The 57,671-nt window shown below is 42.4% G+C and carries 53 protein-coding genes, 1 tRNA gene, 2 pseudogenes and 1 CRISPR repeat array; of the genes and pseudogenes, 21 read left to right on the top strand and 35 right to left on the bottom strand.

The features are described from left to right. Positions 1-569: 569 nt before the first annotated feature. The 20 genes from G5B12_RS18065 to G5B12_RS11050 all read right to left on the bottom strand — a co-directional run bounded on the left by G5B12_RS18065 (position 570) and on the right by G5B12_RS11050 (position 20,421). Positions 570-827, bottom strand: a complete 258-nt coding sequence (locus G5B12_RS18065) for a hypothetical protein (protein WP_330597701.1) — start codon at positions 825-827, stop codon at positions 570-572. A gap of 1 nt (position 828) precedes the next feature. Further along, the gene (locus G5B12_RS11135; RefSeq protein WP_118071909.1) at positions 829-1,251 is read right to left on the bottom strand and encodes a MarR family winged helix-turn-helix transcriptional regulator; all 423 of its coding nucleotides are present in this window, start codon (positions 1,249-1,251) and stop codon (positions 829-831) included. A 171-nt stretch (positions 1,252-1,422) separates the two neighbouring features. After that, positions 1,423-3,396 carry a bifunctional metallophosphatase/5'-nucleotidase gene (locus G5B12_RS11130; RefSeq protein WP_174088279.1) on the bottom strand — a complete coding sequence of 658 codons (1,974 nt, stop codon included), beginning with the start codon at positions 3,394-3,396 and terminating at the stop codon, positions 1,423-1,425. A 37-nt stretch (positions 3,397-3,433) separates the two neighbouring features. Next, positions 3,434-3,847 carry an EamA family transporter gene (locus G5B12_RS11125; protein WP_174088277.1) on the bottom strand — a complete coding sequence of 138 codons (414 nt, stop codon included), beginning with the start codon at positions 3,845-3,847 and terminating at the stop codon, positions 3,434-3,436. 59 nt (positions 3,848-3,906) lie between these two features. Further along, complete coding sequence (locus tag G5B12_RS11120; RefSeq protein WP_242827006.1) at positions 3,907-5,121, bottom strand: AI-2E family transporter; 1,215 nt, start codon at positions 5,119-5,121, stop codon at positions 3,907-3,909. Between the two features lie 2 nt (positions 5,122-5,123). Further along, positions 5,124-7,742 carry a cation-translocating P-type ATPase gene (locus G5B12_RS11115; RefSeq protein ID WP_174088275.1) on the bottom strand — a complete coding sequence of 873 codons (2,619 nt, stop codon included), beginning with the start codon at positions 7,740-7,742 and terminating at the stop codon, positions 5,124-5,126. A gap of 373 nt (positions 7,743-8,115) precedes the next feature. Continuing rightward, positions 8,116-9,651, bottom strand: a complete 1,536-nt coding sequence (locus G5B12_RS11110) for an APC family permease (protein ID WP_174088273.1) — start codon at positions 9,649-9,651, stop codon at positions 8,116-8,118. 27 nt (positions 9,652-9,678) lie between these two features. Continuing rightward, positions 9,679-9,816, bottom strand: a complete 138-nt coding sequence (locus G5B12_RS17820; protein ID WP_255493935.1) for a P-II family nitrogen regulator — start codon at positions 9,814-9,816, stop codon at positions 9,679-9,681. A 28-nt stretch (positions 9,817-9,844) separates the two neighbouring features. Next, on the bottom strand, positions 9,845-9,997 hold the full coding sequence (locus G5B12_RS17815; RefSeq protein ID WP_255493934.1) for a P-II family nitrogen regulator: 153 nt from the start codon (positions 9,995-9,997) through the stop codon (positions 9,845-9,847). A gap of 111 nt (positions 9,998-10,108) precedes the next feature. Then, on the bottom strand, positions 10,109-11,236 hold the full coding sequence (locus tag G5B12_RS11100) for an iron-containing alcohol dehydrogenase family protein (protein WP_174088272.1): 1,128 nt from the start codon (positions 11,234-11,236) through the stop codon (positions 10,109-10,111). A gap of 18 nt (positions 11,237-11,254) precedes the next feature. Further along, complete coding sequence (locus tag G5B12_RS11095; protein WP_174088270.1) at positions 11,255-12,592, bottom strand: aminotransferase class III-fold pyridoxal phosphate-dependent enzyme; 1,338 nt, start codon at positions 12,590-12,592, stop codon at positions 11,255-11,257. Between the two features lie 241 nt (positions 12,593-12,833). Further along, positions 12,834-14,027, bottom strand: coding sequence for a PucR family transcriptional regulator (locus tag G5B12_RS11090; RefSeq protein WP_174088268.1), 1,194 nt, complete (start codon positions 14,025-14,027; stop codon positions 12,834-12,836). A gap of 44 nt (positions 14,028-14,071) precedes the next feature. Then, entirely contained in the window at positions 14,072-14,782 is a 711-nt protein-coding gene (locus tag G5B12_RS11085) for a sulfite exporter TauE/SafE family protein (protein WP_021652660.1), read from the bottom strand. Between the two features lie 208 nt (positions 14,783-14,990). Next, the gene (locus tag G5B12_RS11080; RefSeq protein ID WP_174088266.1) at positions 14,991-15,764 is read right to left on the bottom strand and encodes a NifB/NifX family molybdenum-iron cluster-binding protein; all 774 of its coding nucleotides are present in this window, start codon (positions 15,762-15,764) and stop codon (positions 14,991-14,993) included. A 243-nt stretch (positions 15,765-16,007) separates the two neighbouring features. Then, a complete protein-coding gene (locus G5B12_RS11075) occupies positions 16,008-16,493 on the bottom strand; it encodes a glycoside hydrolase family 113 (protein ID WP_244096086.1) in 486 nt (161 codons plus the stop codon). Positions 16,494-16,875: 382 nt separating this feature from the next. Beyond that, a complete protein-coding gene (locus G5B12_RS11070; RefSeq protein ID WP_118752367.1) occupies positions 16,876-17,430 on the bottom strand; it encodes a TIR domain-containing protein in 555 nt (184 codons plus the stop codon). Between the two features lie 13 nt (positions 17,431-17,443). Beyond that, positions 17,444-18,334: a macro domain-containing protein gene (locus G5B12_RS11065; protein WP_174088264.1), complete on the bottom strand. Its 891-nt coding sequence runs from the start codon at positions 18,332-18,334 to the stop codon at positions 17,444-17,446. Positions 18,335-18,584: 250 nt separating this feature from the next. Further along, a complete protein-coding gene (locus tag G5B12_RS11060; protein WP_118071898.1) occupies positions 18,585-19,535 on the bottom strand; it encodes a hypothetical protein in 951 nt (316 codons plus the stop codon). A gap of 63 nt (positions 19,536-19,598) precedes the next feature. Then, positions 19,599-19,997, bottom strand: a complete 399-nt coding sequence (locus G5B12_RS11055) for a DUF6061 family protein (RefSeq protein ID WP_243004444.1) — start codon at positions 19,995-19,997, stop codon at positions 19,599-19,601. Further along, positions 19,972-20,421, bottom strand: a complete 450-nt coding sequence (locus tag G5B12_RS11050) for a hypothetical protein (protein ID WP_118071897.1) — start codon at positions 20,419-20,421, stop codon at positions 19,972-19,974. Before G5B12_RS11050 ends, G5B12_RS11055 begins: the two co-directional genes overlap by 26 nt. 297 nt (positions 20,422-20,718) lie before the next feature. Here G5B12_RS11050 and G5B12_RS11045 point away from each other — a divergent pair, with 297 nt between their 5' ends. From G5B12_RS11045 to G5B12_RS11030, 4 genes and pseudogenes are all read left to right on the top strand, one after another. Then, a complete protein-coding gene (locus tag G5B12_RS11045; protein ID WP_055180592.1) occupies positions 20,719-21,042 on the top strand; it encodes a MobC family plasmid mobilization relaxosome protein in 324 nt (107 codons plus the stop codon). Continuing rightward, positions 21,009-21,104: pseudogene (locus tag G5B12_RS18330) on the top strand (relaxase/mobilization nuclease domain-containing protein); the annotation flags it as partial. The gene G5B12_RS11045 and the pseudogene G5B12_RS18330, both read left to right, overlap by 34 nt. Then, positions 21,088-21,798, top strand: coding sequence for a hypothetical protein (locus G5B12_RS11035; protein WP_442859963.1), 711 nt, complete (start codon positions 21,088-21,090; stop codon positions 21,796-21,798). The pseudogene G5B12_RS18330 and the gene G5B12_RS11035, both read left to right, overlap by 17 nt. Positions 21,799-21,801: 3 nt before the next feature. Further along, positions 21,802-21,960 carry a transposon-transfer assisting family protein gene (locus G5B12_RS11030; RefSeq protein ID WP_174088263.1) on the top strand — a complete coding sequence of 53 codons (159 nt, stop codon included), beginning with the start codon at positions 21,802-21,804 and terminating at the stop codon, positions 21,958-21,960. A gap of 147 nt (positions 21,961-22,107) precedes the next feature. On the opposite strand, the gene G5B12_RS11025 is transcribed toward G5B12_RS11030, so the two are convergent. After that, complete coding sequence (locus G5B12_RS11025) at positions 22,108-22,344, bottom strand: helix-turn-helix domain-containing protein (RefSeq protein WP_118170843.1); 237 nt, start codon at positions 22,342-22,344, stop codon at positions 22,108-22,110. Positions 22,345-22,675: 331 nt separating this feature from the next. Between G5B12_RS11025 and G5B12_RS11020 the strand changes: the two genes are divergently transcribed. From G5B12_RS11020 to G5B12_RS10990, 7 genes and pseudogenes are all read left to right on the top strand, one after another. Continuing rightward, a complete protein-coding gene (locus tag G5B12_RS11020) occupies positions 22,676-23,380 on the top strand; it encodes a lantibiotic protection ABC transporter ATP-binding protein (RefSeq protein ID WP_174088285.1) in 705 nt (234 codons plus the stop codon). Then, a complete protein-coding gene (locus G5B12_RS11015; RefSeq protein WP_174088261.1) occupies positions 23,381-24,127 on the top strand; it encodes a lantibiotic immunity ABC transporter MutE/EpiE family permease subunit in 747 nt (248 codons plus the stop codon). 2 nt (positions 24,128-24,129) lie between these two features. Continuing rightward, complete coding sequence (locus G5B12_RS11010) at positions 24,130-24,873, top strand: lantibiotic immunity ABC transporter MutG family permease subunit (RefSeq protein ID WP_174088259.1); 744 nt, start codon at positions 24,130-24,132, stop codon at positions 24,871-24,873. Then, a complete protein-coding gene (locus G5B12_RS11005) occupies positions 24,866-25,243 on the top strand; it encodes a NisI/SpaI family lantibiotic immunity lipoprotein (protein ID WP_025580194.1) in 378 nt (125 codons plus the stop codon). The genes G5B12_RS11010 and G5B12_RS11005 overlap by 8 nt, the downstream gene beginning before the upstream one ends. A gap of 38 nt (positions 25,244-25,281) precedes the next feature. Continuing rightward, positions 25,282-25,944 carry a response regulator transcription factor gene (locus G5B12_RS11000; RefSeq protein WP_055056575.1) on the top strand — a complete coding sequence of 221 codons (663 nt, stop codon included), beginning with the start codon at positions 25,282-25,284 and terminating at the stop codon, positions 25,942-25,944. Next, positions 25,935-27,299: a sensor histidine kinase gene (locus G5B12_RS10995; RefSeq protein WP_174088257.1), complete on the top strand. Its 1,365-nt coding sequence runs from the start codon at positions 25,935-25,937 to the stop codon at positions 27,297-27,299. Before G5B12_RS11000 ends, G5B12_RS10995 begins: the two co-directional genes overlap by 10 nt. Positions 27,300-27,817: 518 nt before the next feature. Beyond that, positions 27,818-28,108, top strand: a pseudogene (locus G5B12_RS10990) (IS66 family transposase); the annotation flags it as partial. Positions 28,109-28,213: 105 nt separating this feature from the next. Next, positions 28,214-30,362: direct repeats of the CRISPR family, unit length 32 nt; unit sequence ATTTCAACTCACAGCCTCACAAGGAGGCTGAC. A gap of 169 nt (positions 30,363-30,531) precedes the next feature. Here G5B12_RS10990 and cas2 read toward each other — a convergent pair. The 14 genes from cas2 to trmB all read right to left on the bottom strand — a co-directional run bounded on the left by cas2 (position 30,532) and on the right by trmB (position 45,876). Then, positions 30,532-30,822 carry a CRISPR-associated endonuclease Cas2 gene (cas2, locus tag G5B12_RS10985; RefSeq protein WP_174088255.1) on the bottom strand — a complete coding sequence of 97 codons (291 nt, stop codon included), beginning with the start codon at positions 30,820-30,822 and terminating at the stop codon, positions 30,532-30,534. A gap of 8 nt (positions 30,823-30,830) precedes the next feature. Continuing rightward, positions 30,831-31,862 (bottom strand): type I-C CRISPR-associated endonuclease Cas1c, encoded by a 1,032-nt coding sequence (gene cas1c / locus G5B12_RS10980; RefSeq protein ID WP_174088253.1) that lies wholly within the window; start codon positions 31,860-31,862, stop codon positions 30,831-30,833. Beyond that, a complete protein-coding gene (gene cas4, locus G5B12_RS10975; protein WP_174088251.1) occupies positions 31,859-32,554 on the bottom strand; it encodes a CRISPR-associated protein Cas4 in 696 nt (231 codons plus the stop codon). The genes cas1c and cas4 overlap by 4 nt, the downstream gene beginning before the upstream one ends. Then, complete coding sequence (gene cas7c / locus G5B12_RS10970) at positions 32,517-33,374, bottom strand: type I-C CRISPR-associated protein Cas7/Csd2 (RefSeq protein WP_174088249.1); 858 nt, start codon at positions 33,372-33,374, stop codon at positions 32,517-32,519. Before cas7c ends, cas4 begins: the two co-directional genes overlap by 38 nt. 3 nt (positions 33,375-33,377) lie before the next feature. Further along, entirely contained in the window at positions 33,378-35,282 is a 1,905-nt protein-coding gene (gene cas8c, locus G5B12_RS10965) for a type I-C CRISPR-associated protein Cas8c/Csd1 (RefSeq protein ID WP_174088247.1), read from the bottom strand. Continuing rightward, entirely contained in the window at positions 35,279-36,016 is a 738-nt protein-coding gene (gene cas5c, locus G5B12_RS10960; protein WP_174088245.1) for a type I-C CRISPR-associated protein Cas5c, read from the bottom strand. The genes cas8c and cas5c overlap by 4 nt, the downstream gene beginning before the upstream one ends. A 14-nt stretch (positions 36,017-36,030) precedes the next feature. After that, positions 36,031-38,484 (bottom strand): CRISPR-associated helicase Cas3', encoded by a 2,454-nt coding sequence (gene cas3, locus G5B12_RS10955; protein ID WP_174088243.1) that lies wholly within the window; start codon positions 38,482-38,484, stop codon positions 36,031-36,033. Positions 38,485-38,640: 156 nt separating this feature from the next. Further along, positions 38,641-38,910 carry a DUF3892 domain-containing protein gene (locus G5B12_RS10950; RefSeq protein WP_174088241.1) on the bottom strand — a complete coding sequence of 90 codons (270 nt, stop codon included), beginning with the start codon at positions 38,908-38,910 and terminating at the stop codon, positions 38,641-38,643. Between the two features lie 450 nt (positions 38,911-39,360). Then, on the bottom strand, positions 39,361-40,938 hold the full coding sequence (guaA, locus tag G5B12_RS10945; RefSeq protein ID WP_118062570.1) for a glutamine-hydrolyzing GMP synthase: 1,578 nt from the start codon (positions 40,936-40,938) through the stop codon (positions 39,361-39,363). Positions 40,939-41,058: 120 nt separating this feature from the next. Next, positions 41,059-42,600 (bottom strand): alanine/glycine:cation symporter family protein, encoded by a 1,542-nt coding sequence (locus tag G5B12_RS10940; RefSeq protein WP_021976325.1) that lies wholly within the window; start codon positions 42,598-42,600, stop codon positions 41,059-41,061. Between the two features lie 738 nt (positions 42,601-43,338). Then, positions 43,339-43,411: transfer RNA gene (locus G5B12_RS10935), tRNA-Lys, on the bottom strand. 87 nt (positions 43,412-43,498) lie between these two features. Beyond that, positions 43,499-43,672, bottom strand: coding sequence for a hypothetical protein (locus G5B12_RS10930; protein ID WP_161206342.1), 174 nt, complete (start codon positions 43,670-43,672; stop codon positions 43,499-43,501). Between the two features lie 208 nt (positions 43,673-43,880). Next, on the bottom strand, positions 43,881-45,209 hold the full coding sequence (locus tag G5B12_RS10925) for an MATE family efflux transporter (RefSeq protein ID WP_174088239.1): 1,329 nt from the start codon (positions 45,207-45,209) through the stop codon (positions 43,881-43,883). A gap of 10 nt (positions 45,210-45,219) precedes the next feature. Continuing rightward, positions 45,220-45,876: a tRNA (guanosine(46)-N7)-methyltransferase TrmB gene (gene trmB, locus G5B12_RS10920; protein WP_021976327.1), complete on the bottom strand. Its 657-nt coding sequence runs from the start codon at positions 45,874-45,876 to the stop codon at positions 45,220-45,222. 616 nt (positions 45,877-46,492) lie between these two features. Between trmB and G5B12_RS10915 the strand changes: the two genes are divergently transcribed. From G5B12_RS10915 to G5B12_RS10870, 10 genes are all read left to right on the top strand, one after another. Further along, positions 46,493-46,813, top strand: a complete 321-nt coding sequence (locus tag G5B12_RS10915) for a hypothetical protein (protein WP_118062568.1) — start codon at positions 46,493-46,495, stop codon at positions 46,811-46,813. 19 nt (positions 46,814-46,832) lie between these two features. Continuing rightward, the gene (locus G5B12_RS10910) at positions 46,833-47,876 is read left to right on the top strand and encodes a V0D/AC39 family V-type ATPase subunit (RefSeq protein WP_174088237.1); all 1,044 of its coding nucleotides are present in this window, start codon (positions 46,833-46,835) and stop codon (positions 47,874-47,876) included. 18 nt (positions 47,877-47,894) lie between these two features. After that, positions 47,895-49,835, top strand: a complete 1,941-nt coding sequence (locus G5B12_RS10905; protein WP_174088236.1) for a V-type ATP synthase subunit I — start codon at positions 47,895-47,897, stop codon at positions 49,833-49,835. A gap of 67 nt (positions 49,836-49,902) precedes the next feature. Beyond that, positions 49,903-50,334 carry an ATP synthase subunit C gene (locus tag G5B12_RS10900; RefSeq protein ID WP_174088234.1) on the top strand — a complete coding sequence of 144 codons (432 nt, stop codon included), beginning with the start codon at positions 49,903-49,905 and terminating at the stop codon, positions 50,332-50,334. A gap of 1 nt (position 50,335) precedes the next feature. After that, a complete protein-coding gene (locus G5B12_RS10895; RefSeq protein ID WP_021653137.1) occupies positions 50,336-50,644 on the top strand; it encodes a V-type ATP synthase subunit F in 309 nt (102 codons plus the stop codon). Between the two features lie 12 nt (positions 50,645-50,656). Further along, on the top strand, positions 50,657-51,244 hold the full coding sequence (locus tag G5B12_RS10890; RefSeq protein WP_021976333.1) for a V-type ATP synthase subunit E: 588 nt from the start codon (positions 50,657-50,659) through the stop codon (positions 51,242-51,244). After that, complete coding sequence (locus G5B12_RS10885) at positions 51,237-53,006, top strand: V-type ATP synthase subunit A (protein WP_021976334.1); 1,770 nt, start codon at positions 51,237-51,239, stop codon at positions 53,004-53,006. Before G5B12_RS10890 ends, G5B12_RS10885 begins: the two co-directional genes overlap by 8 nt. A gap of 15 nt (positions 53,007-53,021) precedes the next feature. Next, the gene (locus tag G5B12_RS10880; RefSeq protein WP_118071946.1) at positions 53,022-54,404 is read left to right on the top strand and encodes a V-type ATP synthase subunit B; all 1,383 of its coding nucleotides are present in this window, start codon (positions 53,022-53,024) and stop codon (positions 54,402-54,404) included. A 12-nt stretch (positions 54,405-54,416) separates the two neighbouring features. Beyond that, positions 54,417-55,040, top strand: a complete 624-nt coding sequence (locus tag G5B12_RS10875; RefSeq protein ID WP_118062566.1) for a V-type ATP synthase subunit D — start codon at positions 54,417-54,419, stop codon at positions 55,038-55,040. Positions 55,041-55,466: 426 nt separating this feature from the next. After that, positions 55,467-57,368 (top strand): response regulator transcription factor, encoded by a 1,902-nt coding sequence (locus G5B12_RS10870; RefSeq protein ID WP_174088232.1) that lies wholly within the window; start codon positions 55,467-55,469, stop codon positions 57,366-57,368. Positions 57,369-57,671 lie beyond the last annotated feature (303 nt).

Below are 57,671 nucleotides of genomic sequence, written 5' to 3'. Positions count from 1 at the left end.
CTTTACTTGTCAATATGTTTTTGACAAATATTGTTGTCATTTTTTTCAAGGATAGTTTTATGCATTTAACTCACAACTTCGCGAAGGGAATGACAAATGTATTCGTAGATCATATTATACCTGTTGCATTTCAACCCACAGCCTCATGAAGAGGCTGACAGCGAATTCATTTACTTTGTCGGACATGGTAGTATATTCTATTATTTTTTCTTTGTCAATACGTCTTATTAATTTTACAATAAATAATAGCACAAATTAATCTTATCCAATATAAAAAAGGCGATGAAACTAATCTCATCGTCTTTTGGCATAAAACAATATATAATAGCACTTTTCAACTCACAGACTTTCATCTGACACTAAATAAAGGCTGCAGGAACTACTCGTTCCTGCAGCCTTTACGATCAATTGTTTATAACAAAAATAATTTCTGGTAAATACCACCCCCGCCAGGGCCAGTGCACAGCCGAGACCGGAATAGAAAAAAGCAACGAAGATATCAGGGAATATTCCCGCTGCCCTGAAACCAATTCCTCCGCTCATCATACATGTCATGATCAGATATGCTTTCAGATCAAAAAATGCCAGAACGGACGGTGGCTCTCATATCCCAGGATCCTTTTTGTATGCTTTTTGCTCATCTTATAAAACATCATGCCAAACATAAAAAGTACAACGACCGAAAACAGATACAGATACCACTTCCGATCGATCACCCGGTATGATAATATCCCAAGTCTGGCAACATTAAATCCGGCAATCAGCCATACAATACCCGCGATCAGCAAAAGAGTCCTTTTCTTTACATGAAATCTCTTTTTCATCATCTCACCTCATATATTTATCCGCATTTTCGCAGATCTTATGAAATACCTCTTTACAAATACGCTTCTCTTCCACTGTCAGGCCGTCCAAAGCGATTTTTGCAAATTCCTTCTGTGCTTTTATTCCATCTTCAATGATCCGATATGCCTTATTTAATAAAACGATCTCGATATGCTTCTTATTATCCGCACTCTGGATCCTTTCGATCAGACCTCTGCTCTCCAGATTTTTCAGAGAAGAGGACACGTGGGATTTCGTCGACTTACGGACTTTAACGATCTCAGCCGCAGTATTATGCTGTGGATTGTTGTGTAAAAACATAAGGATATCATATTCCATATGCGTCAGCTGATATTTCTCACATACACTCCCTGTGACTTTTTCATAACAGCTTGTTATCGTTTTATGCTGATCCCAGAAAAACATAGCCTTCCTCCATATCTTTTTCGTTCTATTTAGAACGATTGTATAGTATTGTTCTCTATTTGTCAACTATAAAATATCTTCTTTCACCATTTATATATCTGCCACAAATAAAAGCTGCCGCTTTGCGATCTATCAACCGCTAAAGCGACAGCTTTCTTCTCAGCCGTATATTTATTTTGAATTTCTCTTTCCTTTTCTGACTTTGATCCTGCGGATCATCCTTCGGATCAGAAATACCACAAGCACAATGATCACAATAAAGATCAGACAAATACCTGCGATCATTGCCGAAAACTTATTCGGCTGCTTCACCAGATCAATGATATTTCTGCTGTCCTCCACAACCTTACGTCCATGTGTCGTCTCATAATACTCCGGCACATTGGCAATTCCGTCGCCGTCTGTATCCTCAAAGGACTGCATATATCTTGCGATCGCATCCCAGGCCTTTAATTCCCTGTCATCCTCCATGATCGCCTGATCTTCCAGATTTTCAATGGGATTCCCATCCCTGTCCTTCGGTTCAAGAGACAACAGTCCATAGGACATTTTCATCACAGAACCAAGCATCTGGCCGGTATACAGATCTGTCACAACATGATACAGCTTATCATCCTGGATTTCGATCCGTTCTCCGTCTGCCCTGGTGAGATAACAATCTGTCACCTTATTCAGGATCATCCGATGTGGATTGTATGCAAAATTCAATCCACTGCAATATAACCTTGCCGTTGTCATAAAATCTGATACAGAAGCGTCCACCTCCGCTGCCAGCTTCAGCTCTTTTCCGGTCAGGTATGCACTGATCAGCGGATATCCGGCAACACCGTCCTTTCCGATCCCCAGTGAAAAGGAATTAAAAACATCCTCTACTGTGATATCGCCCTTTGTGTATGTATCCCGCACGGTTCCGCTTGGAACAACGGCTACATCAACCGGATCACCATCATAATACTCGGAATTTTCCACTGCATATATGTATGCATCGGACATGATATCACCAAGATTCAACTCTTCGTGCTTCGTGCCCATTTCTTCCAGACTGTTGAATTCAACATCATTTTCAGCAAGAACCTCTTCCCTTGTATAGCCGAAATCGGCAAGATAATTCTTATCCACCGTATCCATCAGGGCATCGATCTGTTCCTGTGTCGCCTGGTCCGGTTTTACATCCTCAGAAACAGGGATCAGCTCATAGGATGTCAGCTCCCACCGTCCGTCCTGTTTCTGTGTCATGGAAAGTGATCCCAGATTTCTTCCGTATTCGCCGCAGGATACGATATATGTGTTCCCATGCTGAATTGCCTCTTTCAGCTCTGTGTGCGTATGTCCGCTGATGATCAAGTCGATATCCGGCACCTCTTTTGCAAGGATCTCATCCTCCGATTTGTTCTCATCCTCCCAGGTTCCTCCATGGGACACACAAGCGATCATATCCACTTTTTCATTTTTTCGGATCTCTTCTACCGTCTGTTTTACGGCCTCAACCGGATCCTTGAACTTTAATTCACAGGTCGGTGCACATTCCAGGGCATCCTTACCGAACACACCGACTACTGCAGCCTTTACATCTCCTTTTTGAACTACTACATAATCCTTCACACCGTAGGCTTCAAATGCCGACCGGATCTGCTTCTGACCATCGCTTAATCCATCCTGCTCCATGCTGTCCCAGTCCACGTTGCACACTACCAGTGCCGGCACTGTCTCACCGGAAGCCTTCGCAGCCTCCAGCATATTTGCCAGTCCCTTTGAACGATAATCATATTCATGATTCCCCAGAGTCGTCACATCATACCCCAGATATCCCAGCATCCGAAGCTCTGCCGCCTCCGTTTCGTATACGGTCTGAATCAGGGTTCCCATGGAAAAATCGCCGCCATCCAGCACCAGGGTGTCCGGATCTTCCTGCTTCTTTTCATCGATCAGGGTTTTGATCCTTGCAAATCCGCCAACTTCTTTTTGCTCTCCATCTACGATGGTTGAAAAGCTGTTCAAATGCGAATGTGTATCATGGCTGAACAAAACATCGATCTGTTTTGCCTCGGCTGCTTCCACCGGGACATTCCATGCAAGAGGAAGCAGCAATGCAGCAATAAGCATGATCGCCAGCAGCCTTGCTGAAATTTTCTTTCGTGTTTTCATAACACTCTCCTTTTGTATATAGTTTTCTTATGCCTTTTCACAAAACCATCAATAATGTTCCCACACCGATCAAAATACATCCCATCATCGATTTTGCTGTGAATTTCTCATGCAAAAAAACAAATGCCAGTACCAGTGTGATCACAACACTCAGCTTGTCTATCGGCACAACCTTCGATGCATCGCCTATCTGCAGAGCACGATAATAGCATAACCACGAAGCACCCGTTGCCAGACCTGAAAGGGTCAGAAACAGCCAGCTTTTTTTGCTGATCGCTGCGATCCCGCCCTGGGTATTTGTGAGGAAAACCATTCCCCACGCCATAACCAGCACCACCATCGTTCGAATCGCTGTTGCAAGATTCGAATTAACACCGACAATACCTATCTTGGCCAGTATGGAGGTCAGCGCCGCAAATACAGCAGACAGCAAGGCAAACACAAACCACATAGTAACTCCCCCACTTAAATATAAGATTTTCTTAACTATCCCAATACAAGTCCATCATATCATTTCCCCTCTGATATGTCACTATTTACAATTTCCTCCGCCGTATATTCCTCTATTTCTGTCTTTGTCACCTGTTTGATATGCTTTTTCTTCAGGCGCAGATATACGAATTCCCGAAAGATAGTATAGAACACGGAAAGCAGCGGAATGAAAACAAGCATACCTACAATTCCCATAAGGTTTCCGCCGATCGTAACTGCTGCAAGAACCCAGATCGACGGAAGTCCTACAGATTCACCCACAACATGAGGATAGATCAGATTTCCCTCGATCTGCTGCAGCACTAGAAATACTATAATAAATAAAATTGCCTGTTTCGGATTTACCATAAAGATCAAAAAGCTTCCCACCGCACACCCGATGAAGGCCCCGAAAATCGGAATCAATGCGGTAAACGCAATCAAAACTCCGATCAAAAGTGCATATGGCATCCTCAAAATACTCAGTATCACAACAAACATACAACCGAGGATCACAGCTTCCAGACACTGACCTGCAAGAAAATTTGCAAATGTCCGATAAGTCAGAGAACAGACTTTAAGAAAAGCATCTGCCTTTTTCTTTGGGAGAAAAGCAAAAAATACTTTTCGGATCTGCACATGCAGCTTCTCCTTCTGAAAAAGGACATAGCAGGCAAATGAAAAAGCAATAAAAAAGGTTGCCAATCCACTGACTATGGAACCCACTGCTGACATTGTGGTATTCATCATATTTCCTGCACCGTTTCCAAGAAGGCTTATCCCCCACTTGATCGCCTGATCCGGATTAAACTGTACCTGATCTACCAGCTTCATGATTTCCTGGTTATTATGGGAGAATTCCCGGATCCAGCTTTGCATCTGCGGAATAAAATCAGCGATACTCATCATCAGAGTTCCCATTGTCCGCGTAAGCTGCGGGATCACACCAAACATCACCAGTACGATCACGCCAACCGCAAATACGATCGTAAGGAACAGACTTATCGGTCTTGCCAGTTTTGCACCTATCTTATTTTCTTTTTTTACCCTTCCAAAAATTTTCTTTTCTAAAAAGCTCATTGGCACGTTGGTCACAAATGCGATCGCTCCGCCAAGTACAAAAGGAAATGCGATCCCCCATATTGCTTTCAGCACATCGAGCACCACATCAAACTTCCACAGGGCGACCACAAGAAATGCTGTAAACACAATAAGCTCTCGGATTTTTTTTACAGATATTTTACTTATATCCACTATCATTCTCCTCTTTTTCTTAATTTCATGCGTATCCATTTAAGCAGCTGAATGATCGGAAGACTTGCAAACGCATACAGATATACACAGCCAAGCTGCATCAGATCCAACGTCTCTACTTTAAACAGGAGATGAAATCCTGGAACCGTCAGTACAACGGTAATGAGTACTGCCCCAAGTACAAATGCTCCCTGAAGCCATTTATTATTAAAGAAACGTTTTGTAAAGATAACCGGATGATCCGATTTGCAGTTGAATCCATGGAACAGACGTGCCAGACAAAGTGTTCCGAAGGCATAAGTACTGCCAAGCAGTGCACCATTCTGATGATATCCTGTCAAAAATCCTATCATCGTCATCATACCGATCACCAGTCCTTCCAGACCGATTTTACCAAGAAAATCCTTTGTCAGTATTGACTCGTCTGCTGATCTTGGTTTCTCATTCATCACCTCACTGCTGTGCGGCTCCACGCCTAATGCAATCGCCGGAAGGCTGTCTGTCAAAAGATTGATAAACAGCAGATGTACCGGTGCAAAGGGAACCGGAAGTCCTGCAAGGGATGCACAAAGAACTGCCAGGATCGCACCAAAGTTTCCTGACAGAAGAAACTGGATCGCATACTTGATATTCTGATATAAATTTCGTCCGTTTTCCACTGCTTTTACAATTGTTGCAAAATTATCATCTGTAAGCACCATTGCTGCGGCATCCTTTGCGACCTCGGTTCCGGTCACTCCCATTGCAACACCAATATCTGCCTGCTTCAATGCCGGAGCATCATTCACACCGTCTCCGGTCATTGCCACGATCATCCCCTTCTCCTGCCATGCACGGACAATACGGATCTTGTGCTCCGGTGACACTCTTGCATACACAGAAATATTCGGGACAAACTCCTTCAGCTGCTCATCACTCATATTTTCAATATCAGCACCTTCGCAGGCCTCTGACAGATCATGTAGGATCCCGATCCTTTTTGCGATTGCCGCTGCTGTGATCTTATGATCTCCCGTGATCATGACCGGCCGAATCCCCGCTTTTATGCATTCTGCAACTGCAGCCTTTGATTCTTCCCTCGGCGGATCCATCATAGCGATCAGGCCAAGAAATACCAGATGGTTCTCATCTTCTATCGTCAATACATGCTTCTCCGGAATTTCACGATAGGTAAATGCCAGTACCCGTAACCCTTCCATTGAAAATTCCTGATTCTGGCGCCGGATCTTTTCTTTATCTGCTTCTGTGATTTCCCGAACTCCGTCCTTTGTCCAGATCCTGTCTGTCAGCTCCAGAAGCCGGTCAACCGCACCTTTTACGATCATCCGGTTTTCATCATCAATTCTGTGAAGTGTTGACATCATCTTACGGTCACTGTCAAAGGGAAGCTCTCCTTCCCTTGGATAAAGCTTTCTTACACCAGCAGCCTCGATTCCGTACCGGCTGCCCAGATTGATCAATGCCGTTTCCGTCGGATCTCCGATCTCCACTCCATTTTCATTTGTTGAATCATTACATAAAATGCTGTAGTCCAAAAGACATCTCTGCGCCGGATCTGCTACATCAATTGCATCTGCTGTGATTCTTTTTCCATCAATATAATAATCTTCTACTGTCATTTTGTTCTGTGTGAGTGTTCCGGTCTTATCCGAACAGATAACAGAAACGCTTCCAAGACCTTCCACAGCCTGGAGCTTACGAATGATCGCGTGCTCCTTTGCCATCTTCTGTGTTCCGAAAGAAAGGACGATCGTCACGATGGAGCTTAAAGCTTCCGGAATCGCTGCGACTGCAAGTGCTACTGCAAACATAAATGCACTGCTGATCTTCTCACCGCGGAATACACTGATCGCAAACAGAATTCCGCAAAATATCAGGATCAGAATGGAAAGCTTCTTTCCAAAATCATCCAGATTCGCCTGAAGTGGCGTCTGTTTTTCCGAAGTCGATTTCAGAAGTCCCGCAATCTTTCCAACCTCTGTCTGCATTCCTACATTCGTTACAACCGCTCTGCCACGCCCATATGTGACAAAGCTTCCGGAAAACAGCATATTTGTCCGATCACCAAGCGGTGCTTCCTCCAAAATAGTGTCCATACTCTTTTCAACTGCAAGACTTTCCCCGGTAAGGGCACTTTCATCGACCTTAAGACTTGCATTTTCAATCAGTCTTCCATCGGCCGGGATCATATCACCTGCTTCAAGAAGGATCACATCTCCTACAACCAGTTCTCTTGCCGGGAGCTGTACCGCCACACCATCACGTAATACCTTTGCCTCCGGTCCGGAAAGCTTCTTTAAACTCTGCAGGGACTGCTCAGCCTTTACTGTCTGCACAGTTCCCAAAATCGCATTGATCGTAATAACGATCACGATAACTGCTGCACTTTCCACATCTCCAAGCATACCGGATATCACTGCCGATGCGATCAGGATCAGCACCAGAAAATCCTTATACTGTTCAAAGAAGATCTGCAAAATACTTTTTTTCTTTCCTTCTGCAAGCTCATTCCATCCGCACTTCTCTCTGGACCGTCTGACCTGTTCATCGGTAAGCCCTGATTCCCTGCTTTCCACACGCTCGAGAACTTCTTCTGCTGTCTGCTGATAAATTTCTTTCATTACCTTTGCCTCCTTTTTTGCAAATATTCACCAACTGTAATTTTTTTATGCAATAAAGGATTTTTTTGATAAAAGGATATAAAAAAAGAAACCCTTATTGCACAACAAAAAATGCAATAAAAGTCTCACCATTTCCCTGCAGCGCCGGATGTTTCCACCGTACTGACGACACTGCAAACGCAGATTTCCAAACGTAGGTTACTCCCCTTTATCAGTTTTAATAGTATAACAGGATCGGTACCTCTGTCAAGATACTTTATAAATCACACCTTTCAAATATGATACTCCGGTAACAGAAAAACTCCCATTTTTTGAATGGAAGTTTTTCTGTTACCCTGAAAGTATTATAGGCCTGCAGCCGTTTTATTACCTTTTAAGATTTATTACTCTGATCAGCCACAATATTTCCCTGTACAACTCTTCCCTGATCTTTTCCTTTTCTCAGTCCTCGAACTACCTGCACATTTCCAAGAATCAGATAATCCATTTCTCTCTTAGTGACTTTCGCAAAATTTTTCTTTGAAACAAAATAGAAGGTAACTCCCATCAACACCCACACGATCAGTGCTGCAAAGGACTGTGGAGCCATGAATGCTGGAGAACCGGGCACGATCAGGAGCAGCAATATTACAACAGAGATCACACAGCCGCCCATTGCTACTGCCGGATGGATTTTATTTGTATCTGTATCATCGCCATATTTTTTCAGAAGAATATAAGCACCTGCACAGGTAAAGAAATATCCGAACGCAGTACCTACGGAACACATATCTACAACCCAGCCGATCACTTCTCTGCCGAAAAATGGGCAGATACAGCAGATGACCATGGTAAACCCAACACATATGGACGGAGTTTTATGCTCCGGATGAACCTTTTCAAAAGCTGACGGAAGCATTTTTACTCTTGCCATACCAAATAAAAGACGGCTGGATGTCATAAAAAATCCATTCATACCGGTAAAAATTCCCATGCACACTGCCAGTGCCACAAAGCACACACCAATTTTTCCCATTGCAAGATCAAGAACTGCACCTGTATGCCATTTTACAAGAGTTCCATTCGCATCTGTCATAGTCAGAACCTGCTGCCAGGGAACAACACAATCTGTCACCAGTGCCATTGCACCATAGATCAAAGCACCTACGATCAATGCTGAAATGATCAGCATTTTGCACTTCTGTGGTGGAAAATCATATTCTTCTGCCGCCTGTGGAATACAGTCAAATCCTACATAAAGGAACGGAGCCAATGCCAGGATAGATACAAAACCGCTTCCAAGAGACTTGCCTTCGGCTCCGTATGCCGGCTGCAGATTTGAAGCATCAAAATGTCCTGTTGCGATCACACCAATGACTGATACAACAACCGCTGCACACATGATAAGGACCATCGCAAGCTGAAGATTTCCTACAGATTTCGCACCTTTGTAATTCATGATCCCGAAAAGTATGATAAAGAACAGGGATAATCCGACTTCACCCATATATACATCATATCCTGCAATTGTATACAGGTAACCTCTGTTAAAGACTCCAGGAAAAATATAGGATGCCAATACCGGAAGTGCCGTTGCATTCAAAGCTACAATAGACAGATATCCAAGCGACAGCATCCATCCGCATATGTACGAAGCAGTTCTTCCAAAGCCTTTATATGCATAGGCAAATTCACCACCCGCTACCGGGAATTTTGCGATCATATAAGAATAGCTGTAGCATACCACGATCATTAAAAGACCGCCTGCCAGAAATCCCAGAAACAGCGGGAGCGGTCCACCTGCACGTTCTGTCCAGAGACCACCCTGTATAAAACATCCCCATCCAATGATGGAACCGACTGCAACTGCCCAGATCGAACCAGGTCCCATGGATTTTTTTAATTTTGTTCTTTTATTTCTTTCACCCATATATATCCTCCTGCTTCATCAATCATATCATTCATCATCATCTTCTCTGGTTTCTTCACTGATCGTATATGCCTCACTGATATCGGAAACAAAAATTTTTCCATCACCATAATGTCCATACTGCCCACTCTTTGCACTGTTAATGATAATATTCTTTGTCCCCAACAGTAATATACAGCATGTTTTTTGCCATTTACTGATAAAGGACATCCCCTACCTGAATTCCTTTTTCCTTACCTCTTCCTGAAATTGCCCATTTTGAAAAAGCAAAATATCCTTCCTGCTCCAGTGCTTTGATGACGTCCATCACTTTCTCAGGTCTTACAATTGCTGTGATCAGTTTCATAATCCTTCATCTCCCATCCATAAATACAAAAAGAGCCCAGATACCAAAGTATCCGGACTCCATCGTCTCTCTATATTATCATTATTTTTTTCAATATTCAATCAAAATCTTTCACTTTCCGGCCAGATATCGATACATCTCATCCAGCATCTCGTCTGTGATCTCTACCGGATTGTTATAAAGGTTCGGGTGTCTGCTGATGCGAACCAGCTCTGCAATCTGATCATCATCAAGCTCCAGATCCTTCAGATCACACCGCAATCCCATTTTTTTCTTTAATTCAAGAACTGCATCCGCCATCTCTTCTGCATCTTTGAATCCAATCCTTCTGGCAAATTCCTCTACACGTTCACCACCTTCGCCTTTTGCATTGATTCTTATAAAATAATCCAGGGTCAGGCCACACGCCTCGCCATGCGGGATGTGATAAATATTGGTCAATGGAAATGAACACGCATGGGACGAAGTGGTTTTCGGTAAAGTAAACGCCAATCCTGCGATCAAAGATGCTTCGCACATTTTCTCCCTTGCTTTCTCATCATCGGGCTTCCTGTATGCTCTGTAAACATATTTAAATACCAGTTCTGCTGCATGCATCGCAAGTACATCACAGATCGGCTGATGACCTTTGCTCCAATAGCCTTCGATCGCATGGGAAAGAACATCAATTCCTGTTCCTGCCGTAACCTGGGGTGGCATTGTATAAGTAAGTTCCGGATCAATGATAGCTGCTGCCGGATAAAATCCCTCTGATACGATCGGCGCTTTTTTTCCATTTGCATGATCCGAAAGAACTGATACACAGGTCACTTCACTTCCTGTTCCTGCAGTCGTAGGAACTGCGATCAGTGGAAGATGTTTCTCCGGCATTGCTACTCCGGTTCCATGATACTTACGGATGGAATCCGAAGTCAGAGCTACACTGGCAGCTGCTTTGGCACAATCCATGGGACTGCCTCCACCCAGTGCTACCACAAATCCGATATTTTTCTGCCGGATCACTTCCGCACAGGCATCTACCTCTACAACGTCCGGGTTTGGAGAAACATCTCCAAAAGAAGCAACGATCATTCCTTCTGACTCTTTTATGACCTTTTCGGCAAGACCGCTTTTAAAGAAAAACGGTCCTGCCACCAGAAGGCCTCTTTCGCAGCCAAGCTCTCTGGCTATTTCTTTGATTTCTTTTACTCTGCCTTTGCCGAAATGAATTTTTACCGGCTGTAGATAATCCCAGTTCATAGGCTACCTCCTGCTTTATCAGTCACAAAATTTTTCATCGACCATTGTAAGCACTTCATCAAGGATCGGGAGATACTCTTCCAGCTCCTCTTTCGTGATGATCAGTGGCGGACAGATTTCAATAAAGTTCTCACGTCCAAAGGTTGCAAAGCCACGTTTCTTTAATTCTGCAAATATCCACGGCATTACCGGTTCGGGTACGCCGTATTCCTGCATCGGTTCTCTGGTTTCTTTATTCTTGACTACTTCAAGTGCACCGAACAAACCGATACATCTTGCTTCACCAATACATTTATGCTTCTTTACCATCTCATCCATAAACGTAGCAACGATCTCGTGCATCTCAGCTACATGGCCCTCGATGTCGTGTTCTTTATAATATTTCATTGCTGCTACACCAGCCGCACATGCAAGTGTATGTCCACTGTAAGTAAGTCCGCACTGAAGAACATTTTCCTCAAAATACTCCGCAACCTTTTTACTTACAATACATCCGCCCAGCTGTACATAACCACAGGTAACACCTTTTGCAAATGTAATGATATCCGGTTTCATGTCGAAATTCATAAATGCAAACATTTTTCCTGTACGGTAAAATCCTGCCATAACCTCATCACAGATCAGAAGGATTCCATATTTGTCACAAAGTGCACGAACACCTTCCATATATCCGTCTGGAGGAAGAATGACACCGTTTGCACCTACTATAGACTCCATCAGGATCGCTGCCACATTTCCGGGGCCTTCATATCTGAGCTGCAGATCCAGCGCATCCAGATATTTCTTCGTTACCTCTGCATCATCAACTCCTTTTGTATATCCGTCACGATACATCTGAGGGTTCATAAAGTGTACGAATCCATTTGCACCACCGATCTCTGCTGCATATCTTCTCCAGTCACCGGAAGCATTGGATGCTCCAAGTGTAGCTCCATGATAGCTTCTGTAGCAGGAAAAGATCTTGGTTCTTCCGGTTACCATGCGTGCCATTTTTATAGCATTCTCATTGGATTCTGCTCCACCATTTGTGAAGAAAACTCTCTTGTATGTATCTGCTCCTGCTGCTTCTACAAGCATTTTTGCCAGCATGCTCTTAGGCTCGGATGCATATGCCGGTGCCATGAAGCACATCTTATCAGCCTGTTCCTTGATCGCTTCAACGATCTCCGGCAGCTCATGTCCGAGGTTGGAACACACCAGAAGTGAAGCCATATCTGCATATTTTTTTCCATCATAATCGTAAAAATAAATTCCCTCAGCTCTTTCTACCGGTAAAGTATCTGCTCCTGATCTTGCCCATGACTGCATCACATAATCTTTGTGCATCTGTGCTACTTCTTTTCCTGTTAAACTCATAATAACTTCCTCCTCTTTATCTGTAATTCAGTTTTAAATATTGTTCATTTTTGCGGTAAACAAACTTATTATTTGTTGTAGAATAAGAAAAGCGCCCGGCCCACATTCATTTGTGAACCAGACGCCTTTGTCTTATCTGAGTCATATATTACTCTCGACACTGGCTGTCTGCAATAGACATCTATCCAATTATTTTTGTGCTGCAGCACAATCGTTATTATTCTGCTGCCGCATTTTCCTTTTACATTTCATTCATCTGATATAACAGGAAACCCAGCCTCAGCTGAAAACGCACATCAAAATCAGAAAGATTTTTTCCAAGTATCTCAGCGGCCTTTCCAAGCTTATAATTAATTGTATTTCGATGTACGATCAATTCCTGTGACGCACTTTTGACACTACAGTCGTTAGCCAGGTAGCACTGAAGTACTCTGACCAGATCTGAGTGGTTCATCTCATCATATTCATACAATGGAGCTACTGTATCTGCCAGATATTCTTTTATTGCTTCCTTATCTGTAAGCGTGAGCAGTACCCTGTAAATCCCAAGATCTTTGTAAAAAATAATCTTTCCGCCATCTGTGCTTTGCTCGCCCGGAACCTGACAGACACATAATAGATCAGACATTTTTTCCGCAAACTGATAGCTCTTATAAATCTGCCTGATCCCGGAAATCTGCTTACTTACACTTACAAAAATCTGTTCCTTCTGACATACCATCCTGCATAGTATCTGAAAAATCCTCTCTGTAGTTTTTCTGCATGCTTCATCAGAATAATCACACAAAACCAGAAGGATCTGCTTATCCTGGGCACAACACAAAATCCCATTATAATTACAACGGATATGACTACTCAATTTAGATAAAATCTGCTCTAGCCTTGTTCCTGTTACACGATCATTGTCTTCCAGAACACACACATTCACAACCGTATATGCACTGTCTGTAAAATACCCTTTTCTCATCAGTGCCGAAACATACAGTTCTTCCTGGGCCGGACATAAAAAGGCATTGTTCAGTGCCGTCGCAACCTCAATTGCGTTCTGCTGCTCTTTTGTTATTGCAAAACATATGATCCGCATGATTTCAGCCATTCGAACCCTCCACGGTACTTCAAATACCGGGAATCCCTTTTCATTTGCAAAATCAATAATATCCTGTCCGATTTCACTGATATAAGGCCCTGTATTGATCACGATCCCACTGGCTTTGTTTCGCCATACTTCCTTTACCAGACGAAGAAGAGTCAGATTTTCATTCAATCCTAATCCAGTTGTAAAAGTAAGCTCCTGTCCCTGCAGAAATGCAGAAATCGTGTCGCTGTCTACCATATGCGTCCATGACACTTCATGATCCAGTCCTGTCTCACCTGCTACCAGCTTCATCTCCAGATGCTGTACCTGTTTTATGATTTCACGCAATGTTACTGCCATATTTATACACCTTTCTCCACCGCAGCTTCCTGTGATCAACTGCATCAGACGATCAAAGATACTCCAGATATCAGAAGCAGTATATAAGTCAGATTCAGAAATACCTTCTGAGATACTTTACATACCAGCTTTTTACCTAACCATGTAGCTATAAGTAATGGCAGGATACTGATACAGATCAGTCGAATATCTGCCGTTCCAACCAGGCCGCTCCTGAACTGGGTAACCATCAGAAAAAAATTCAGCACCACCCATACAGGGGCCACTGTCGCACGAAATTCTTCTTTTTCTTTCAGTACCTGTGTTGCATAGATCACAAGTAACGCCCCTCCTGATACAAACATACCATGAATTATCCCTGCCAGGATCAGAACTATCCACAAAATGAGATCCGGAAGTTTTTTCTCTGTATGGATGCACAGATTCTTTAATGCAACTACGACGATTATGATTCCATATATTGTCAGAAGAATATTTTCAGATTTCACGATCCGGCAGATCTGTATCCCTGCAAACATTCCAACCAACATGACCGCAGACATCTTAAGCAATTCTTTCCAGTTTATATGTCGATATCCGGTCACTGCGATCATCAGTCCGGACAGCCAGGCCATAACATTCAGAACCACCTTTGCATGATCCAGCCCAAGCAAATAAACGGAAGGCGGCATCGCCAATACCGTACCGGCAAACCCTGTGATAGCCTGAATAACATTAGAAACAAACAATACAAGCAAAAATAACAATTCTTTCATAGAGCATTCTTCCTTTTCTGTATTATCTGTTTACCGCACACTCTTTATCACTGCTGATAAAATAAAAAGACGCTTTGCAATAATGACTGCAAAACGTCTTTGTTTTTCTACATTCTCGATTTTAACACGCTAAAAGGCAAAAGTCAACAGTTGCCTTTCTCCATTACCTTGACACATTCTTTTGTATTATTATTTTTTGCTATTTTTCTTAATGACAGCTATGGCTTCCACATCCATGCTCGCCACATGTATGTCCTTCCCCGTGGCTGTGCTCATGATGAGAACATTTCACATCCGGATTATACTCCAGTGTTTCATTGATAAAAGCTTCTACTGCTTCATCCGCATCTCCGGAAACTCCTCCGAAAAGCTTAATGCCGGCTGCCGCTAACGCTGTCTGTGCACCGCCTCCGATTCCGCCACAGATCAAAACATCTGCATTCAATGCTTTAAGAACTCCTGCCAATGCACCATGTCCGCTTCCATTCGTATCTACTACTTCTGAATGTACTACTTTTCCTTCCTCTACATCGTAAATCTTAAATGTCTCTGTGTGTCCAAAGTGCTGGAAAATCTGTCCATTTTCATACGTTACTGCTATTCTCATGATACCTTCTCCTTTTTCCGCTGCATATTTTTGATGAAGCTCCTGCTTGTAACATCCTCCAAGCCCACAGTTACTGCTCTGACCATCACAGATTTTGAAATCTCCACCTTCAATTTTAAGCGGATATCCATCAATGAGTGCATCTGCTATTTTCTTCCTGGCAATCTCATAAATTCGTTGAACGGTTGTTCTTGCGACTTGCATAGATGCTGCGCACTGCTCCTGACTATAACCTTTCTTGTCCAAAAGACGGATGGTTTCATACTCATCTACCGTCAGAATAATAGGTGTTTTTTTCTCAGTATCATCTGCCGGAAAGAATTCTAAAACATTGGGGAAATGGCAAACTTTTCTGCATTTTACTGGTCTCGGCATAAACTGCTCCTTTCTTGCTTTTCTTATATAATAGTTCTATAAAAGGCATATGTCAATAATATTTTTGACATATGCCCATATAGCTCAACTAATAGTATTATATACAGCATAAACTTCTCCTCACGACACATATATTTCGATGTTTTTCCGCAAATCAACTATTGATAATGGAATAGAAAAAACAGTCTGTCATAACAGAAATTAATCCCATCAAAACAGACGGTTCTTTTTCCTTTACAAATATTACATTAATGAGGTTCCTGCCTCATGCTCATAGAATCTCTTTATTATCACCTGCACCGGTTTCTCACATATTTCATAACTGTCGTCCTTCCATGCCTCGGACGCAGAAGGCAGCTTTGGTGCCCATTCCCATAAAGCAAAGCCACGAAGCCATGGTCGTTTCTTACAGGCCTCAAACATTGCACGATACCATTCACACTGTTCTTCCAGGCGAAGTTCTCCCTGCAATTCCCAGTTATTCGGAATCATCCCGGAGCCTTTTCGTGACATACATCCCGCTTCGGCAAAGAAAAATGGTTTCCTATATTTTAAGACAGTTTTTTCGATACGATCCAGTTCCTGCTCCCATTGATCAATCGGATAATATCCGCTGGAAGAGATCACGTCGACACAGTCCCACCAGGATACATGATCTTCCTGATATTTGTCCGGGTTATAAGATACCAGTCCATGATATTCCATTATTTTTTCATCTTCTCTGCTCATCTAGCGTGCCCACGCTGCAAGGCCTGCAACATGCTTCACTTCCCCTGTTGCCACAAGCGTCTGGAATTCTTTTACTGAAACCTCATGAAGCTTCAATACTTCTGCCAGACCCAATGATTCTTCTCCAGATTTTCCACATCAGATTGCAAAAAGATGGATCTTCATATCCGGTCTCTTCTTTTTATAATTCGACTCCATTTGTCTCTATCACGTGTTTATACCAGAATGCTGAATCTTTCATTTTTCATGTTACTTTATTGTTATTGTGTTTCAAAACCGCATCATTTTGATACGGTTTTGTATCTTATTAATGTGGTTACAAAGCTGCTGTACCCAAATTGTACCCAGAATAGCATATAAGACGAAGCTCGTTTTCACGTTGCTAAACAATACCCCAGCTTTTATACGCTTCCTCTGAGTAACACCCCAAAGCGCCTCCCTTAGGATACTTTGAATTAACAACAGAAAACTGATTAATCGCGTCAAATATCGGTTCTTTTTTAAACGGTATATGTATACAATGTGCCCTTTCATTTTTTATTCGTTCCGCCAAAGATTTTGTCCACATGCTATTCAATTCTGAAGGTGCGCCAATCTTAGAATACCCTGGATATGCTATTATGATTGGCAACTCATAATAATCAACGGCCTTTTCAATTTCCCAATTAAGAATTCCTCTGTCATAATTTGTCTTATCCGATATAATCAGAAGAAAATTCTTACTCGCTGATAATCTAGTTTCTAATCTGTTAAAAAGCGTTGCTTTTGATGAGCTATCACGTACCTGATAAGTTTTTTCATGTGAATTAGTAAACCTAAAATCTATACTTCCAGATTTATTCCATGCCTTCAGCAAGTTAAAATAATGAATATCGCTTTCTGTAGGATCTGTCGATCCCTGCCCGTCAAAGGCAACATATGTACCTGTTCTGTTCACGTGTGGTTCCTCCCTATAACATTTTCAGGTTCATCAAACCTAATTTTTCTTCTTTATCACTTACAACAATATGTATATCGCAATCTATTTCATCCTTAAAAAGCTCAATTGTTTTAACAATATAGACAACTAAGTCATTTACACTGCCTGCATCAGCCCCTCCCGTCCCAATTACAGGCATATATGTAGAAAACCCTTGAGAGCGTTCTGAAATATACTTTACTAAAGAAGCTATAGCTTTTATATAGTCTATCTTTTCGACATGGGCTCTTAATTCATTGTCAAAATATGTTAGCCCCAAGATAAAATACTGTTCATTGTTGAGACCATTTATTTCAGCAACCGATCCGACATCATATCGACGCAAGTTTCCACTTCGTTTTTCTTTTTGTTTGAGATCTGTATACTTATATCCATGCAATGACAAATTGTTTTGTATCTCATTCGAGACTGTATCTGAATCCCTATTGCCTTGCTCATATATTCGTTTAAGTGCCATACCGTGAATTTTTTTTGACCCTATTAAATCATCATCCACAATCGTGTCGAAACATCGATTCCCAGCAAAAGCAATGTTCTTCTCTTCATTTGGATCTCCGCTATTAAATAAATCCCCATATTCCACAAACAACGAATGATTTGAGTGAAGATCAAAAATTTTCACTTGTTTTCTTTGCTTCGTATAAATCGTGATCCCTATTACTATAGCAAAATAGATTACCATCAAAATAAGCACGGCTACAATTATTCGCAGAACTATATTATCAATACAATTTAACATAATATCTGTAGGTGTAACTAATGTAACAAACCCCCAAACAGAAAATAGGGCTACTGCGATTTTGTTACTTTTAGAAAATATGTAACGCCAGTTATATCTCATTGTACGAAATAATATTTTCATCGTATCTCTCCTAGAACTACTTCTCTCATTGGCCTAAATGTATCTAAGATATCGTTTCGAGGTTCTGTTTTATCATAAAAACTTGTGTAATATTTTTCTTCTTTATGCTTTGTGTAGAAATTTCCGATTTCCCAAGCACACCATTGGCGAATCTATATTTCAAATTATATCATAATTAAATCGTTTTTCATCAAAAAAATTTTATAAACTTTACGTTTCAATTTCAATAATAAGTCTGCTATCTCCTGTATTAATATCTCCACTCTTTTCTCTTATCAATATACAACATAATTAATGTAAAAATAGTTATAACATTAATTGCATCTCCCTGATGCCCCATGAATAACCAATCTGGAATAAATGTTGCAATAAAAAATAATATAATTAAACATACCAATTGAAATTTCCAAATGGTTTTCTTTTGATATTCCAAATCATATCTTAAACTATCCTTTTGTTTTTCTTCATATTGCTTTATATCATTATTCTTTTCATCTATATACTTGGAAATATCATCTTTAATCAAATAGTCATAGGTCTTGTTTTTCTGTCTTTCGCCTACTTTCCTTTTTATTTTAGAAATCCCAAAATGATTCATAACTTTTAGTATGATCATATTAGTAACATCCATCTCTAATTTAAATAGGCATAATATCAAAAATAATTCCAACGGATATTTAATAATATTATAGTTGTATTGATTTTTTACAAAATAAATTATAGATTCCGTTACTCTTTGCACACTCAAAATATCAATATAACACAAAGCCATAATAACAAACAAATCAATAACTAAAATAATAAGCCAGTTTTCCAAATTATCTAACTTTTTAGCTCTGTAACTTAATATTATTTCGGTTATTTTCAAAAAAATTATTATAGGAATACAAATAACGACACATATCGTCAAAAAAAGTTTATACAAGACTATTACAATGCTAGTGAATCGTTTTGATGTTTTCTTTTTACTATATATGTAAAAATATGAAGTGAACGACAATGTAGCCAAAAAAGCAAATGCAATTATTAAATATCTAAAAATAACTCTATCAATCACTCCCTCAGAAAAAATATTAGGTATAAAGAAATAACAGCTTAAAACAGCAAAAATCAAGGCCATCCATAACAAACCTTTTCCGCCCATATTCTTATTTTGGCTTTGATATAAATTATTTATTTTTTCATTTAATGCTTTCATCATAATCAGCCCTCCATTTCAAATAAATAATAACAAAACACTTCCTGTTTTACTAGTAAATATATTTCAACTCTCATACCTAAAAAACTCCCTAGCCATCATCTCCGCTGTAACCCTGTTATACCCATTCTTCAGATACCCCTGCACAATCGTCCCAAACATTCCCTTAACCATATCATCCTCAATATCACAATATGCCTGCATTTCCCCGGACAAAGCCATTGCCACATACTCTATCGGCTTGTTATCCAACAACCTATGCAGCTTCGCCAGAGACTGCTCTGTTGTCCTCAGAGCAGCCTCCACTTCTTCGCACTTTATCCGTAACATATTTCCATCTGTAAACCACACCTCAACATAGCCGTTATCCATGTTATAAGCATATTCCACGATATTATCCATTCGATTATCTTTCATCTCATCAAATCCATCCTTCCCATTATCTTGTCCCATAAGACCTGTCATACCGCCTTATCTGCTGCTCTGTACGCTCCTGTTCCTTTACCTTACGAATAATCGTATCAATCTGCTCTGCACCGGCATATCTCTTCACACGCTCCAGATCATCAGCCTTTTCCTGCAACAGCTCTGTCCTATCACTCATATCCTTAATCTTGCCCTTGTAAAACTCCACATCCTCTGACAATCTCTTCTTTTCTTTTCGCAATTGCAGGACTTCCTCTTTTAGCCTTACACACTGGATTGTCAGATTCTTTATCAGTGTTTCAAGCTTATTCACAAATGGCATAAACCATTTATAATTTTCTTCATAAGTCAGATGACAGATTTTCCCGCCCACCTGACAGGTATAGCGATATCCGGTTCCGCCAGCTTTTCGACTGGCACAACGTTCCGGTTTTGAAACCTTATCAATCGCATACTTCCGCAATCTTTTCTTTCTGCTTTATCTTTAACTGGGAATACTTCTTATTCGTTTGCAGTAGTCTCCCATCTATCATCTTATGGTTTTTCCGTGACATCGGTTTGACCTCTTTTCTTCTCTCAGTACCTTATTTATAGAGGAATCTTTTTTAAGGACTCTCTTCCGGCGGCTGTGCCACCGGTAAATAGCAAGGACAGGAAGTGTATATACACTTCCGAAAAACCAACAATTTAGGGAACCCTGCCCTAAATTAAAAACTCAGAAGTCACTACTTCGAAGAACCAATGAAAGGAGAATCTGCCTATGGCAAAGAGAAAAAGAAATATACAAATTTTGTTTTGTGTTTCCCCGGAAGAAAAGAAGCTGATTCGCAGAAAGATGATTGAATCAAAAACAAAAAATATGGGAGCTTACCTTCGTAAAATGGCAATCGACGGTTATATTGTCAATACAGACACTACTCCATTAAAGAAACAATACGAGGAAATGCATAAGATCGGTGTGAATATTAATCAGATTGCCAAGAAAGTAAACAGCACCGGAGATCTGTATCCGGAAGAAATGCAAGAATTGAAAGAGATGGTGAAAGAATTATGGCGTATCTTAAGATCTTCCCCATTAAAGTAACAGACAAGAAAGCTCTGGACTATATTACGAATCCTGATAAGACTGATGAAAAACTGTTGTTACACTATATTAGAATTTCGCCATGCGGTGGAGTTGACCGGCACACAGGGCGGCACCATCCGGGGTAATCTCTATGAGCTGGACTATCAGCAGCATTTCCGGCACGTCGTTGAAGCCTCCCAGCCGGTGAGCGTGAACCGGCTCTTTTATGAGCATGGAACCCGTGACATCCCGGATGGCCAGTATTTTGACGGAAGCCCTGACCGGGTGTTGGGAAATTTCCTGCGGTATGAGGCCCAGCCCCATGACCCGGCTGTGCTGCAGGAGGCTTTACGGCAGGAGCAGCACAGCCGGGGGCGGGCCGTCCCCGGCGACTTCAAAGCCCACGTTACGGCTTTGCATGACAGCCGGATTGAAACCGAGGCCCGGCGCATCGTGGATAAGCTGAAAGATGTGTCCGCGCCCAACAGCCCCAACAAGACACATTTTATGGTGGAGATCTCACCGCACTTTGACGCACTGGCTTCCACCAAGGACAATGACCGGCTCTTTGCCATGCTGCCCTATAAGTCCCTGTGCTTTACCAGCATAAAAGACCGACACGGGGTATATGCCATGATTAACAAAGATGAGCGCCGTGATGTGAGTATTCGCAAGCCCCGGCCATCTATCCGCAAGCAGCTTGCCGACAGCAAACAGGCCACCAGCCCGAAAAAGGCGGCGGCCAGAACCAAGAAAAATGAATTGGAGGTATGAGGAATGATGCACTTTACCGTGGAAGAAGAAAATTTGATCTGTATGTACCACAACGCAGACCGACGCAGGACGATAGGCAAGATCACCGCAGCCATGCCGGGTATTGACGGGGATAGGATAAAGTATTCGCCCACCTCTGCAAACGTGCGGGAGAAGCCTTGAAACTGGCGGTTATCAGCCCCGAAAGGCGTAGGTTACAGTCATTATTAGCCCCCGAAACAGGTACAGACGCGCAGCGGGTGTATCTGTTTCGGGGGTGTGCAGGTGATAGCCGCAAAGCGGCGTAAGAGGGTGCAGCCCTCTTGGTCGTTATTCTTGTTCCAGCTGGAAGCTCGGCAACGCTTCCAGCAGCTTTAAGGAAATGTGCTGCCGCATATCCTCGTCAATGACTTTTTTCACTTTGCCGCCCGGCTGCCTGATCTCCACCGTGGAAAGCTCGTCGATGTAGTCCGCATAGTGGGCCAGCACCTTTTCTGTGGCCCACTTCTCACCGGCAACGGCGGCTTTGATTGTTTCATAGTCCAGCAGCTTTTCTTGTCCGTCCATCCTGATACCCCCGTCAGATTGATTTTTTCCATGATACCATATCTGGGAGTATGGAGCCAGAGAAACCGGCGATTTTCTGCTGGTAAATTCTACGCATTTAGAGCGGCACTATGGCGGGGATAGGATAAAACACTCACATACCCCGCCGACTATGCGGGAAAAACCTTGAAATATAGGGCTTTTTAAGGCCCTAAATGCGTAGGTTGGTGCTTTGTTGCGATATGCTCCACGGTTACGGTGTATTGTTCATATTCTGTTTTCGGGAATCTTTATGAAATCTTCAAAATTGCCCGGTATGCTATCCGTAAAATCAAAGAAAGGACTTGATTATATGGATATGATTTTGAAAACGACTGACCTCTGCAAAAATTTCAAGGGGCAAATGGCGGTAAACAATGTGTCACTGAACATCCGGCACAACTCGGTTTATGGTCTGCTGGGGCCGAATGGGGCTGGCAAATCCACGATCTTAAAAATGCTCACCGGCATTTTGCGCCCCACATCGGGAAGCATCGAGTTTGACGGCCACCCGTGGAAGCGGAATGATCTGGAGCATATCGGTGCTTTGATTGAGATGCCCCCGCTTTACGAAAATCTGACTGCATACGAAAATCTCAAAGTCAGAACTACATTGCTCGGCCTGGACGATGCACGAATTAACGAGGTATTGCAAATTGTCCAGCTCACGAATACCGGCAAGAAACGGGCCGGGCAGTTTTCTCTTGGTATGAAGCAGCGGCTTGGTATTGCTATTGCATTGCTGAACAGTCCCCAGCTTTTGATTCTGGATGAACCGACTAACGGCCTTGACCCTTTAGGGATTGAGGAACTTCGAGAGTTAATTCGCTCTTTTCCCTGCAAAGGGATTACAGTTATTTTGTCCAGCCATATTCTGTCAGAAGTCCAGCAGATTGCAGATCATGTGGGTATCATTGCTGGCGGCGTCCTTGGATATGAGGGAGAGCTTCGCGCCGGTGAAGATTTGGAACAACTCTTTATGGATGTTATTCGCAGAAATGGTAAGGAGGGATATTAAATGGAGATGGCATATATTCAGGCAGAGAACCTAAAGCATAAGAGAACTTTCACAAAAACGCTGATCGTTCTGGCCCCGTTTGTAACTGCGCTTATGAACTTTTTTGCCCCTCTTTGGTTCCAGCTCAATTCTTATAATTGGTGGTATATCCTGCTTTATCCTGGATTCCTTACGCTCACCTGTGCCTTGATTGAACAGCGGGATAATGGCAAACTAAAATATCGTGCCGTTGCTTCATTGCCTGTTTCGCAGAACAAAGTCTGGAAAGCAAAAATTGGAGTGGCCGGTATTTACTCCTGTGTGGGGAATTTCATTTTCCTGGCGCTAAATCTGTTGGGCGGTTTTGCAATATTAGTTATCAACGAAATTCCCCTGACAATCGGAATTTGGCAGACTGCGGCCGGAACAGCTTGTATTGTCATTGCAAGCCTATGGGAAGTTCCGCTGTGCTTATGGTTATCAAAAAAAGTTGGTATCTTTGTCACGGTTATTCTTAATGCCGGACTTGGAAGCGTTTTAGGGATTTTCACGGCTACAACCTCTTTGTGGATGATCTGCCCGTATAGCTGGGTGCCGCATCTTATGATTTCCGTGTTAGGTATTTTGCCTAATGGTGAGCCGGTTGCAGATCAGAGTACGGCAATGGCATTTTGGATGATTATACTTGTATTGGTCATTTCGCTGGCCTGGTTTGCGGCGCTGTCATTTTTAACTGCAAGATGGTTTGAGAAAAAGGAGGTGGGGTAACTATGGTATCTGTGGTTCGCTGCTGGAAAGCAGAATATCAGAAGTGTAAACATAGCATTTTGCTCTATATGCACAGCATGATTCCGATTATATGTGCGGCGATTTTTGCGGGTTACTATCATATATCCAGATGGGAACTGGCAACCAAAATCAGTGCCTATCTGGAAGTGCTGGCCGTTGCGTTCCCGTTTCTGATCGGCATTATTGTGGGCCTGGTTGTTCAGATCGAAAATCAGGCCGGGCATTATCAGCTTTTGTTGGGAACAATCCCATCTCGCATGGCAACGTATATTGGTAAACTTGGTTTTCTGATGATCTGTGCTTTTGGCGCAACATTTTTAGCGTTAGGAACATTCGCTGCACTATATAGGGATGCTCCGGCAAGCCTTTACCTGAAAGCAGGGATTCTATTGTTGATTACCATGCTTCCCATTTACCTGATTCATTTGTTTGTGGGAATGAGCTTCGGAAAAGGTGCATCTATGGGATTGGGAATTGCAGGGAGTTTAATAGCTGCCCTTATGATAACAGGGCTTGGTGACGCTACATGGAAATATATTCCCTGGGCCTGGGGCGTTCGTACTATGGATTACACTGTGCTTGCATGGGATAGCCCCCAACTGTATGCACAGGTAAAAACCGATTTTTTCAGCGGTATGATTATTTCTGTATGCTGCACTGTTTGTCTGCTGATTGCCAGTTTGGTTTGGTTTCATGGTTGGGAGGGAGGTAAAAACAGTGAATAAAAAGTGCCTGTTTGCCGTGGTAATTGTGCTTGTAAGTCTTATATGCTTATCGGCCTGCGGTGCGCTCCGCGATACCGCCGATAAAAATAAGGCGTTAAATGAATCTCTGCCGTATTATGAGCTGAACGCCGCAAACTATGATGAAATTTCATATAACGGCCTGACATATACCATAACGGATGAATGTCTTGAAATGTCAGAACTGCAAGAAGAAATCGGGCAGGTATCGAAACGCTTCAAAAATGTGGCGGGGGAAGATTTCAGTTTCGGCTACGTTTACAGTATTGTGGATGTGGATATAAGCAATGCCGTAGCTGTAAATATCAACAATGAATATCGGAAAGCTGACATTAAAAATAATGATGAGTAACCTCGACAATGTAGTATAATGGGGCGGGAGGTGATTTTTTGACCCACTTACTTGTAGTTGACGATGAAGTTTCTATCTTGGAATTGATTAAGAACAGTTTGGGGAAAGATGGATATTTGATAACAGTCTGTCAAAATGCGGATGATGTAGACATCAAAAAGCTGCATTTCTATGACCTCATTCTTTTGGATGTGATGATGCCTGGCACAGACGGGTTTGAGTTTTGCAAACAGATCAGGAATATGGTAGACTGCCCGATTCTCTTTCTGACCGCAAAGACATTAGAGGAAGATATATTGTTTGGATTGGGCATCGGTGCGGATGATTATATTACGAAACCTTTTCGTATTCAGGAGCTTCGCGCCCGTGTCGCGGCACATTTACGCAGAGAAAAAAGGGAGCATCACAGCACACTTTCATTTGAGCCTGATATAAGATTTGACCTTTCCGCAAAGGTACTGTATGTTTCAGAACAGCCGGTTCCCCTTACCAAAAGCGAGTATTCAATCTGTGAATACCTTGCGAAAAACCGGGGACAGGTTTTTACAAAAGAACAAATCTATGAAGCCGTTTTCGGGTTTGATGGAATAGGCGATAACTCTACGATCTCAACGCATATAAAAAATATTCGTGCGAAATTGGAGCATTTCAAAATAAGTCCGATCAGCACCGTATGGGGGATAGGATATAAATGGGAGTGAAAAAGAAACCTACATTGAAAATATTGTTTCGCCAGTTTGCTATCTCCCTCATTGTCATGCTGGTAGCGGCAATTATTGTCCCTTCTGGTTTGGAGGGACTTGCTGTAAATGCTGGATTAGCTACAAGAGCAAATCTAAGTGAATTGCAGGTAAAAGAGATCATTCCAACGCTGACGATTGCCCCGGATATTACAAAGGTTGTGATTCCACAGGGATGCGGCTACTTAATTCTGGACAAGAACTTTAATGAGCTTTACAGCAATATGGACGATGATGAAAAAGAAATTGCCCTGCTGTACGCAAAGGGAGAATATATTGAATATGCTACGGGGAGGCAGTTTGCACTTGTTGTCCGGGAAAACGAATTTTGCGTTTTAAGGTATTATATTGGTTCTCAATTTACAGTGTCATGGCTACCGGAATATTTTCCATCTCCTGACACGCTTGCGTTTATCCTGATGGCTGTAAATTCGCTGCTGGTCATTATCATACTGACCGCCAGATTTGCTAAGAACCTGCGTACACAACTGGCCCCGCTTTTTGAAGCAACTGCGGAGGTTTCAAAGCAAAACCTTGATTTTGAAGTAGGACACGCCAAAATCAAAGAGTTTGAAGATGTCCTTGCATCTTTTTCAGATATGAAAGATAATCTGAAAATTTCGTTAGAACGGCAATGGAAAACCGAACAGACACAGAAAGAGCAAATCGCCGCGCTTGCCCATGATTTGAAAACGCCTCTGACGGTTATTCAAGGAAATGCTGATTTACTCACAGAAACAAATCTTGATGATGAGCAACGATTATACGCTGGTTACGTCGTGGAAAGCTCCGGCCAGATGCAGTCATATATTCAAACCCTGATTGATATATCACGGGCGGCGGTTGGTTATCAGCTCCATATTGAAAGTATAGACTTGCCAGCGTTCATGCAGCACTTGTTCGGTTATATGGAATCACTATGCCGGACAAAAGAAATCCGGCTGCAAATGAATACTGTTTCACTCCCTCAAATGCTGAAATTTGATAGGGTGCTGATAGAACGTGCTATTATGAATGTTATCAGTAATGGGCTGGACTACTCCCCGCAAGGCGGAACGCTTTATGTGGATGTTCAGAGTAACAACGGTTTCGTGGAAATTTCAGTCACAGACGAGGGAACGGGGTTTTCTAAAGAGGCATTATGCCACGCACAGGAACGGTTCTATATGGGCGATCAAAGCCGCAATTCAAAGTTACACTTTGGTATGGGTCTATATATTACAAATTCGATTATGGAACAACATAATGGTCAGCTTATTTTAGAAAATTCAAAAGAAACCGGCGGCGCAAAGGTTACTATGAAACTTCCTTGCTGATTTTCCGATAGTGTAATGGACGTCTTTTATGTCCGTCCATTTTTCAAATCTTTATGGAATCTTCAAAAATTCCTCTTATCATGTATCTAAAGAAAAAACATCTGCCCAGCGGCAGAAAAAAAAAAAAACGCTGCTGGGCAGACCCATTTTCACGCTTAATTTATATTCACTGGTGGCGGTTTTGAGAAATCAAGGCCGCTGCTTTCTTTCTGTCATTCCCAGCAGTTAAAGGCATGGCGGCCCACGGGAGGACGCCGCCATGCTGTTTTACTATCATTATAATCTAATCCACTTCTACCGCTTAAAAAAAGCCTTGCCCCGCCATGGGAATATTCCGGCTATGAGTATGAACTATACCATGTAAGAAAACAACAAAACGCTTCAAATCGTCGCCCGGTAGGTTTACGACCTGCCGGGCGATTTTTGTCGATTTTCGCGGATTGTCATTTCCGGCAAAAAATCAGATGGAAAAGGAGGCGGTCAGCAGACCAGGGCCAGCATAGGCCCCTGACAACGGACAGGATCTGGAAGACGGACGCTGCAGCTTTACAAACAATCTGAGTGAAAATGCGATCCGCCCGTTTGCGGTAAGAAGAAAAAACTGGCTGTTCAGCGATTCTGTCAATGGAGCCAATGCCAGCGCCGTTGTTTATACGATGGTCGAGATGGCCAGGGCGCATGATCTGAATATTTACGGATACCTTAAATATCTGCTTGAACAGCGTCCATCTGAAGAAATGACAGATGAACAGCTCTCAGAACTGGCTCCCTGGAGTAAAAAACTCCAATCTATCAAAGATCACAAGTAACTTGTAGTAAATTACTCCAACGCTCAAAAGGTTGGAGTGATTTTATACCTGACCGCAGGATTATTTGGCGGTTACAATGAAACAATCAAATTCGAGGAACTCGGCATTTCAACTCACAGCCTCACAAGGAGGCTGACCACATCTGGCTGGTTGGCCGCTTTCTGTTCCTTATTTCAACTCACAGCCTCACAAGGAGGCTGACAAGGACGTTATCGTTCCATCCAGACCAATATGGTATTTCAACTCACAGCCTCACAAGGAGGCTGACTGGTGACCCGGGAAAAGAGTTATGTGGTGGAGATGATTTCAACTCACAGCCTCACAAGGAGGCTGACGAGTAACAAGGAGCTGAAAAACATCATGATTAGCTATTTCAACTCACAGCCTCACAAGGAGGCTGACGCATTATCCGTGTTGGTGAGAATCCAAGCGATATATTTCAACTCACAGCCTCACAAGGAGGCTGACCATTTTTGCTCTATCCGAAGATCACTGTATGTGTATTTCAACTCACAGCCTCACAAGGAGGCTGACTGAGGAGAATCAGAGAATCTTGTGTGAAAGGGTATTTCAACTCACAGCCTCACAAGGAGGCTGACCACAAATGCGTGTGATTGTGCAATTGGCTGGAGTATTTCAACTCACAGCCTCACAAGGAGGCTGACAATTTTCATCAATTCTTCCAGCTCATTCCCGAAATTTCAACTCACAGCCTCACAAGGAGGCTGACAATCAGCAGACAGGGAAATTATCACATGTACATATTTCAACTCACAGCCTCACAAGGAGGCTGACTGATCTACATATACATCAAAGCAATTCTGGGACTATTTCAACTCACAGCCTCACAAGGAGGCTGACGACTGACACGCTATTGTGCAGTCCTCCATGATTTCTATTTCAACTCACAGCCTCACAAGGAGGCTGACAGTGTCTCCATACAGTGCATTTTTCGTCACGGAAATTTCAACTCACAGCCTCACAAGGAGGCTGACACCAGTTTTAGGTTTTTGTACACTTTTGCATCATTTCAACTCACAGCCTCACAAGGAGGCTGACCTGCCTCCGGCCCCATGATATGATGGTCTAAGCATATTTCAACTCACAGCCTCACAAGGAGGCTGACTTTCGTGGTCCCAGGATCAGGATATCGTCCATATAATTTCAACTCACAGCCTCACAAGGAGGCTGACCCATGGCTCATCCTCCTCATCTTCATCATCATATATTTCAACTCACAGCCTCACAAGGAGGCTGACAGAAACAGAAGTCATAGAGGCGGTATATGGTACCATTTCAACTCACAGCCTCACAAGGAGGCTGACAGAATCTGGACGTACTGATGATACGATCATGCATATTTCAACTCACAGCCTCACAAGGAGGCTGACACATGATACTTGCTGCACAACCTTACAAACACGCTATTTCAACTCACAGCCTCACAAGGAGGCTGACGAGTTCCTCGTTAGTGACACGATAGCACATTTTATATTTCAACTCACAGCCTCACAAGGAGGCTGACGATCACGGCTCCAGACCCATCCGGAATCATCACATATTTCAACTCACAGCCTCACAAGGAGGCTGACAGAGAGACGATATTTTGACGCACAGACAGCAGGATTTCAACTCACAGCCTCACAAGGAGGCTGACTCCTATGCTCCCGATCACAAGGTTCGGCTTCAATCATTTCAACTCACAGCCTCACAAGGAGGCTGACGTAGATGGGCGTCTCAAAGACGATAATCTCAAAACATTTCAACTCACAGCCTCACAAGGAGGCTGACGTTCATTTTCCGGCAGTCCGTCCACCAGTCTGTCATTTCAACTCACAGCCTCACAAGGAGGCTGACAATTGCTATTCAGTGCCAATGACATTCCAAGAATATTTCAACTCACAGCCTCACAAGGAGGCTGACTAATATCAAGGAAACAGAAGTACCCTTTGATATCATTTCAACTCACAGCCTCACAAGGAGGCTGACAGACGCAGAACCAGACAATAATCAGATAACAAATATTTCAACTCACAGCCTCACAAGGAGGCTGACAGAAAAGCTGGTGGACGTGGGATTCTACTGTACCCATTTCAACTCACAGCCTCACAAGGAGGCTGACATCTGAACCAGATTAGAGAGGAAGGTGCAGCCATATTTCAACTCACAGCCTCACAAGGAGGCTGACAGATGCAGCCGTTTACTTCAGACTTGGTTATTACATTTCAACTCACAGCCTCACAAGGAGGCTGACAGCAATTTCAGACAAAAACATATTTATCCAAAACTGATTTTTCTACTTATTATACATATTAGTCTTATTTTTTATTCAAATCATCATATTTTAAATTATTTTTCTTGTAAACTATATGTATTTCCTGGTGCGAATGTTCTGGAGTATTTCTGTGAACTTACCTTTCGCACTATAATATTAAGGTATCTGTAACATCAAAGCCAGGTTTTGCACCAATATGTTCTACTTTATTTTTGTACTTTTCACCCAGATAATAGAATCTTAAGCTATCCACTTCTTTATCTATGATATTCTCCAGGATATTCTTCACCTGTCTGCATTTTGTTGCGTCCATCTGGCACTCAAATACAGAATTTTGTACTCGCTGTCCATAATTAGTACACTCTTTTGCAACTTTACGCAGACGTTTTCTTCCTGCCGCCGTTTGTGTATTCACATCATATGTTATCAAAACCAGCATTATCTCACCTACTTCCAGAAAAATGGCGGATATTCATCCAAATCTCCTCTTAGGTATCTCGCCAACAGCATACTCTGAACATACGGAGCCATTCCCCATTCTATCTTCTCATCCAGAAATGGATGTTTAATAGTCTCCTGTTTTTTAGACTGCCAGGCTGATAAAAAAGCTTTTCGTCCTTCATCCGTCATAATAACCGCTTCATTTTCTTTTTTTATGAAATATTTTTCCTTCATAATTCTTTTATTGATCAGTGTCAAAACAAACCGATCTACCATAACACTTCTGAATTCTTCCATCAAATCCAGTGCCAACGACATACGTCCAGGTCTGTCTGTATGAAAAAATCCAACATATGGATCAAGACCCACTGCTTCCAGAGCAGCCCCACACATTCCTGCCAACAAAGAATATCCAAACGACAACATCGCATTAACGTTATCCAAAGGCGGCCTCTTATTTCTTCCATGAAAATAAAATTCTTCTTTCTGTTGCAGGATTAGTTCATCAAACACAGAAAAATAAACAGAAGCAGCTTCTCCTTCTAACCCTAATAATTCATCCGCACTTTCGCATCCTCTTATTTTCCCCATGCTCTGTACAAGAAACAAAGATTTCTTTTTTATAGTTTCTACATCAAGACGCAACGTATAATCTCTTATAGCTCTTTCTAAAACCCATCTGGAATTATACACTTTTCCAAGAATAAAATTTCTTGCTATATGTATACTTTCTTCTTTGTTATCGCTGATTCGGTACTGCTGTTTTCTCAATGTCACATTTCCCTTTACCTCACCGGTAACTCTGGCCAGAAACCTTCCATTTCCAGACATAAAAGAAAGATCTATATTTCTCTGTGCACACGCTCCCATAAGTGCTGGACTGGCCCCCGTATAACCAAATGTAATGATTGCCTGAAGATTATGCAGAGGAATTCTACCAATCTCTTTCTGTTCTTCCAAAACAACTACATTTTCTCCATCCAGGGACAAATACTTATTTCCAGTTGTTACATACAACGTATTCAAAAGCCTTTTCATTCTTTTTCCTCTTCCGCAATTATCCTGTCAATATACCCGGAAACAGACTTCTTTTTATTCAGAACAGGAATACAAATATCTTTCAAAGAACAGGCATTACACTTTTTGCTTGTCTTTACTTTCGGTGTATATCGCTGTTCATAATATTTATGCATTTCTGTAAATATCTTACGAACCTTTTCCCTCACTTCATCTGTGAATTCTACTTTCATGCGATGCCTTGTCTCTCCGTAAAAGATATATCCATAGGATATAGTACAACATAACATTTCTTCCAGACACATTGCCTGTGCCGCCACCTGAAGAATATCCGAATCATCTGTTTTCGGCCGTCCTCTTTTGTATTCTATTGGAACTGCCTTATAAACCCCTTCCTTCCCGGCCAGATGAATTCCATCTTTTACTTTATGAAATTCTACTACATCACATTCGCCGCTCACTCCCATTTCCCGGGAGTGAATCGGCATTGCACGTACGGTCAAAAGATCCCCTCTTTTTTCTTTCATACTTGCATCATGCGCGTTTTCATGAAGAATTTTTCCTTCGACTGTTCTGACATTTTCCTGCCACTGTAACTCTATGTAAGCCAATGCCCACTGTCTTCGGCAAAATTCAAAATGCTGGATTCCAGATAACTGAAGAAAATCTTCTTCCTTATACAAAATCAAATTCCTCCGGCTCTTTGCATCCATCTACATGCCACGAAATTTCGTAATCTGTAAATTCTCTCGGATGCTCCTTCTTAGGTTTAATCTCAAAACCTCTCTGAATTTTCCCACTGGAAACAGCAGGAGTTTTTTCATCATGCTGCCACCAGTACATTTTGCAGACTTCCATACTTCCCTCTGGCCTTGCAGAAGAAGCATCATTTTCAAATAATGTTTTTAATGCTTCTTTCAGTAATTCTGCGTCTTCCTGACTAAATCCTGTTTTTTCAGCAAGTTGAACGTTTACACTTCCCATTACTTTATATACCGCAAATCCCACTCGGTGTTTCGTGCCCATGGTGTCCGAAGCCTTACTCTCTTTTCCAGATTCACTGTTTACACTTTTAGTAATCTGCATGCTGATGATATCGATTGGCGAAAGACTGATCGCCTGATGAATGGAAACAGGTCCTCTTACGCCAAATGATACAGGAATTCCTTTAAATGCAAAGACCTGACCAAAAGCTCTGACATCCAACCACTCTCTGCAAGCAATCGCCGCACATGCGTCTCGATTCGCATTTTTCTTATTTCCCATCTGGGCTTTCAGTTCCTCACATCCATCTGCACGGTCTTTCAGACTGGTATAAGGGTCATCTGTACGATCATCTGACTGTACAAAAATCTTCTGTCCAAGATCCTGAAGTCTATTTCTTATCTTTCTTTTGATACACACGTCCGATATTTCACCATGTCCATCCATGTTGATTCTTGGACGGTTTCCATTTAATGGATCTCCATTTGGATTCGCATTATCAGCACTTACAAATAAAGCAAAATCAATTTTTCCTTTTAATTCACTCATCGTTTATTCCTCCTCTTCCTTCTCTTTGGAATCTTCCTTTTTCAGTTTCAGATCATAAGCCTGGCTGTGAAAACCAAGAAGATATAAACCATCCAATTTTTTATTATCCTTGAAACTATCTATTTCAAATAATTCATAAATATCATTTAACAGATTTTCATAAAAACGCCTCTCCGCAATCCCCAATTTATTCATATATGGCTGGATATTTTCTTCAATCACCTTCCATGTTTCAAAAGGTCTCTGGGAAAAAGTACTCATGTATCTTTTTGCATTTGTAACCCTTGCTTTATCTCCATCATCATAAGTACGATATTCAATCCGATCTGCCACTGCCAGTAAACGTCCGTATAAATAATTTCTGTCTTTTTGATTTTTATCTAATGCCACATTCCATTCCTCCATTTTTCTATCTTTTTTCACCAGCGAACATGCTAACGTTAAAACCCTTTCCCAATTTTTGCGATCTTTATATGTTAATGGATTGGACGCCTTAAGCACAGCTCTGTTCACATAATCATGCGGGATTTCGGTTCCATTCCAGATACATGGAATTAATCTTCTCGCAACTTCCGCATACATTTTCTTTCCGTTTGCGTCCGCAATCGCAAGTCCGCCTTTACTTTCTATGCCAAACAGAATCTCTGCTACATCTTTAACGCCAACCATTCCGGAAAACTCTATTCTTTCTTTACCTTTCCATTTCTCATGAATCCAGTTGCAGCTCTCATGCCATTTCTTTATATTCTCCAGATATCGCGCAGAATCCAGCGTCATCTCCTCAACCATGGACAATCTTCCCGGTGTGGCCGCATCAAAACCAAGTAAGATCATTGCGGATGTATTATCTACCTTTTTTCCATATCCTCGAAGTGCTTTGTAAAATTTTTCAGCAGTAATCGCATTTCCATCTGATATGACTTCCTCTTCAGCCTCTTCATCATCCCAGTCATATTCCGATGTGATCATTTCTGTATCTACATTCCACCTTGGCATACTCAGTCGATTAGATTCCCATGTAACAATTGCTAACGTATCAAAAAATGTTCCCTGTTTTCGAATGATCCACTTCAATGCATTATGAATCTTCTGAGATGTTTCATTTCCTACGGCAAAAGCCTCTTCCTTACTTACAAAACGTCCCCGATAAGTAAAATTCTGACTGTCATTTGACGAGATCAGTTTTGCCCCATCACCTTCATTACGGATTTTTTTTGAATGAAGATAGGAAATGGATTCCATATTTCCGGTAAGATAGCACAATCCCTTCTCTTTTTCCCGGGAGCGTACATAATCTATATAGCAATCCTGAAGTGTTCTGTCTTTCCAGCATTCATCTGTTTTTACTTCAAAAAGATCCAAATCTGACGAACGAATAATAAAACGTACAAATGCTTTCGTCTGTACAATTCCCTGAATATTTTCTTTATCATCAATCCGATTCTGTTCATCCAATTTTATAATCCTTTTCTCAACCAGATCAAAGATCAGCGTATTTTTTTTCAGGTATAAATAAATTGCCCTGACCTTCTCATGACAGTATTCTGACTCTACCCATTCTTTCAACTGGGAAATATATAATTCATGACAGATTCCATCATCTTTATAATATTTTGTATAGTCTCCAGCAAGATACCTGAGATTATCACACAAAGGATGTGGTTCCTTTCCTGCTGTACGGCTTCCTGATTTTTCTGTAACCGGTATAATTGTCAATTTATCATTAAGATCTACCAGTTCTGCATTTATAAAATTACCATCCTGATCAATGGTCACTGTTATCTGTGCAGTCACAGTGGTATGAAACGGTGGCAAAAGAACATATGGCATATCTCTCCGATACTCAATGACACCTATTTTGTCACTGTTTATCTCATACAGATCGATGAGTTCGTTTACCCAGCTCACTCTCCCACCTCCTCACTGGTAAATTCCTGCAAACCTGTGAAATTATCTTTTCCAAAAATTTTACGTTTCATTTCTCTGATGTGTCTTTTCTGGGTACATTCTTCTGGTCTTATAAATTCTATAATTCCTCCTTTCTTCATAACCGGTTTCCAGAAACGTACTGTCATTTTTTCTTTATCTTCTTCTAAAACAGCTTCGTCCGCATAAGTTATACCATGATACATAAAGCCATAATCTACTTCTCCGGTCATCGTATCATAGAAGCTCTCTCCCTCACCAAATATACAAGGCTCTTCAAAAGCCTGACACTCTCTTGTTCCAAGAAAAATATCTCTGCGTCCGCCTCGCTTCACCATCCGTTTGGCAATATTATGATGTTTATATTCATTTCTGTCTTCTTCCAGTTCTGGATGATTACAATTCATTTCAAAGTGTGCTCTCACCTGATAACGCACATCTTTCAAATACGTATAGTACGCAAGCTCATTACCTCCATTATATGCAATTGGGCGGATACCTTTTGTTTCTGTCTGAATCGGATTCATTACTCTTACCGCATCTATGATCCACATGATCGTGGGCTTCCAGTAAATACTTTCCACAATTCCACGTAAGGCCTCATATGTTGGAATATGATAACTTGTTTTTTCTCCACCAACACGCATAACAGGATCAGAAAAAAGCGCATATGGACCATATACTTCAAATTCTATCGTATTTCTATATCTTTTCATCTCTCTCACCACCTTCACATGTTGCAAAAATCCATCTTTGGTTCATCCACAACACCTACCTTTTTATCATAATATCCATCACTCAATATCCGAATTCCTTCGCTGTTTTCATATATAGCATTTCCCAGTTTTCCCTTTCTGGTTTCTGAAATACCGACCGTATATCTCTGCAATTTTCTCAGTATTTTTTTCTTCTCTACTTCCAGCCTTGCTTGTGATAATTTTTCTAGCAACTGTTCTGCTTCCATTTCATAAGGAACTACAACACTCACCTTATAATTATCAGAAATCACCTCAAACTCCTGCCCTGCTGTCTGGAAAGCCTGTGGAAGTTTTATATGCATTTTTTCTTCATGTTTTCGTTGGTATTGATTCTGACCTATCTGATTTTTTCCCAGCAAGTCTACCAATGTTACAGGTACATTGCATACTTCAACTGGAAATTTTGTTTCTGACTTTCTTAACTGTGCATGATACACCAAATAATAAAATTTTATGGCAGCTTCTGAATCCAATGCATAATTAAACTTTTTCTTATCTTGTTTAAAATCATGAAGAACTTTTTGCAAAGCAGCCTGTGCATCTTTTATTTCTCTTAAATGTTCCAGCTTTTCCGCCTTCCGGGACATCTGCACAATATAAACCGCACCCATTCTTCCCAGCTCTTTATGACGGTTACATCTTCCTGCTGCCTGAATAACATTATCAAGACCAGCTTTTGACCGGATGACACACCCGAAAGAAAAATTCACTCCCGCTTCTACTACCTGTGTACTCACACAAATAATCTTTTTTGATCTTTCTTTTAATGCGTTTCTTATTTCTTTCAGAGTATCCAGTTTATGTTGTGGGCACATATTATTACTCAGATGAAAAATCTCATATTCTTCCGTACAGCTGTCTTCCAGTTTTTGAAATACTTCGAATGCACATTTCGTAGTATTCACAATTACTAAAGTGCTTCGATATTCCTCTGTTTTTTCCAATGCAAAATCACTTAAATCTTCTGTTTCCATCCCTCCTGAGCATCTTTCTGTTTCATCGATAATCTCAACTCGTTTAAAAGCTTTTGCATATTTTTCAGATTCTCCTGACATCTCCAAACACTTACAGATATTATTTTCTTCAAGAGAAGCCAATGTCGGCTGTGTAGCGGAACATAACACCACTGTTGTCCTGCAAAACTGCGAAAGAAAATTCACAGCCAAATTAAAAAGTTCTGTGCATTTAACCGGAATCGCCTGCACTTCATCAAATATGATAATACTGTTACATAAATTATGTATTCTGCGAATACAGCTCTTCTGATCAGAAAATAACGTATTCAAAATCTGTACTGCCGTTGTTACAATAATTGGCGAATCCCAGGTCTCTGTAAGATTTCGATATTTTTCCTCTTCTCCTTCTTCACAGATCACATTACAGTGATGTTCCAACACAGCAGAAGGTAGTCCAGTTGCTTTTCGAATTTCCTCTGCATTCTGTTCCAAAATAGATGTGAATGGAGCTATATAAATAATACGATTTTTTTGTTCTTTTCTCGCATGATAAAGTGCAAACCGAAGACTACTGAGAGTTTTCCCGGCACCAGTTGGTACTGTCAGACGATATAGTTTCTGATCTGTTTCAGCCGCCTTCCGACAGGAATCAGATATCTCCTGTCGGAAACTGTTCAGCTGATTTCCGTTATCTGGATTGTTTTGAATTTCATTTTTCAAATACTCTTCAAAATTATGTATACACTTCTGCCATATTTCCTGAGTTTCTTCCTGCGAAATTCTTTTTGATAAAGGAATATCCTGAAAAAAACATGCCGTGTCCGTCCAGTCACCATCAATCAATAATGACAAGGCAGTCCGCAGATACATTCCCCGATAAAAATATCTGCTTCCATACTTTTTTCCTGAAGAATCATGATTTTTAACAAATTCATTTATCTTATTAAAGATTTCCTGATATGACTGAATTGCCTCCTCTCCGGATTTCTGCAACATTTTTATATCATAAATCTGGAAAAATTTTTCTTTGATATACTCATACTCAATCTCTTTTTTCACACGTCGTTCCTGCAGGCTCTGGCCATTTTCCAGATTAATGCAATCTTCCATTCCATGATGAAAATAAATCAATGTACTGATAAATTCCGAAACTGGCCTCTCTTTTATCAATTCAAGTGCAATTCTTCCACCAGCAGTAGAGTGATCCAGTCCATGTTTATGTACTTGATCACCTAGCTTCAGAATGTTCTTAAAATCATCCTGGTTTTCTGTGCCAAGCTTTCCTGCATCATGAAGATTTCCAGCTAATTCTACAAGGTTTTTCAATTCTGGAAGTTCACAGACATTACTTGAAAAAAAAGCAACATTTCCTGCGTGTTCCTGCATAGACTGGATTCTTTGTGTTTCATAGTCTACATGGGCCAGTGTACACTCTTCCGTTTCCGGAATACTTATCTCTTTATCTTTCATTCAGTACTCCTTGTATTATATACCTATTTTTACAGTATTTAATTTTTATTTTTTATGTATTTTTACTACATTTTATCAAGATTATAGTCTTAACGCAAGGCAGATATCGAAAAAACGTTCGTTTTTGTATCTGCCTTGCTGGCAAACCGGTAATCTTTATTCACGCGGCAGCATCAGTAAATTATCTTTCAATGTATTATTAGCAACAGAACGAACATATTTCTCCCCCTGTGAACTTACTGCTGGAATAAGATATGGATATGGTGAAATATTTACGGTAATGGTTTTAGGAAATTTTTGCAGATAGTCGTAAACTTCTGATTTCTTCCAGTATGTACTTGTCTGATCTATATAGATAGAATCAATGTCCTGTACATTTCCAGAATTACTACAGTTACGCTTCATTTTGATTTTAATTGCTTTCATGACAAAAGCCTCCTTATGATATTTTTATTGAATCTGCAGATTCATTGTTGTAATGAAAATATCATAGAAAGGGTTTACAAAAATCGAGAAATAATTTAGAATAGATGTGCTGGATGCTATTCAAATTATTTGGATTGCATTTCCTATGATGAGCTACTTAGTATTACCAGTACTAGGTAGCTCTTTTTCATTACAGCTTTATAATATTCCTTTTATCTTTCCGTGTCAATAGTTTTTAACAAATTAATAATAATATAAATATATAACTAAATGAATAACAATATAAACTCAAAAAGCAATTGAACTATTTTCAATTGCTTTTTCCTTAACAAATATATAATAATATTTTTCAACTCACAGACTTCCATCTGACACTAAATAAAGGCTGCAAAAATTATCCATTTCTGCAGCCTTTATTGTAAATTTTTCTATTTTTCAGTCTTTTTGCCTTTACTCAAACTCAATCGTACCAGGCGGCTTACTAGTAAGATCATAGAATACGCGGTTCACGCCCTTAACTTCATTGATAATACGGTTCATCACCTTATTAAGTACTGCATAAGGAATCTCTGCGGACTCGGCAGTCATGAAGTCAATGGTCTTAACTGCGCGGAGTGCTACTGCATAATCGTAAGTTCTGAAGTCTCCCATTACGCCTACGCTTCGCATATTGGTAAGGGCTGCGAAGTACTGGTTTGGCATCCAGGATGGGTCTTCTCCGTGTTCTTTTTTGTAGTCGGCGGCTGCTTTGTCGACTTCTTCACGGTAGATGTAGTCTGCATCCTGTACGATGCGTACTTTTTCTTCGGTGACTTCTCCGATGATACGGATTCCAAGTCCCGGACCTGGGAATGGCTGACGGAATACCAGTCTTTCCGGAATTCCAAGTTCAAGACCAGCTTTACGTACCTCGTCTTTGAACAGGTCACGGAGTGGCTCGATGATTTCTTTGAAATCAACGAAATCCGGAAGTCCTCCTACGTTGTGGTGAGATTTGATCACTGCGGATTCTCCACCGAGACCGCTCTCTACAACGTCCGGATAAATAGTTCCCTGTGCAAGGAAATCTACGGCGCCGATCTTCTTGGCTTCTTCCTCGAAGATGCGGATAAATTCCTCACCGATAATCTTACGTTTCGCCTCAGGCTCTGTAACACCTGCAAGCTTGTCGTAATATCTCTGCTGTGCGTTTACACGGATAAAGTTCAGGTCAAACTGACCGTTCGGTCCGAATACGCCTTCAACCTCATCACCCTCATCTTTACGGAGAAGGCCATGATCTACGAATACACAGGTAAGCTGCTTGCCGATCGCTCTGGAAAGAAGTCCTGCCGCTACGGAGGAATCTACACCACCGGACAGAGCAAGAAGAACTTTTCCATCGCCGACTTTCTCACGGATCTCTTTGATCGTGTGCTCAACAAAGGCATCCATCTTCCAGTCTCCGGCGCATTCACAGACACCAAGTACGAAGTTGGACAGCATGGTCTTTCCTTCAACTGTGTGCAGTACTTCCGGATGGAACTGGATCGCATACAGTTTCTTCTCCTCATTCTGTGCAGTTGCTACCGGACAGTCTGCAGTATGTGCAGCGATCTCGAATCCCGGTGCGGCCTGAGAAATGTAATCTGTATGGCTCATCCAGCAGATTGTTTTGTCGGATACGTTTTTGAAGATCTTGGAATCTTTTTTATCAATGAGAAGCTCTGTCTTGCCGTACTCGCTGACATCTGCTTTCTCAACTTTTCCGCCAAGGACATGCATCATGAGCTGTGCTCCGTAGCAAAGTCCAAGTACCGGAATACCAAGCTCGAATAATTCTTTCTGGTAAGTCGGTGAATCTGCCTCATAGCAGCTGTTTGGTCCGCCGGTAAGGATGATTCCCTTCGGATTCATCGCTTTAATCTTCTCAAGATCTGTCTTGTAAGAATAGATTTCGCAATATACATTGCATTCTCTGACACGTCTTGCAACCAGCTGATTGTACTGACCGCCAAAATCAATGACAATAACTAATTCTCTTTTCAAGGCTTTCCTCCTGTTGTTTATAACATCTTTAGAATCTGTTACTCATTATAAATGAGTGTATGCACTTTTACAATGCTAATTTTATCTCACGCCGGAATTTTTATTTTCTGCAAAAAAATTTCACTGTTTTTTCGCCCGCTCATCCCAGTAGACACAGTCATTTCTTCCAATTACTTCTGATGTAAACGGAGTGCCGTCATTCTTTTTGTAATGTTTTGTGGCACGGAAAACATATTTTGCGCCGACATAAACGATCGGTACGTTAAAGAACACGATCAGAATATTTCCAAGGTCAGAAAACGCCCAGAGATTTCCAAGTTCCAGTCCTGCAATATTGCAGAGGATTCCAAATGCGGCAACAAAAAGGCCGATACAACGTACAATATTGATGCAGATCTTATCCTTGCGGATACGATTTGCCGCGATTTCCGAAAAACTGATCATTCCCAGAAGGCAGGTAAACGCAAAGAGACAGAAACACAATGTCACAAGAAATGTAACGATTCCGTTCATTGCAGTTCCCGGAGTCAGCACAGCGATAGATTCCGTATATTTCGGAAGTTTATCAAGAGCCTGCCAGTTTTCCGCATCCGCACCGGTCCAGCAATGAGCCATAACTACCACAAATCCGGTAAGTGTGCAGATCACAATGGTATCCAGAAAAACTCCCAGGGAGGCGATCACACCCTGCTCACATGGGTGTTTTGCATCTGCTGCCGCCGCTGACATTGTAATAGTTCCCTGACCTGCCTCATTGGACATCAGGCCTCGTTTTACACCCTGTGCAAGAACCGTTCCAAAAACACCGCCAAAGAATGCGTCCGGCTTAAATGCTCCTGCAAAAACGCTTCCGAAGAAATATGGAATGCGGGTAAAGTTTAATATTATAAGAAGTAATACTACTACCATATAGAGCACCGCCATCACCGGCACCATCATATCTGTCCATTTGGAAACTTTTTTGATTCCGCCAAATGCGATGGCTGCTGTGAGAACTACGATCAGTGCTCCTACTATATAATAGAAGGCAGATCCGCTTGCGATGGTTGTTCCGGTTACAATCTCTGCCATACGTCCCACTGAGGAAACAACATTAAATCCCTGTGCAGGCAGACAGCAAAGGGCGTACAGAATATACAATACGGAAAGAAAAACTCCGATCCAAACTTTGTTTCCCAGAAGTTTTCTTCCATAGAAAGGAAGACCTCCTACAAATTCGTCGTCTTTTTTTTCTTTAAAAATCTGGGCAAGGACACCTTCCATATATGCCACTGCCATTCCGAAAAATGCGGAAATCCACATCCAGAACAAAGCTCCCGGGCCGCCCACTGCAATAGCACCTGTTACACCCAGAATATTTCCCGGTCCTACACGCATGGCCGAACTTAAGAAAAACGATGCCAGCGGTGAAATTCCTGTTTCAACGACACGTTTCTCGGTCATAGTCCGGATTCCTTTTTTAAAATAGGTCACCTGCATGAACCCAATCCTGAAACTGAAAAAAATTCCGGATCCAAGAAGCAGTATGATCGCAAAGGATATGTTTCCCAGAATGGGAATGCTGCTGTACCAGTCAAAATTTGTAGGAAAATCCCACAGAAAATCAGACAGTGGACCGATAAAGCTGAACACTCCGTTGATCGCCTCAAACACTCTCTCCATAGCTATTTCCTCCCTTTTTATCTGAAGGTCTCAGAATTGAATACAGACAGGCATTCCCATCCGTCACCTTTCATTTCCGCTTCAGATTTTTATGCTATGGTTTATTATACCGTATCGCCTTGCAAAAGTCCTCTTAATTTTTAGTATTTTTGAGTAAATTCCAGAATTTTCCATCCTTATGGCATTTTTCACATCCGCTTGCAGATTAGTCTGAACAAACAGTCGAGAAGTTTCGCAGGATTTTATAAGACTTTATGAGATATTTAGATTTTAATCACAGATTTTTAAAATGCTTCTCACAGTTCCATCACATTTTGACGGTATATTATTAAGCAAATAAAGCACAAAGCTTTTTCATCTTATAGATCATTACTTATTTTTCTTTTCATACTCTGCCGGGTCCGTTCCAAGACCCGGCCCTCCTTTTTTTCTGAGATATTCTCCCATACATTCCGCTCCTGATCATCCTTCCTTTTTATCTTCTTACAAACTCCCATCGTATACCATCCTTTCTTTATTCAAAAGGATCTATACCTATAATCATGGTGTCTAAATCGGACACTCTGATCACATCTGATGATCGGCATTTTACTGTTTCCCAATTTTACCCCGATTTCGTTTCATTTCACTCCGTCCAGACAAAACCTCAAAAATTCCGTAACACGCATAAACACTGATTTTAAGCACAAAAAAACACCGTCCCCGCAGCTCCCATGTCTGCAAAAACAGTGCTTTTAGTGCGTCTTCAGGGGTTCGAACCCTGGACACCCTGATTAAGAGTCAGGTGCTCTACCAACTGAGCTAAAAACGCATATTTAATTGTTTGTCTTTCGTTTGTTTCGTTCCTCAAGACATGTTGTATTATACGTTATGGTTCGGTGAAAGTCAACACCTTTTTTTAATTTTTTTTATTTTTATCTTTTTTATTTTTTGTATCTTCATTTGATGCAATTTTGTTCAGTGTTTTTTCTATTTCTGACAGCGAATTTCTGATCTGGGCTGCCTGATTGTTGATGCTGCGGTTTACACTGTTGAGATTTCGTCGGAATGAACCGGATTTTCTTTTTTTCAAGTTTTCTTTCTCCCCTTTCCCATATTCGGCAGATTCCTGGTAAGATCATGAGCCTGCGCCTGAACAAACCAAACATTTACATACCACTTTACGTTCCTCTTTTCCTTATTTATTATATGAAAACAGGCCGATCAGTTTCCCGATCAGCCTGAAAAAAATCTTATTCACAATAAATGTCGCAACCCCGCAGGGGACTTACTTGATTTGGTTAAAACTCCACAGACTTCCACCATCGGAGAACCAACACCACTGCAAGCAGTGCAGTCAACAGATCGGAAACCGCCTGAGACGCAAGCACCCCCTGATATCCTGCAACCCGAAGCGCCACATTCAGTACAATGGCAAAGATCACGCCCTGCCTGCTGACGGACAGAAGAAATGCTCCCACTGCCTGTCCTGCGGACTGGAAAGTACAGGTACTGATCAGCACAATTCCCATGAACATCATACCTGCAAGCTGCAGGCGCAGCATCAGTGCGCCGTTTTCCACAACCGCAGGGTCACTCATAAAGATCCGCACCAGCTGCGGGGCAAAAAATCCAAGTACAGCCATCAGGACAAGAGCCAGCCCGCCCTCAAACAGATAGGCAAATTTCAGCGTTCCCTTCAGTCTCTCGCGGTTTTTCGCACCATAATTGTACCCGATCAGCGGCTGCCCGCCAAAAGCAAAGCCAACAAGCACCAGCGCCGCGATCATATTGATCTTCATGACGATACCCATAGCCGCAACTTTATCATCACCGAATCCCAACAACGCACGGTTGGTAAGAGCAATCCCGATACTCTGCATCAGATTTGTCACCGACGCCGGAATCCCAATTGCAAAAACTGCTCCGATTTCCGCCCCTGAAATATGAAATCCCTTAGGGTTCACAGAGAGATTTCTGCTCTTCTTAATAAGAAACCACACGAAAAAAATATCCGTACATACATTTCCGATCACCGTAGCTGTGGCAGCACCTGCCGCACCCCAGCCAAGCCCGAAGATCATCACCGGATCCAGAATGATATTCACAACCGCACCAAGCACCGAACCGATCATGGATGCCGTCGCAAAACCTTCTGTCCGCAGCTGATTGGACGGCGTCAACGCCACAATGATAAACGGAGCGCCCAGTGCGATACAGGTATAATACTGAGAAGCATACTCCCAGGTTGCCTCACTTGCACCCAGCAACCCCAGAATAGGTCTTCGCAAAAGCATCAGAACAACGGTAACCACCACACCGCAGACAATGGCCCCATAAAAACTGAACACACTGATCCTCTTCGCATCCTCGAATTTCTTTTCCCCGAAAAGCCTGGAAATAAAAGAACTTCCGCCCAGGCCAAAAATATCTCCAAGGGCGATCATCAGCGTAAAGATCGGTGTACCCAGAGCAACACCCGCCACCAGATCCGTATTCCCGGTTCCCGCAATAAAATAAGTATCTACCATATTATAGATCAGCGAAATCACCATACTGAACACAACCGGAAGCGCCAGCTTAAAATACGCCTTCGGAATCGGATACTTTTCAAAAATCTCTTCCTGCATTTTATCGCCTCTATTTCTGTCTGATCACCATCTTGCAGATCGGATTACCCATGGAAGAAAACTTCTCCTCATACTCTGTCATCACATTTCCCTTAACCAGTTCCTCATCATGATGCAGATCAAATGTACAAACCTCCAGATTCCAGTCGGACTCCTTCACCTCTTCCAGAGAAAACTCAAATAACCCACGGTTATCCGTCTTAAATTCCACAGCCCCCTCTTTCTTCAGGACCTGCTCATATCTCTTCAGAAACTCCCTGGAAGTCAGCCTTCTCTTGGCATGACGGGCCTTAGGCCACGGGTCGGAAAAATTCAGATAAATCCCGTCAACCTCATCCTTCTCAAAAATCTCCGGTAAGAGCCTTGCATCCACACGGATAAACACAAGATTGGAAAACTTTTCCCCGGCTTCCTCAAGCTCCTCCCTCTTCTGCAGTGCCCGGAGCAGCACGCTGTCATACATCTCAATTCCAACAAAATTCCTCTCAGGATGCAGGCGCGCCATATCCATCAGAAAACGCCCTTTTCCCATGCCAACCTCAAGAAAAAGCGGTCTCTTCTCCCCAAAAACACTCTCCCACTTCCCCTTAAACCTCTCCGGCTCATCAATCACCCAGTCACACTCCAAAATAGCATCCTTCGCCCCGGGAATATTACGCAATCTCATAAACAACCTCCAATTAATCTTCTTATAATATACAACTCAAATCATAACTTTCCGCAGCCAGCAATCCCAGTCAGACACATCTATCCACCCTCTCACCAACCGCATAAACCAGAACGCCCTCATAAATATGATAAACTTTCTCATTTACCATCATTCCCAAAAATACTCATTCACAAGACGTCCCAATACTCAACTATACATGCAATTTGCCTGCTATCGCAAGCAAAAAATAAAAAAATTTATCAACCCTCAATCCAGGCAACAGCAAAACGCCTCGCCGTCCCCTTACCACCCTATCGGCACAACCTCCCACATCCCAACACCGCAGAATACAACCACAAGTCAACAACCTCCCGTCACCACAACCAAGAACTCCTTTAAAAAAAAGCCCGAGGGGTGTGCAGAGGGGCCGTGGCTTTACGGCCCCTTTGCGGTTTTCATTTTTCCCCAAAAAAGAATATATCGTCTAATAAACAAATATTCTTTTTCCGTCTTTTTTTGAACATATTTATTCAAACTTTGCAAAAAATTTAACAACTTTTTAGTTGTTTTTACCATAAAAAAGGTGTATCATATAAAAATCAATTATAAACAATAACCAAACAAGGAGGGCACTATGGAACAAATCCTAAATAAGCTTTCGGAAATCGAAGCCACAGCCAATGCCATCATGCAGGACGCTGCGCGACAAAAAAAGGCTCTCTCGGAAGAAGCAGAAAAACAGACCAGGGAATTCGATGCCGCACTTGAAAAAGAAACCGGCACTGAGATCCAGAAGATCCGTGAAGATCTGGCACGCGAGAAAGACGCCCGGATCAATGAGCTTCGCACAGAAACCGAAGACCAGCTGTCCAGGCTGGACGCCTATTACGAAGCCAATCACGAAAGTCTTTGCAGTGAGCTGTTTCAGAAAATAACAGGCATCACCGAAACCTGAAGGGAAAGGAAGTGATTCAATGGGCACTGTCCTCTCATACAGCGGACTCTCCACTAAGATCCGAGCCATGCAGAGCCGTCTTGTGACAGCTGAGCAGCTGGAAGAAATCGTTCAGCTTCCCAATGTCCCCCAGGTAACAGCCTACCTGAAACGGACTCCCGAATATCAGAATATCTGGTCCGGTCTCGATGAAAATGATCTTCACCGCGGACAGATAGAAAAACTCCTGAAGAAATCCATCTTCCTGAATTTTTCAAGGCTTTACCACTTTGCAAATCAGGAACAGCGAACGTTCCTGTCGCTTTACTCGAAGCGTTATGAGATCCGCGTCCTGAAAGAAATCATGACGAATCTCTTTGACCACCGGGACACCGATCCCGTAGATATTTCTCCCTACCGCGATTTTTTCAGACATCATTCCAAGCTGGACATTGACAGGCTTACCGCCTGCACCAATATGGATGAATTCATTGCGGCACTGAAGGGAAATGATTTTTTTATTCCGCTGTCTCAGGTCAACGAACGTGGAAATGCCACGCTTTTTGACTTCGGCATGGCACTTGACCTTTCGTATTTTTCACAGATCTGGAATGTGCGGAAGAAGCTTTTCAAAGGTAACGATCTGAAACAGATCACCAAGGCTTACGGTGAAAAATTCGATATGCTGAACCTGCAGTTCATCCAGCGCTCCAAACGCTGCTTTCAGATGGAACCGGCTGCTATTTACGCATTGCTGGTCCCCATGAACTACAAGCTCCGCAAAGAGGAGATCACCACCCTTGTGGAGGCCCCTACACCAGAAGAGTTCCGTCGTATCTTCAATGGAACTTATTATGGTAAGAAATACGAACAGCTGACCGTTGCCAGTCTGGAAGAATTTTATAACTATATTCTTCGTAGCATACTGGAACAGGAAGCACGCAAGGATCCCTATTCCGTAGCAGTCATCTATTCCTATTTATATCACAAAGAACATGAAGTCAACCGTCTGACCATTGCCCTTGAATGCGTGCGCTATGGCGTGGACCCAGAACAATCCCTGCGTTATATACGCAACGGTTAATAACCAGGAGGTAGCAACGTGATTGAAAAAATGAATTTTCTAAGCATCACCGGTCCGAAGGCAGATATCGACCGGGTTGTAAACACCTACCTGTGCAAGTACGAAATTCATCTGGAGAACGCACTCTCTGAACTGACCACAGTAGAAAACCTGACACCTTTTCTTGAGGTCAACCCTTACAGAGATGCGCTGAATTCCATCAATGCCATTTATGAAGAGCTGAAAAGCCCTCCTGCCGCTTCCGGCGAAAGTCCTGGTATTGAAAAAGCACTTTCCACAGTAAAGGAGATCCGCTCTCAGGCGGATCAGCTCCAGCAAGAACAGGCAGAATTGGAAGAGAAATGTTCTTCACTGGAAGAATCTCTGCGTATCATACGTCCATTCCGAAATATCAATTATGATATTTCCTCTATCCTGCATCTGAAATATATTCATTTTCATTTCGGACGTATCGAAAAACAGTATTATGAGAAATTCAAGAAATATATTTACGACAATCTGAACACCATCTTCCTCAAATGCGATGAAGACGATCAGTATGTCTGGGGCGTCTACTTTGTGCCGAAGCATGAGGCTCGTAAGATCGATGCAGCTTACGCTTCCATGCATTTTGAGAAGATTTTTGTGCCGGATAATTACACCGGAACAGCGCATCAGGCTTTTTCCACCGTGAGCAGCCAATACGAAGAAGCCATGAAACACCTGGAAACACAGAAGCAAAAATACCAGCGATTTCTCTCAGATAAAGCTGAAACCATTGTTTCTGTCAGAAATACACTTCGACAGTTTTCCAGAAACTTCGATGTACGAAAAGCTGCTGCATGTACCGGAAAACATGAGAATTTTTACATTCTCTGCGGTTGGATGACAGAAGCCGACACGAGGGCTTTTCAGGCGGACATCGCTTCTGATGAGAGGATCTTCTGTCTGGTTGACGGAGAAGATACCTCCACACTGGAACATGACCCAAGCCATCAGCCGCCAACCAAACTGAAAAATCCAAAACTTTTCAAACCATTTGAAATGTACGTAAAAATGTACGGACTTCCTGCTTACGGTGAAATGGACCCCACCTGGTTCGTTGCCATCACCTACTCCTTTATCTTCGGAGCCATGTTCGGTGATGCAGGACAGGGGCTCCTGCTCTTTATCGGAGGATTGTTCCTGTACAAACGGAAACATATCGATCTTGCCGGAATCATCAGCTGCGCCGGAGTCTTTTCCACATTCTTCGGCCTGATGTTCGGAAGTGTCTTTGGATTTGAGGATCTCATACCTGCTTTGTGGCTGCGGCCCGTAGACAGTATGACGACCATACCTTTTATCGGAAAACTGAATACCGTATTTATCGTTGCCATCGGCTTCGGCATGGGAATCATCCTCATGTGCATGGTTTTCAACATCATCAATTCCTTTAAGATGCACGATGTTGAAAAAACCTGGTTCGACACCAACGCAGTGGCAGGACTTGTATTTTATGGTTCCGCAGTTCTCTGCATCGGACTTTTTGTATCCGGGCATGCAGTTCCTGGCGGTGCAGTTCTTGCCATTATGTTCGGTTTACCGCTGCTTCTTATTTTCTTCAAGGAGCCGCTCACAAACCTGGTAGAGAAAAAAGCCGAGGTTATGCCAAAAGAAAAAGGCATGTTTATCGTACAGGGTATCTTTGAACTGTTTGAGGTTATCCTGAGCTACTTTTCCAATACACTCTCCTTCGTGCGTATCGGCGCTTTTGCAGTCAGCCACGCAGCCATGATGGAAGTTGTACTTATGCTTGCGGGTGCGGAGAACGGCAGTCCAAACTGGATCGTCATCATTCTCGGAAACCTGTTTGTATGCGCCATGGAGGGCCTGATCGTAGGTATCCAGGTACTCCGTCTGGAATATTACGAAATGTTCAGCCGTTTTTACAAAGGCAGCGGCCGGAAATTCGAGCCGTTCTGCTCCAAAAACAAATAAAATGCCAGAGTCAGAACTCCTTCTGATCCAGGCAGCCAATTAAACGAATATTAAGGAGGTCATCATCATGACAGTCATTACACAGATCACAATCGCAGTTGCACTTGTACTCAGCATCATTCTTCCATTTGGTTATTATCTTCTCGGCGAAAAAAGCCGTGGCCGCTACAAAACAGCACTTGGTGTCAATGCCTTTTTCTTCTTCAGTATCATGCTTGTCGCCATTGCCGTAACATTTGCAGGCGGAGCTTCCGTACAGGCTGCTACAGGCGCTGACGCAGGCCTTGCAACAGGTATGGGTTACATCGCAGCAGCACTCGTTACCGGACTTTCCTGTATCGGTGGTGGTATTGCCGTTGCCAGTGCGGCAAGCGCAGCCCTTGGAGCAATCAGTGAGGATCAGAGCATCCTTGGTAAATCTCTTATCTTCGTAGGTCTTGCCGAAGGTGTTGCTCTTTATGGACTGATCATCTCCTTCATGATCCTGGGTAAACTTTGATATGAAAATGTATCTGATCAGTGACAATATTGATACTCTGACAGGAATGAGACTGGCCGGTGTAGAAGGTGTGATCGTCCATGAACACGACGAGCTGAAAGAAGCCCTGGAACGCACCATCGCAGACAAAGAGATTGGAATCATACTCCTGACCGAAAAATTCGGCCGGGAGTTTCCTGAGATCATCGATGATGTCAAACTTCATCATAAAACACCTCTCATCATTGAAATTCCTGACAGACATGGTACCGGCCGCAGGCCCGATTTCATTACTTCTTATGTAAACGAGGCCATCGGATTAAAATTATAGGCAGGTGATATTATGACAATTGAAGAGAAGCTTACGCACTTCTATGACACCTCCGTGGAAGAAGCCCGCCGTCAGGCGGAAAAAGATGTACAGGAGCACAAAGACTCCCTGGATGCCGCACTGGAGGAACATAAAAAAATGTCTCTGGAAAACGCCGCCAGCTCCCGCAAAGCCGAGATTGCAAACGCAAAGCGCGAGATCAACAAGGCACTTTCCGCAGAGCAGCTTCACATCCGGCGTGACTGGACTGCCAGACAGAGCCGCTTAAAAGAAAAACTTTTTGCTGAAGTCCGGGAACAGATCCTGAAATTCATGGAATCTTCCCGTTATGAAGAATATCTTTGTACAAAAATTGAAGAAGCTGTCTGCTTCGCGGAACACGATGAGATCCAGATCTATCTTTCAAAAGAAGATGAACCTCGTCTGAAATCTCTCACTGTAAAAACCGGCTTTCCGCTGAAGCTTTCCGACGAGTCCTTTATCGGCGGAATCAAGGCGATCATCCCTGAAAAAAACATCCTCATAGACAATTCCTTTGAGGAAGGTTACCAGGCAGCTTACAGAGAATTCAAATTTGACGGAGGTCCAGCACATGAGTAAAACAGGTATTATCTACGGTGTTAACGGTCCTGTTATCTACTTAAAGGGCGACACCGGATTCAAGATCTCCGAGATGGTCTATGTAGGCCCTGAAAAACTGGTAGGCGAAGTCATAGGTCTTAAGAAACATATGACCACCGTACAGGTTTTTGAGGAAACTACCGGACTGAAACCCGGAGAAACCGTGATCGGAACAGGAGACGCCATTTCCGTTCTCCTTGGTCCGGGAATCATCCACAATATTTTTGATGGTATCCAGAGACCTCTGGCAGAGATTGCACAGGCCTCTGGAAAATATATTTCCCGTGGTGTCAGCGTTGACTCTCTTGACACCGAAAAAAAATGGGAAACACACATTACAGTAAAAGAAGGCGATGTCATCGGCGCAGGTACGGTTATCGCCGAGACACAGGAAACCGCTTCTATCCTTCACAAGTCCATGGTTCCGCCGACGATCACACACGGAACTGTTATCCATGCCGTTCCTGACGGAGCTTATACGGTTCTGGAACCCATCGTTACCGTTCGTCTTGATGACGGAACTGAAAAAGAACTGGCACTTGCACAGAAATGGCCGATCCGTGTGCCGAGACCGACCTACAAACGTTTCCCGGCAAGCGTTCCGCTTCTTACCGGCCAGCGTATCCTGGATACTCTTTTCCCGATTGCCAAGGGCGGCACTGCTGCTGTTCCGGGAGGATTCGGAACCGGAAAAACCATGACCCAGCACCAGATCGCCAAGTGGTCTGACGCAGATATCATCATCTACATCGGCTGTGGTGAGCGTGGAAACGAGATGACACAGGTTCTTGAGGATTTCAGCAAACTGATCGACCCGAAATCCGGAAACCTGATGATGGACAGAACCACCCTGATCGCCAACACTTCCAACATGCCGGTTGCAGCCCGTGAGGCTTCCATCTACACCGGCGTTACCCTTGCAGAATATTACCGTGATATGGGTTACGACGTAGCGATCATGGCAGACTCCACATCCCGATGGGCTGAGGCTCTCCGTGAGCTTTCTGGACGTCTGGAGGAAATGCCTGCAGAGGAAGGTTTCCCTGCATATCTGGCAAGCAAACTTTCCGCCTTCTATGAGCGTGCGGGAATGATGCAGAACCTGAACGGAACAGAAGGTTCCGTCTCCATTATCGGTGCGGTTTCCCCTCAGGGCGGTGACTTCTCCGAACCTGTCACTCAGAATACCAAGCGTTTTGTCCGCTGCTTCTGGGGACTGGACAAGGCCCTCGCCTATGCCCGTCACTTCCCTGCGATCCAGTGGCTGACCAGTTACAGCGAATATCTGGAGGATCTGACTCCCTGGTACAGAGAGCATGTTTCCCCGAAATTTGTCTACGACAGAAACCAGATCATGGCGATCCTCAATCAGGAAAGTTCTCTTATGGAAATCGTAAAACTGATCGGAAGCGACGTTCTTCCGGATGACCAGAAACTGACACTGGAGATTGCCAGAGTCATCCGTCTGGGCTTCCTGCAGCAGAACGCTTTTCACCAGGAGGACACCAGTGTCCCAATGGAAAAACAGTTCCTGATGATGGAAACCATCCTTTATCTCTACGAGAAATGCCGTGCCCTTGTAAACCGTGGCATGCCGGTTTCCGTACTGAAAGAGGATAATATCTTCGAACGTATCATCGCCATCAAATACGAAGTTCCAAACAAAGAACTGGAACGTTTTGATGAGTATCATAAAGATATCGACCGCTTCTACGACAACGTACTGGAAAGAAACGGTTAAAGGAGGGATCAGTTTATGGCAATCGAATATCTTGGCCTGAGTGAAATAAACGGCCCTCTTGTTGTCCTTGAGGGTGTCAAAAACGCATCTTACGAGGAGATCGTGGAATTCCACATGGAAGACGGCACACAGAAGATCGGCCGTATCGTGGAAATCTATGAAGACAAGGCTGTTATCCAGGTTTTTGAGGGAACTGATAATATGTCCCTCGGCAATACACACACACGTCTTACCGGACATCCTATGGAGATCGGGCTTTCCCCGGAGATCCTGGGACGTACCTTTAACGGTATCGGCCAGCCCATTGACGGACTTAGCGAGATCACACCGGAAGTCAGCCTGAATATCAACGGACTTCCACTGAACCCGGTAACCCGTGAATATCCGCGAAACTATATCAACACCGGCATCTCCGCCATCGACGGACTGACCACCCTGATCCGCGGCCAGAAGCTGCCGATCTTTTCCGGAAACGGTCTTCCTCATGACAAGCTGGCTGCACAGATCGTTCAGCAGGCTTCCCTTGGCGCAGACTCCGATGAGAAATTCGCTATTGTTTTTGCAGCAATGGGCGTTAAATACGACGTAGCCGAATTCTTCCGCAGGACCTTCGAGGAAAGCGGTGCTTCCGACCACGTTGTAATGTTTCTGAACCTTGCCAACGACCCGGTTGTAGAGCGTCTTCTGACACCGAAGATTGCCCTCACTGCTGCTGAATATCTTGCTTTTGAAAAAGGCATGCACATCCTGGTTATCCTGACTGACATCACCTCCTTCTGCGAGGCTATGCGAGAGGTTTCCTCCTCCAAAGGTGAGATTCCTTCCCGAAAAGGTTATCCGGGATATCTGTACAGTGAACTGGCAACTCTTTACGAGCGTGCGGGAATCGTCCGTGGAGGCACCGGTTCTGTAACCCAGATCCCGATCCTGACCATGCCAAACGACGACATCACCCACCCGATTCCTGACCTTACCGGATATATCACCGAGGGCCAGATCGTACTGGACCGTCAGCTTCATGGACAGGCGATCTACCCGCCGATCAACGTTCTGCCGTCCCTGTCCCGTCTGATGAAGGACGGTATCGGTGAAGGCTTCACACGTGCCGACCATCAGGATGTTGCCAACCAGCTCTTCTCCTGCTACGCAAAAGTAGGCGATGCAAGAGCCCTGGCATCGGTTATCGGCGAAGACGAGCTTTCTCCGCTGGATAAGCAGTACCTTGTATTTGGAAAAGCTTTTGAGGCAGAGTTTGTGGGACAGTCTGAGACAGAAAACCGAAGCATCATTGAAACTCTGGATAAAGGCTGGGAACTTCTGGGACTTCTCCCAAGAGAAGAACTCGACCGTATCGATACCAAAGTTCTGGATCAGTATTACAGAGAAACCGTCCGTTAGTGAGGTGATTTTATGGATCCGAATACCTTTCCCACCAAGGGAAATCTCATACTTGCAAAAAATTCTCTGGCCCTTTCCAGACAGGGCTATGAGCTTATGGACAAAAAGCGTAATATCCTGATCCGTGAAATGATGGAGCTGATCGACCAGGCAAAGGATATCCAGACCCAGATCGATGAGACTTTCCGCACTGCCTACGCTGCTTTGCAGAAAGCAAACATGGAGATCGGAATCGCTTTTGTAGATCAGATCTCCCATACCGTTCCTGTAGAAAATTCCATCCGGATCAAGACCAGGAGTGTCATGGGAACTGAGATCCCGCTTGTGGAATACGATAAAAAAGCCGGCAATACTCCTACCTACGCCTACTACAGCACCAAGCTGTCCCTGGACGAGGCCAAAGCCGCCTTCGAGCGTGTAAAAGAGCTATCCATCCAGCTCTCCATGATCGAAAATGCAGCAATCCGTCTTGCCACCAACATCAAGAAAACACAGAAGCGTGCCAACGCCCTGAAAAACATCACCATCCCCAGATATGAAACTCTCACCAGAGATATCACTAATGCTCTGGAGGAAAAAGAGCGCGAAGAGTTTACACGTCTGAAGGTGATCAAACGTATGAAACAAAACAGTTAATTACAATTACCTCCTGTAATAAAGTGAATACTACACATTACAGGAGGTTTTTTATCAGGCATCAGTTTTATTTTTCTATTTTTTCAGGAAGGATACCATTTTATGATTCTAAAGAAAAAACTTTTTAAAACTTTTCTTTTTGAGTTATTGGTAATGGCATTTATTCCTATCATTCTGTTTACTGCTTATGTACATCACAGTATATTCAAAAAGTTTAATAATAACTTGAATGAATTACAAAAAAGTTATTTTTTCACAGCCAGTTCAAATTTCAAAAAAACTCTGGATAATGCCGTGGAAACCGCAATGTTCATAAGCGAAGATAACCGGGTACGAAATTACATTACCTGGCAAAGTCAGAATGCCATTACCTCTACAGAATTCATGCAAACAGAATATGATATAAAAAAACAGCTAAACACTTTTATGGGGACAAACAGTGCCATTGATTCCATTTATATTTATAACGAAAATGCCGGCAAAATTCTTAATTCTGGAATTGGCACCATTGATGTCAAACATTTTCATGACACATCGTGGCTGGAAGATTATAAAAGTATCCATGATTCATTAGGAGTTCATATTCTCCCGGAACGAACTCCCTGTGAGCCAGAGTATTCTTATATCCCGGACGATTTTCCTACTATTATTTCCGTTGCTGTCCCGATCACAATCAACAGCCACCCAAAATGTAATGCTTTGGTTCTCATTAATATAAAAAAAGAAAATCTTCTGGACACAAGCAATACCCAAGACTATTCCTATATTATTTATACAGCTGAAAAGAACATTATCGCTTCCTACTACACCTCTCCTGAAGATGCCAAACTTTACAAAAAAATTATGGATGAAAAACAATCTGAAAGCTCTTTTCAGCTCTTTCAGAGTTCACCTGTTTATTATGCCAGCTATAAAACCCTTGCAAATCTCCATATTACATACAGCCTTTTTACCACCGACGACCAATTGTCCCGGTCTTTACGTTCTATGGAGTACTTTATTCTGATATTACTGAGTATTTCCATTTTGCTCTGTATATTTATGGCTTATCGGCTCGCACTGAAATATTGCGTTCCGATTATAACCATTTCCAATGATATACAGGAATTTATTCCTATGGAAAAAAGCAACGGTAACATAAAAGATATCTCCACTGCAGTAACTACTCTCACTCATAAATATCATGAATTAAAAGAGAAAAACATTTCTTCTCTTGACACACTTTTTCAGCCGTTCCTTTCAGGTGACCCGCAAGAAAATAACCGTTTCTTCTGTGTTGTTGCTTCCATCGATGACTACATAAAAGTATCCTCGAAAAAAACACCTTCCGAGATCAATGCTTTCAAAAAAGGACTCATCCAGGCAACCTCTACAGAATTCTCCGAAAAAGTGCTTCAATGTAAAGGACTTATTTTTGATAATGACCGATTTGTTCTGGCATATCTCTGTCAGCAGAAAATTACCTCTTCCGAGATTATTACACTGGTTAATACTATGAATCGCCAAACCGATTCCGGAATTACCATCTCTGCAGGCGTTGGAAATATTTATGATATGCCTAAAGATCTTCTTCAATCTTATATTGAAGCGAATGAGGCAGTCAATTATCGTTTTTCTCTTGGAAAAAAATGCGTAGCATTTTATGATGAGGTTGTATCCAAAAGAGAACGATGCAAGATAAAAATCCCCAAAATTTCAAAAATGTATCCCCAGCTCACTATGGAAGAAATTACAGAACAGTTTCAAAATTATTTTGAGCAGCTCAGTTCCAAACTCCTGATTGATGAAAACACAGAGCTGGAATATATTTTTCCTGTGATCAGTGACCTGTCACTGTTTTTATCCAACAACGGACTCTCCATTAATGACATTACACACAGTGAAGAACCTGTTTATATTTCGGTATCAAAATTCGACACATTTGACGAGATCTGTCAATACTTATGTAATATCTGTTCAGAATTTTCTAATGCTTTAAAAAATCTGAATAACGATACCAATAGATATATCTCTCAGATCAACGAACTTATCCAAACCGATTATGCCAATCCTCAGCTCGACATCGCCATGGCCGCTGAAAAAATAGGAATCAGCTATTCCTATATATGTAAGATTGTAAAAGAAAGCAAGCAATCTTCCTTCACGATCCTTTTGAATCATTACCGCATCGAAACTTCAAAAAAACTGCTTCTCACTACCAACCACTCTATCAAGCAGATTGCCGAAGAAGTAGGTTATATAAATGACCAGAGTTATTCCCGATATTTCAAAAAATTTGAAAATATGACTCCCGGGAAATACCGAACACTAAATCTTCTAAATAAATAACGTCATACAAAAAAGGGCCTAAACGCCCTTTTTTGTTGCATTAATCACATTTCCACTATTTGACGCTTTATTATAGAAATTAATTGTTTTATATATATTGCACATTTTTTCTATATTTTCATTGTATCTTTTGTATGCATTGCTCGTTATGATTGTTTTTTCTCCAAAACAATTGTATCTTTTTGCTCAATGCAATGCTATTCTTGTTTCATAAACAAACGAAAACGCCAAAGATCGATCAGGTGTAATGAATATTACGGTGCGGCAGAGCCGCCAGTCCGGTGTGGCGAGAGCCACCTGTCC

This window comes from Blautia sp. MSK.20.85, assembly GCF_013317245.1.
GTDB lineage: Bacteria > Bacillota > Clostridia > Lachnospirales > Lachnospiraceae > Blautia_A.
Note: the sequence above shows the minus strand (reverse complement) of the source record. Positions and strands in the feature narration are given on the sequence as shown.

What these genes read in the sequence shown, in the direction of transcription:
- G5B12_RS18065 (WP_330597701.1), bottom strand. Translation starts at nt 827, where the DNA reads ATGATGAAAAAGAGATTTCATGTAAAGAAAAGGACTCTTTTGCTGATC.
- G5B12_RS11095 (WP_174088270.1), bottom strand. Translation starts at nt 12,592, where the DNA reads ATGAGTTTAACAGGAAAAGAAGTAGCACAGATGCACAAAGATTATGTG.
- G5B12_RS11015 (WP_174088261.1), top strand. Translation starts at nt 23,381, where the DNA reads ATGGAGATGGCATATATTCAGGCAGAGAACCTAAAGCATAAGAGAACT.
- cas7c (WP_174088249.1), bottom strand. Translation starts at nt 33,374, where the DNA reads ATGAGTGAATTAAAAGGAAAAATTGATTTTGCTTTATTTGTAAGTGCT.
- cas1c (WP_174088253.1), bottom strand. Translation starts at nt 31,862, where the DNA reads ATGAAAAGGCTTTTGAATACGTTGTATGTAACAACTGGAAATAAGTAT.
- G5B12_RS11055 (WP_243004444.1), bottom strand. Translation starts at nt 19,997, where the DNA reads ATGACAGGTCTTATGGGACAAGATAATGGGAAGGATGGATTTGATGAG.
- G5B12_RS11065 (WP_174088264.1), bottom strand. Translation starts at nt 18,334, where the DNA reads ATGAAAATATTATTTCGTACAATGAGATATAACTGGCGTTACATATTT.
- G5B12_RS10890 (WP_021976333.1), top strand. Translation starts at nt 50,657, where the DNA reads ATGACAATTGAAGAGAAGCTTACGCACTTCTATGACACCTCCGTGGAA.
- G5B12_RS11030 (WP_174088263.1), top strand. Translation starts at nt 21,802, where the DNA reads ATGATGCACTTTACCGTGGAAGAAGAAAATTTGATCTGTATGTACCAC.
- G5B12_RS10950 (WP_174088241.1), bottom strand. Translation starts at nt 38,910, where the DNA reads ATGAAAGCAATTAAAATCAAAATGAAGCGTAACTGTAGTAATTCTGGA.
- G5B12_RS10925 (WP_174088239.1), bottom strand. Translation starts at nt 45,209, where the DNA reads ATGCAGGAAGAGATTTTTGAAAAGTATCCGATTCCGAAGGCGTATTTT.
- G5B12_RS11110 (WP_174088273.1), bottom strand. Translation starts at nt 9,651, where the DNA reads ATGGGTGAAAGAAATAAAAGAACAAAATTAAAAAAATCCATGGGACCT.
- G5B12_RS11045 (WP_055180592.1), top strand. Translation starts at nt 20,719, where the DNA reads ATGGCAAAGAGAAAAAGAAATATACAAATTTTGTTTTGTGTTTCCCCG.
- cas5c (WP_174088245.1), bottom strand. Translation starts at nt 36,016, where the DNA reads ATGAAAAGATATAGAAATACGATAGAATTTGAAGTATATGGTCCATAT.
- G5B12_RS17815 (WP_255493934.1), bottom strand. Translation starts at nt 9,997, where the DNA reads ATGAAACTGATCACAGCAATTGTAAGACCTGAGAAAGTGATGGACGTC.
- G5B12_RS11125 (WP_174088277.1), bottom strand. Translation starts at nt 3,847, where the DNA reads ATGTGGTTTGTGTTTGCCTTGCTGTCTGCTGTATTTGCGGCGCTGACC.
- G5B12_RS10995 (WP_174088257.1), top strand. Translation starts at nt 25,935, where the DNA reads ATGGGAGTGAAAAAGAAACCTACATTGAAAATATTGTTTCGCCAGTTT.
- G5B12_RS11090 (WP_174088268.1), bottom strand. Translation starts at nt 14,027, where the DNA reads ATGGCAGTAACATTGCGTGAAATCATAAAACAGGTACAGCATCTGGAG.
- G5B12_RS11075 (WP_244096086.1), bottom strand. Translation starts at nt 16,493, where the DNA reads ATGAGCAGAGAAGATGAAAAAATAATGGAATATCATGGACTGGTATCT.
- G5B12_RS10875 (WP_118062566.1), top strand. Translation starts at nt 54,417, where the DNA reads ATGGATCCGAATACCTTTCCCACCAAGGGAAATCTCATACTTGCAAAA.
- G5B12_RS11060 (WP_118071898.1), bottom strand. Translation starts at nt 19,535, where the DNA reads ATGATGAAAGCATTAAATGAAAAAATAAATAATTTATATCAAAGCCAA.
- G5B12_RS11135 (WP_118071909.1), bottom strand. Translation starts at nt 1,251, where the DNA reads ATGTTTTTCTGGGATCAGCATAAAACGATAACAAGCTGTTATGAAAAA.
- G5B12_RS10885 (WP_021976334.1), top strand. Translation starts at nt 51,237, where the DNA reads ATGAGTAAAACAGGTATTATCTACGGTGTTAACGGTCCTGTTATCTAC.
- G5B12_RS11020 (WP_174088285.1), top strand. Translation starts at nt 22,676, where the DNA reads ATGGATATGATTTTGAAAACGACTGACCTCTGCAAAAATTTCAAGGGG.
- G5B12_RS11130 (WP_174088279.1), bottom strand. Translation starts at nt 3,396, where the DNA reads ATGAAAACACGAAAGAAAATTTCAGCAAGGCTGCTGGCGATCATGCTT.
- G5B12_RS11035 (WP_442859963.1), top strand. Translation starts at nt 21,088, where the DNA reads ATGAAAAACTGTTGTTACACTATATTAGAATTTCGCCATGCGGTGGAG.
- G5B12_RS10880 (WP_118071946.1), top strand. Translation starts at nt 53,022, where the DNA reads ATGGCAATCGAATATCTTGGCCTGAGTGAAATAAACGGCCCTCTTGTT.
- G5B12_RS10870 (WP_174088232.1), top strand. Translation starts at nt 55,467, where the DNA reads ATGGGGACAAACAGTGCCATTGATTCCATTTATATTTATAACGAAAAT.
- G5B12_RS10900 (WP_174088234.1), top strand. Translation starts at nt 49,903, where the DNA reads ATGACAGTCATTACACAGATCACAATCGCAGTTGCACTTGTACTCAGC.
- cas2 (WP_174088255.1), bottom strand. Translation starts at nt 30,822, where the DNA reads ATGCTGGTTTTGATAACATATGATGTGAATACACAAACGGCGGCAGGA.
- G5B12_RS11100 (WP_174088272.1), bottom strand. Translation starts at nt 11,236, where the DNA reads ATGAACTGGGATTATCTACAGCCGGTAAAAATTCATTTCGGCAAAGGC.
- G5B12_RS10895 (WP_021653137.1), top strand. Translation starts at nt 50,336, where the DNA reads ATGAAAATGTATCTGATCAGTGACAATATTGATACTCTGACAGGAATG.
- G5B12_RS10915 (WP_118062568.1), top strand. Translation starts at nt 46,493, where the DNA reads ATGGAACAAATCCTAAATAAGCTTTCGGAAATCGAAGCCACAGCCAAT.
- trmB (WP_021976327.1), bottom strand. Translation starts at nt 45,876, where the DNA reads ATGAGATTGCGTAATATTCCCGGGGCGAAGGATGCTATTTTGGAGTGT.
- cas3 (WP_174088243.1), bottom strand. Translation starts at nt 38,484, where the DNA reads ATGAAAGATAAAGAGATAAGTATTCCGGAAACGGAAGAGTGTACACTG.
- G5B12_RS11115 (WP_174088275.1), bottom strand. Translation starts at nt 7,742, where the DNA reads ATGAAAGAAATTTATCAGCAGACAGCAGAAGAAGTTCTCGAGCGTGTG.
- G5B12_RS11080 (WP_174088266.1), bottom strand. Translation starts at nt 15,764, where the DNA reads ATGCCGAGACCAGTAAAATGCAGAAAAGTTTGCCATTTCCCCAATGTT.
- cas4 (WP_174088251.1), bottom strand. Translation starts at nt 32,554, where the DNA reads ATGGATGCAAAGAGCCGGAGGAATTTGATTTTGTATAAGGAAGAAGAT.
- G5B12_RS11085 (WP_021652660.1), bottom strand. Translation starts at nt 14,782, where the DNA reads ATGAAAGAATTGTTATTTTTGCTTGTATTGTTTGTTTCTAATGTTATT.
- G5B12_RS10940 (WP_021976325.1), bottom strand. Translation starts at nt 42,600, where the DNA reads ATGGAGAGAGTGTTTGAGGCGATCAACGGAGTGTTCAGCTTTATCGGT.
- G5B12_RS10910 (WP_174088237.1), top strand. Translation starts at nt 46,833, where the DNA reads ATGGGCACTGTCCTCTCATACAGCGGACTCTCCACTAAGATCCGAGCC.
- G5B12_RS11010 (WP_174088259.1), top strand. Translation starts at nt 24,130, where the DNA reads ATGGTATCTGTGGTTCGCTGCTGGAAAGCAGAATATCAGAAGTGTAAA.
- G5B12_RS11025 (WP_118170843.1), bottom strand. Translation starts at nt 22,344, where the DNA reads ATGGACGGACAAGAAAAGCTGCTGGACTATGAAACAATCAAAGCCGCC.